Origin of the sequence: Microbacterium sp. NPDC077184, assembly GCF_040687055.1 — a bacterium.
Classification (GTDB): domain Bacteria; phylum Actinomycetota; class Actinomycetes; order Actinomycetales; family Microbacteriaceae; genus Microbacterium.
On the sequence record NZ_JBFBMM010000007.1, the window covers coordinates 55,717 to 113,208 of the forward strand.

General features: G+C 71.2%; 49 protein-coding genes and 1 pseudogene (2 of these 50 cut by a window edge). 26 read left to right on the top strand and 24 right to left on the bottom strand.

Annotated elements, in window-relative coordinates; all coding sequences use genetic code 11:
• Both AB0O93_RS12975 and AB0O93_RS12980 read left to right on the top strand, forming a co-directional pair.
• Positions 1-1,828 carry the 3' portion of a sulfatase-like hydrolase/transferase gene (locus AB0O93_RS12975; protein ID WP_363343982.1) on the top strand. It extends 50 nt beyond the left edge of the window, so 1,828 of the gene's 1,878 nt are visible here — the last part of the coding sequence; its start codon lies beyond the left edge, outside the window; it ends in the stop codon at positions 1,826-1,828.
• Between the two features lie 117 nt (positions 1,829-1,945).
• Positions 1,946-2,752 carry a siderophore-interacting protein gene (locus tag AB0O93_RS12980; protein WP_363343984.1) on the top strand — a complete coding sequence of 269 codons (807 nt, stop codon included), beginning with the start codon at positions 1,946-1,948 and terminating at the stop codon, positions 2,750-2,752.
• A gap of 44 nt (positions 2,753-2,796) precedes the next feature.
• Here the strand turns inward: AB0O93_RS12980 and AB0O93_RS12985 are convergent, their stop codons facing one another.
• The 3 genes from AB0O93_RS12985 to AB0O93_RS12995 form a co-directional block, all read right to left on the bottom strand.
• Positions 2,797-3,876 carry an NADH:flavin oxidoreductase/NADH oxidase gene (locus AB0O93_RS12985; protein ID WP_363343986.1) on the bottom strand — a complete coding sequence of 360 codons (1,080 nt, stop codon included), beginning with the start codon at positions 3,874-3,876 and terminating at the stop codon, positions 2,797-2,799.
• 65 nt (positions 3,877-3,941) lie between these two features.
• The gene (gene tatA, locus AB0O93_RS12990) at positions 3,942-4,211 is read right to left on the bottom strand and encodes a twin-arginine translocase TatA/TatE family subunit (protein ID WP_363343988.1); all 270 of its coding nucleotides are present in this window, start codon (positions 4,209-4,211) and stop codon (positions 3,942-3,944) included.
• 423 nt (positions 4,212-4,634) lie between these two features.
• Entirely contained in the window at positions 4,635-5,150 is a 516-nt protein-coding gene (locus AB0O93_RS12995) for an ACT domain-containing protein (RefSeq protein ID WP_363343990.1), read from the bottom strand.
• Positions 5,151-5,211: 61 nt separating this feature from the next.
• Between AB0O93_RS12995 and AB0O93_RS13000 the strand changes: the two genes are divergently transcribed.
• Positions 5,212-6,381: a xylanase gene (locus AB0O93_RS13000; protein WP_363343992.1), complete on the top strand. Its 1,170-nt coding sequence runs from the start codon at positions 5,212-5,214 to the stop codon at positions 6,379-6,381.
• 44 nt (positions 6,382-6,425) lie between these two features.
• Here AB0O93_RS13000 and AB0O93_RS13005 read toward each other — a convergent pair whose 3' ends face one another.
• The gene (locus AB0O93_RS13005) at positions 6,426-7,568 is read right to left on the bottom strand and encodes a glycosyltransferase family 2 protein (protein WP_363343994.1); all 1,143 of its coding nucleotides are present in this window, start codon (positions 7,566-7,568) and stop codon (positions 6,426-6,428) included.
• A 64-nt stretch (positions 7,569-7,632) separates the two neighbouring features.
• On the opposite strand from AB0O93_RS13005, the gene AB0O93_RS13010 reads away from it, so the two are divergent.
• Both AB0O93_RS13010 and kynA read left to right on the top strand, forming a co-directional pair.
• Positions 7,633-7,887: a glutaredoxin domain-containing protein gene (locus AB0O93_RS13010; protein WP_363343996.1), complete on the top strand. Its 255-nt coding sequence runs from the start codon at positions 7,633-7,635 to the stop codon at positions 7,885-7,887.
• A 50-nt stretch (positions 7,888-7,937) separates the two neighbouring features.
• Entirely contained in the window at positions 7,938-8,786 is an 849-nt protein-coding gene (gene kynA / locus AB0O93_RS13015; RefSeq protein WP_363343998.1) for a tryptophan 2,3-dioxygenase, read from the top strand.
• Between the two features lie 79 nt (positions 8,787-8,865).
• On the opposite strand, the gene AB0O93_RS13020 is transcribed toward kynA, so the two are convergent.
• Complete coding sequence (locus AB0O93_RS13020) at positions 8,866-12,009, bottom strand: S8 family serine peptidase (RefSeq protein ID WP_363344000.1); 3,144 nt, start codon at positions 12,007-12,009, stop codon at positions 8,866-8,868.
• 173 nt (positions 12,010-12,182) lie between these two features.
• Here AB0O93_RS13020 and AB0O93_RS13025 point away from each other — a divergent pair, with 173 nt between their 5' ends.
• The 6 genes and pseudogenes from AB0O93_RS13025 to AB0O93_RS13050 all read left to right on the top strand — a co-directional run bounded on the left by AB0O93_RS13025 (position 12,183) and on the right by AB0O93_RS13050 (position 17,842).
• On the top strand, positions 12,183-13,055 hold the full coding sequence (locus AB0O93_RS13025) for an amidohydrolase family protein (protein ID WP_363344002.1): 873 nt from the start codon (positions 12,183-12,185) through the stop codon (positions 13,053-13,055).
• A 7-nt stretch (positions 13,056-13,062) separates the two neighbouring features.
• A complete protein-coding gene (locus tag AB0O93_RS13030; RefSeq protein ID WP_363344004.1) occupies positions 13,063-14,328 on the top strand; it encodes an aminotransferase class V-fold PLP-dependent enzyme in 1,266 nt (421 codons plus the stop codon).
• An 80-nt stretch (positions 14,329-14,408) separates the two neighbouring features.
• Entirely contained in the window at positions 14,409-16,202 is a 1,794-nt protein-coding gene (locus tag AB0O93_RS13035; protein WP_363344006.1) for an aldehyde dehydrogenase family protein, read from the top strand.
• Positions 16,199-16,447, top strand: coding sequence for a lycopene cyclase family protein (locus AB0O93_RS13040; protein ID WP_363344008.1), 249 nt, complete (start codon positions 16,199-16,201; stop codon positions 16,445-16,447). The genes AB0O93_RS13035 and AB0O93_RS13040 overlap by 4 nt, the downstream gene beginning before the upstream one ends.
• 12 nt (positions 16,448-16,459) lie before the next feature.
• Positions 16,460-17,104, top strand: a pseudogene (locus AB0O93_RS13045) (GMC family oxidoreductase N-terminal domain-containing protein); the annotation flags it as partial.
• A gap of 168 nt (positions 17,105-17,272) precedes the next feature.
• Positions 17,273-17,842 carry a GMC oxidoreductase gene (locus tag AB0O93_RS13050; RefSeq protein ID WP_363344223.1) on the top strand — a complete coding sequence of 190 codons (570 nt, stop codon included), beginning with the start codon at positions 17,273-17,275 and terminating at the stop codon, positions 17,840-17,842.
• A gap of 83 nt (positions 17,843-17,925) precedes the next feature.
• Here the strand turns inward: AB0O93_RS13050 and AB0O93_RS13055 are convergent, their stop codons facing one another.
• From AB0O93_RS13055 to AB0O93_RS13070, 4 genes are all read right to left on the bottom strand, one after another.
• Positions 17,926-19,446, bottom strand: coding sequence for a DEAD/DEAH box helicase (locus AB0O93_RS13055; protein WP_363344010.1), 1,521 nt, complete (start codon positions 19,444-19,446; stop codon positions 17,926-17,928).
• A gap of 231 nt (positions 19,447-19,677) precedes the next feature.
• Positions 19,678-21,036, bottom strand: a complete 1,359-nt coding sequence (locus tag AB0O93_RS13060) for a glutamate decarboxylase (protein WP_363344012.1) — start codon at positions 21,034-21,036, stop codon at positions 19,678-19,680.
• Between the two features lie 62 nt (positions 21,037-21,098).
• Positions 21,099-22,091 (bottom strand): prolyl aminopeptidase, encoded by a 993-nt coding sequence (gene pip / locus AB0O93_RS13065; protein ID WP_363344014.1) that lies wholly within the window; start codon positions 22,089-22,091, stop codon positions 21,099-21,101.
• A complete protein-coding gene (locus AB0O93_RS13070; protein ID WP_363344016.1) occupies positions 22,088-22,957 on the bottom strand; it encodes a neutral zinc metallopeptidase in 870 nt (289 codons plus the stop codon). Before AB0O93_RS13070 ends, pip begins: the two co-directional genes overlap by 4 nt.
• A 74-nt stretch (positions 22,958-23,031) precedes the next feature.
• Here AB0O93_RS13070 and AB0O93_RS13075 point away from each other — a divergent pair, with 74 nt between their 5' ends.
• From AB0O93_RS13075 to AB0O93_RS13085, 3 genes are all read left to right on the top strand, one after another.
• On the top strand, positions 23,032-24,072 hold the full coding sequence (locus AB0O93_RS13075; protein WP_363344018.1) for a malate dehydrogenase: 1,041 nt from the start codon (positions 23,032-23,034) through the stop codon (positions 24,070-24,072).
• The gene (locus tag AB0O93_RS13080) at positions 24,073-25,818 is read left to right on the top strand and encodes a sodium:proton antiporter (RefSeq protein ID WP_363344020.1); all 1,746 of its coding nucleotides are present in this window, start codon (positions 24,073-24,075) and stop codon (positions 25,816-25,818) included.
• A 66-nt stretch (positions 25,819-25,884) separates the two neighbouring features.
• Positions 25,885-26,424, top strand: coding sequence for a recombinase family protein (locus tag AB0O93_RS13085; RefSeq protein WP_363344022.1), 540 nt, complete (start codon positions 25,885-25,887; stop codon positions 26,422-26,424).
• A 10-nt stretch (positions 26,425-26,434) separates the two neighbouring features.
• Here the strand turns inward: AB0O93_RS13085 and AB0O93_RS13090 are convergent, their stop codons facing one another.
• Genes AB0O93_RS13090 through AB0O93_RS13105 form a run of 4 tightly spaced genes read right to left on the bottom strand, consistent with a single transcriptional unit; the run spans position 26,435 to position 30,084 of the window.
• Complete coding sequence (locus AB0O93_RS13090) at positions 26,435-28,789, bottom strand: excinuclease ABC subunit UvrA (protein ID WP_363344024.1); 2,355 nt, start codon at positions 28,787-28,789, stop codon at positions 26,435-26,437.
• A gap of 42 nt (positions 28,790-28,831) precedes the next feature.
• Entirely contained in the window at positions 28,832-29,257 is a 426-nt protein-coding gene (locus tag AB0O93_RS13095; protein ID WP_363344026.1) for a TA system VapC family ribonuclease toxin, read from the bottom strand.
• Positions 29,254-29,481, bottom strand: a complete 228-nt coding sequence (locus AB0O93_RS13100; RefSeq protein ID WP_363344028.1) for a hypothetical protein — start codon at positions 29,479-29,481, stop codon at positions 29,254-29,256. Before AB0O93_RS13100 ends, AB0O93_RS13095 begins: the two co-directional genes overlap by 4 nt.
• A 24-nt stretch (positions 29,482-29,505) precedes the next feature.
• The gene (locus tag AB0O93_RS13105) at positions 29,506-30,084 is read right to left on the bottom strand and encodes a DNA-3-methyladenine glycosylase I (protein ID WP_363344030.1); all 579 of its coding nucleotides are present in this window, start codon (positions 30,082-30,084) and stop codon (positions 29,506-29,508) included.
• A gap of 107 nt (positions 30,085-30,191) precedes the next feature.
• Between AB0O93_RS13105 and AB0O93_RS13110 the strand changes: the two genes are divergently transcribed.
• Complete coding sequence (locus tag AB0O93_RS13110; RefSeq protein ID WP_363344032.1) at positions 30,192-30,740, top strand: type 1 glutamine amidotransferase domain-containing protein; 549 nt, start codon at positions 30,192-30,194, stop codon at positions 30,738-30,740.
• Between the two features lie 105 nt (positions 30,741-30,845).
• Here the strand turns inward: AB0O93_RS13110 and AB0O93_RS13115 are convergent, their stop codons facing one another.
• Together AB0O93_RS13115 and recQ are read right to left on the bottom strand one after the other, a co-directional pair.
• Positions 30,846-32,951: an acyl-CoA dehydrogenase gene (locus AB0O93_RS13115; RefSeq protein ID WP_363344034.1), complete on the bottom strand. Its 2,106-nt coding sequence runs from the start codon at positions 32,949-32,951 to the stop codon at positions 30,846-30,848.
• Positions 32,952-33,131: 180 nt separating this feature from the next.
• The gene (gene recQ, locus AB0O93_RS13120) at positions 33,132-35,159 is read right to left on the bottom strand and encodes a DNA helicase RecQ (protein WP_363344036.1); all 2,028 of its coding nucleotides are present in this window, start codon (positions 35,157-35,159) and stop codon (positions 33,132-33,134) included.
• 140 nt (positions 35,160-35,299) lie between these two features.
• Between recQ and AB0O93_RS13125 the strand changes: the two genes are divergently transcribed.
• Positions 35,300-35,815, top strand: coding sequence for a DUF4262 domain-containing protein (locus AB0O93_RS13125; protein ID WP_363344038.1), 516 nt, complete (start codon positions 35,300-35,302; stop codon positions 35,813-35,815).
• Between the two features lie 30 nt (positions 35,816-35,845).
• Here AB0O93_RS13125 and AB0O93_RS13130 read toward each other — a convergent pair whose 3' ends face one another.
• Positions 35,846-38,377: a DUF3516 domain-containing protein gene (locus AB0O93_RS13130; protein ID WP_363344040.1), complete on the bottom strand. Its 2,532-nt coding sequence runs from the start codon at positions 38,375-38,377 to the stop codon at positions 35,846-35,848.
• A gap of 32 nt (positions 38,378-38,409) precedes the next feature.
• On the opposite strand from AB0O93_RS13130, the gene AB0O93_RS13135 reads away from it, so the two are divergent.
• From AB0O93_RS13135 to AB0O93_RS13155, 5 genes are all read left to right on the top strand, one after another.
• Positions 38,410-38,778: a GNAT family N-acetyltransferase gene (locus AB0O93_RS13135; protein WP_363344044.1), complete on the top strand. Its 369-nt coding sequence runs from the start codon at positions 38,410-38,412 to the stop codon at positions 38,776-38,778.
• A gap of 8 nt (positions 38,779-38,786) precedes the next feature.
• Positions 38,787-39,782 carry a pirin family protein gene (locus tag AB0O93_RS13140; protein WP_363344046.1) on the top strand — a complete coding sequence of 332 codons (996 nt, stop codon included), beginning with the start codon at positions 38,787-38,789 and terminating at the stop codon, positions 39,780-39,782.
• Positions 39,783-39,857: 75 nt separating this feature from the next.
• A complete protein-coding gene (locus AB0O93_RS13145) occupies positions 39,858-40,400 on the top strand; it encodes an ECF transporter S component (RefSeq protein WP_363344048.1) in 543 nt (180 codons plus the stop codon).
• A gap of 126 nt (positions 40,401-40,526) precedes the next feature.
• Entirely contained in the window at positions 40,527-42,272 is a 1,746-nt protein-coding gene (locus tag AB0O93_RS13150) for an ABC transporter ATP-binding protein (protein ID WP_363344225.1), read from the top strand.
• 47 nt (positions 42,273-42,319) lie between these two features.
• Entirely contained in the window at positions 42,320-43,105 is a 786-nt protein-coding gene (locus tag AB0O93_RS13155) for an energy-coupling factor transporter transmembrane component T (protein ID WP_363344227.1), read from the top strand.
• Positions 43,106-43,129: 24 nt separating this feature from the next.
• On the opposite strand, the gene AB0O93_RS13160 is transcribed toward AB0O93_RS13155, so the two are convergent.
• Entirely contained in the window at positions 43,130-44,293 is a 1,164-nt protein-coding gene (locus AB0O93_RS13160) for an acyl-CoA dehydrogenase family protein (RefSeq protein ID WP_363344050.1), read from the bottom strand.
• Positions 44,294-44,386: 93 nt separating this feature from the next.
• Positions 44,387-45,397: a M15 family metallopeptidase gene (locus tag AB0O93_RS13165; RefSeq protein ID WP_363344052.1), complete on the bottom strand. Its 1,011-nt coding sequence runs from the start codon at positions 45,395-45,397 to the stop codon at positions 44,387-44,389.
• Positions 45,398-45,508: 111 nt separating this feature from the next.
• Between AB0O93_RS13165 and AB0O93_RS13170 the strand changes: the two genes are divergently transcribed.
• Positions 45,509-46,588, top strand: coding sequence for an Rv2578c family radical SAM protein (locus AB0O93_RS13170; RefSeq protein ID WP_363344054.1), 1,080 nt, complete (start codon positions 45,509-45,511; stop codon positions 46,586-46,588).
• A 1-nt stretch (position 46,589) separates the two neighbouring features.
• On the opposite strand, the gene AB0O93_RS13175 is transcribed toward AB0O93_RS13170, so the two are convergent.
• Positions 46,590-48,416, bottom strand: coding sequence for a DEAD/DEAH box helicase (locus AB0O93_RS13175; protein WP_363344056.1), 1,827 nt, complete (start codon positions 48,414-48,416; stop codon positions 46,590-46,592).
• A gap of 583 nt (positions 48,417-48,999) precedes the next feature.
• Here AB0O93_RS13175 and AB0O93_RS13180 point away from each other — a divergent pair.
• Positions 49,000-49,941 (top strand): DUF998 domain-containing protein, encoded by a 942-nt coding sequence (locus tag AB0O93_RS13180; protein WP_363344058.1) that lies wholly within the window; start codon positions 49,000-49,002, stop codon positions 49,939-49,941.
• A gap of 39 nt (positions 49,942-49,980) precedes the next feature.
• On the opposite strand, the gene AB0O93_RS13185 is transcribed toward AB0O93_RS13180, so the two are convergent.
• The 5 genes from AB0O93_RS13185 to AB0O93_RS13205 all read right to left on the bottom strand — a co-directional run bounded on the left by AB0O93_RS13185 (position 49,981) and on the right by AB0O93_RS13205 (position 55,781).
• On the bottom strand, positions 49,981-53,640 hold the full coding sequence (locus AB0O93_RS13185; RefSeq protein ID WP_363344060.1) for an efflux RND transporter permease subunit: 3,660 nt from the start codon (positions 53,638-53,640) through the stop codon (positions 49,981-49,983).
• Positions 53,641-53,702: 62 nt separating this feature from the next.
• Complete coding sequence (locus AB0O93_RS13190) at positions 53,703-54,089, bottom strand: CrcB family protein (RefSeq protein ID WP_363344062.1); 387 nt, start codon at positions 54,087-54,089, stop codon at positions 53,703-53,705.
• A complete protein-coding gene (locus tag AB0O93_RS13195; protein WP_363344064.1) occupies positions 54,086-54,508 on the bottom strand; it encodes a CrcB family protein in 423 nt (140 codons plus the stop codon). The genes AB0O93_RS13190 and AB0O93_RS13195 overlap by 4 nt, the downstream gene beginning before the upstream one ends.
• 23 nt (positions 54,509-54,531) lie before the next feature.
• Positions 54,532-55,500, bottom strand: a complete 969-nt coding sequence (locus AB0O93_RS13200; protein ID WP_363344066.1) for a DNA topoisomerase IB — start codon at positions 55,498-55,500, stop codon at positions 54,532-54,534.
• 11 nt (positions 55,501-55,511) lie between these two features.
• Complete coding sequence (locus AB0O93_RS13205; protein WP_363344068.1) at positions 55,512-55,781, bottom strand: Rho termination factor N-terminal domain-containing protein; 270 nt, start codon at positions 55,779-55,781, stop codon at positions 55,512-55,514.
• Positions 55,782-56,033: 252 nt separating this feature from the next.
• Here AB0O93_RS13205 and AB0O93_RS13210 point away from each other — a divergent pair, with 252 nt between their 5' ends.
• From AB0O93_RS13210 to AB0O93_RS13220, 3 genes are all read left to right on the top strand, one after another.
• The gene (locus tag AB0O93_RS13210; protein WP_353999073.1) at positions 56,034-56,198 is read left to right on the top strand and encodes a hypothetical protein; all 165 of its coding nucleotides are present in this window, start codon (positions 56,034-56,036) and stop codon (positions 56,196-56,198) included.
• Positions 56,199-56,364: 166 nt separating this feature from the next.
• A complete protein-coding gene (locus AB0O93_RS13215; protein ID WP_363344070.1) occupies positions 56,365-57,252 on the top strand; it encodes a DUF4097 family beta strand repeat-containing protein in 888 nt (295 codons plus the stop codon).
• Positions 57,249-57,492, top strand: the start of a protein-coding gene (locus tag AB0O93_RS13220) for a PadR family transcriptional regulator (RefSeq protein WP_363344072.1). The gene runs 365 nt beyond the window's last position; the window shows 244 of its 609 coding nt (coding positions 1-244); its start codon is at positions 57,249-57,251; its stop codon lies beyond the right edge, outside the window. Before AB0O93_RS13215 ends, AB0O93_RS13220 begins: the two co-directional genes overlap by 4 nt.

Below are 57,492 nucleotides of genomic sequence, written 5' to 3' on the forward strand. Positions count from 1 at the left end.
TCTCACGACCGCCTACGGCGACCCGCTCGCCGCGACGCCGCACCTGGATGCCCTCGCGCGCGACGGCGTGGTGTTCGAGGCGGCATCCTGCACCTCCCCGGTGTGCGCGCCGTCGCGGTTCAGCGTCATCACGGGCGTCTACCCGTGGGCGGCGGGTCCCGCGCAGAACATGGAGGCCCACGCGATCACGGCGGAGCTGCCGGCGTTCTCGCAGCTCCTGCGGGACGCGGGCTACTACTGCACGAACAACGAAAAGACCCACTACAACAGCGACATCGAGCCGGATGCCGTGTGGGATGAGTCCTCCCCTGAGGCGCACTGGCGCAACCGTCCCCCCGGGACCCCGTTCTTCGCCGCCTTCATGCCCCAGGCCACCCACGAGTCCGCGCTGTTCCATCAGCCGGTGACCGCGGTGTCACCCGCGGACGTGCGGGTACCGGCCTACCTGCCGGATGTCCCCGACGTGCGGGCGGACCTCGCCCGCTATTACACGGCTGCGGCGCAGCTCGACGCGCAGGTCGGCGTGATCCTGTCCGAGCTCGAGGAGGACGGCCTGGCGGAGGACACGATCGTCCTGTGGACGTCGGACCACGGTGGCGTCGCCGCACGCAGCAAACGCTTCTGCTACGAGGCGGGCCTGCGCATCCCCCTGGTCGCGAAGGTTCCCGAGCGATGGAGCCACCTGTCTCGCTGGGCTCCGGGAACGCACGTGGAGACCCCGGTCGGCCAGATCGATCTCACCCCGGCCGTCCTTGCGATCGCCGGCGCCGAGGTGCCCGCGCACATGCAGGGCACCGCGCTCCTCGGCGCGGACGCCCCCGAGCCTCCCGGGGTGACCTTCGGGGGTCGCGACCGGATGGACGAGCGATACGACATGATGCGCTCGGCCCGCCGCGGTCGATACCGCTACATCCGCAACTACGACCCCGACCTCCCCTGGGGTCAGCACTACTCCTTCGCGTGGCTGGCCGCGAACTGGCGGGCCTTCGAAGCCGAGCACATCGCCGGTCGGCTCGATCCCCGGCAGGAGGCGTTCTGGGGGGAGAAGCCCGCCGAGGAACTGTACGACGTCGTCGCGGACATCGACCAGGTGCGCAACCTCGCGGACGATCCCGCCCACGCCGGCGTTCTCGGCGAGCTTCGCGCACTCGTGGACGCGCACCAGCTCGACGTCGTCGACAACGGCTTCATCCCCGAGGGGGTCGACCGCGAGGGATGGAGCGCGAGCCGGCAGCCCGGAGCGTACCCGCTCGAACGGATCATGAAGCTGGCGTGGGACGGCATCCAGCGCGACCCGGCGAACCTGCCCCTCTTCGTCGCTGCGCTGGACGACGAGGACGAGATCGTGCGATTCCACGCCGCGCGCGGTCTGCGCATGCTGCGCGACGCGGCAGCCCCCGCCCTCCCCCACCTGCGGTCGGCCTACACCGACGCATCCGCCGCCGTCCGGGTCGCCGCTGCCGAAGCGGCCTCGTGCGCGGGAGCGTCGGATGCCGTATCCGTCCTCGTCGCACACCTTGATGCCGCGCAGCCGTCCTCGGTGCAGCTGCGCGCCCTCAACGCGCTGACGCTCACCGCCCCCACCGGTCAGCCCGAGGTGGCGGCGGCGGTCGCGGCGCTCCACGACGACGACGACCACTACGTGCGCGGAGCCGCGCGCTACCTCGCCCATCTCCTCGCCGGCGACTATCGACCGGACACGCCGGGGATCTTCGATCGAGCCCGGTTCCGCGCCGCGAGGGCCGCAAAGGCCCCGGGGGCCTCGGGGGCGACGGGTGCGCCGGGGGCGCCCTCACCGGGTGGACGGGAGAAGGCCGGCACCGCCTGAGTCGCTCCCGCTCCCGGCATCCGCTCCCTGACGCAGCGAACCGGTGCACCGGCGGAGACGATCCGCACGATCGGGGAGGATGGTCGAGGACACACGCCCGCACCCGGAGGAGCCCCCATGCCGACCACGCTCGTCGTCACCGCCACGTCCTGGACCACCCCCGTCGTGCGGCGCGTGCACTTCCGCTCCGACGACCTGTCGGCATTCGCGGGCAGTCGGTTCACGGACCGCTACGTCAAGCTCGTCTTCCCCCGCCCCGGCGTGGTGCTGCCCGAAGGGGTCGACGTCCGCGCCATGCGGGGCGTGGTGCCCCCGGAGGACATGCCGATCGTCCGCACCTACACGGCGCTGTCTCCGGATGCCGAGGCCGGAACGCTCGCGATCGACTTCGTCGTCCACGGCGACGAGGGCACCGCCGGGCCCTGGGCCGCGCGCGCGGAGCCCGGCGACACGCTCGTCGTGAACGGACCCGGAGGTGCGTACGCGCCCTCGCCCGAGGCGGACTGGCACCTGCTCGTCGGCGATGAATCGGCCCTGCCGGCGATCACCGCCGCGCTCGAGGCGCTTCCCGGCGATGCGGTGGCCCGCGTCATCCTCCAGCTCGAGGAGCCCGGGCACGAGCCCGAGCTGCCGCTCCCCGCCGATGCGGAGGTCGTCCACCTGTACCGGACGGCGCCCGCGACGGATGCCGATCCCCTGCTCGCCGCCGTCCAGGCGCTGCGCTGGCCGGACGGCCGCGTCCACGCGTTCGTGCACGGCGAAGCGGCGGAGGTCATGCACGGCATCCGTCCGTACCTGTATGAAGAACGCGGGCTGACCCGAGGCCAGGTCTCGATCTCGGGATACTGGCGCCGCGGGCGGACCGAGGAAGGCTTCCGCGAGTGGAAGCAGCAGCTCGCCGCCGCGGAGGCGCCGAGCGCCTGAACCCGCAACCTCCGGCGACGCCGCGCGTCAGGTGAACCCGCGCGTCAGGCGAAGCCGCGCGTCAGCTGCGGGGGCGTGGCCGAGAGATCGGCATCCAGGTCCCGCGCCGCGCGCAGGGCGAAATGCGGGTTCCGGAGCATCTCACGACCCGAGAGGACGACATCCGCCTGTCCGGTGACGAGGACCTGTTCGGCCTGCGCCGCGCTGTCGATCATCCCGACCGCGGCCGTCGGCACTCCCGTCTCCGCTCGGATGCGGGCGGCGAAGGGCACCTGATATCCGGGACCGACGGGGATGCGCGCGTCGGCGACGTTGCCGCCGCTGGAGATGTCGACGAGGTCGGCGCCGTGCGCGGCGACGAGGCGCACGGCTTCCACCGTCTCGTCGATCGTCCAGCCGCCGTCGGTCCAGTCGGTCGCCGAGAACCGGACGACGAGGATGAGGTCGTCCCCGATCGCCGCGCGGACCGCGTCGACGACCTCCAGCAGGAGGCGCACGCGATTGTCGAACGAGCCGCCGTAGGCATCGGTGCGCTGGTTCGACAGCGGCGAGAGGAACTCGTGCAGAAGGTATCCGTGCGCGGCGTGGACCTCGACGAGGTCGAACCCGGCATCCTTGGCGCGGGTGGCCGCCGCGGCGAAGTCTTCGACGACCGCACGGATGCCGCTCTCGTCCAGCGCGCGAGGTTGGGCGAGCCCGGGGAAGGCGATCGCGCTGGGGGCCACGGTCTCCCATCCGCCGTCCGCGAGGGCGACCGAGCCGCGGGTGTCGTCCCACGCCCGGTGCGTCGAGGCCTTGCGGCCCGCGTGGGCGAGCTGGACGCCGGCGGACGCGCCGCACGCGTGCAGGGCGGCGACGATGCGGGCGAAAGCGTCGCGCTGCGCGTCGTTCCACAGGCCGAGGTCCTGCGGGCTGATCCGCCCCTCGGGGCTGACGGCCGTGGCCTCGGTCAGCACCGCGCCCGCCCCGCCGTGGGCGAAGGAACCGAGGTGGACCAGGTGCCAGTCCGTCGGCATCCCGTCGCGATCCTCTGCCGAGTACTGGCACATCGGCGCGACCCACAGGCGGTTGCGGACCGTGCGGCCACGCAGCGTGAGGGGGGTGAACAGGTGACGGTTCCGCATGGCGCTCCTCCGGCGGCCCGTTCGGGGTCGGGCACCCGCTCGATCGTAATCGCCGCGGATGCCGGTCAGGCCGTCGAGGGCGGAGGTGGTGTCGAGGAGACCCGGGGCTGCGGATCGGCGGATGCGTCGGCTGCCGTCGAGGGGGCCGCCGTCGCCGCCGAGGGGGCGTCGGGTGCGGGGGTGGGCGCCGTCGCTCCGTCGCGGAGCTCGGACTTCAGGATCCGCGCGGACTGCCCGGCACTCTTCGCGAGGGCCGGGAGCTTCCCGGCACCGAACAGCAGCAGGATCACGACGAGGATGAGGACGGCGTGCCACCCGGTGAGGTTGTTCAGCATGTGTGTCTTCCCGGACTCGGGCGCGGCCCGCCCGGGCCACCGCCGGAGGTGAGACCCACCGGCATCCCGAATCGCGCACGCGCGCAGAGGAAGCGTACGCCCGCGCCGCCCCGCCGCCGCCCTCCCGCGGCTTTGCGTTTGCCGCGAACCCGCCCTCCCCGGGCCGAACTCCTCCGATCCGGGCCCGCAACGCCCGAAACCCGGGCCCGGGGCCCATCCCCGCCCGAAACGGAGGAGTTCGGTACGCGCCCCGCCGCCACCCGCCCCCGAAACCCGGCGCACCGGGCACCACACCCCGGACCGGCCCGGACCGGCCCTCCCCGGGCCGAACTCCTCCGACCCGGGCCCGCAACGCCCCGAAACCCAGCCCCCGGGCCCGTCCCCGCCCGAAACGGAGGAGTTCGGCACGCGCGCGGCGCGGGGTCAGTCCTCGAGGGCGACGTCGACCTGGAGGTCGTCGGCGAGGCGCTCGATGCGGGCGGCGACGTCGGCGACGTCGACCCCGGCCGGGACGCGCGCGACAATTGTCGCCTCGAACAGCCGCCCGCCGGCCATGGCGGCGTCGCGGGTCTCGGTCGCCATGCGCTCGATGCTGACGCCCTGCGCCCCGAGCGCGGAGGAGATCTCGTGCACGATTCCGGTGCGGTCGTTCCCCAGCACGGTGAGGGAGATCCGCCGCCCCGTCTCGTCCCGCCCCGAGGAGACGTCCCCCGCGTGCACCGCGACGGACAGCAGCCCTTCGAGCACGGACAACGCCTCGCGCAGCTCGTCCGCCCGCGTCGCGGGCACCGAGACCTCGATGATCCCGGCGAACGCCCCCGAGAGCTCGGCGAGCGCGCTGGTCTCCCAGTTGCCCCCGTGCGCACCCACGATCTCGGCGACGGTCGCCACGAGACCCGCCCGATCGTCGCCGACCACGGTGAGCACGAGGGTTGTCATACGATCAGCGTAGCCACGAGGGGGGTCCGGACACAGGCCGGCGGCAGCGGAGGGGAACCGCATGGAGAGCACCAGAACCGGAGCGCGCCGGCGCCGCGTCTCCGCCCGGGTCCGGCGCCGCCGGGCGCTGGTCGCCGCGATCGGCGCGGTCGTCCTGATCGGCGGCGTGACATGGGGCGTCATCGCCCTCACCTCCCCGCGCGCGGACGATCCGACCGTGGCCGCCGCGACCGTGGCCGCCACCTCCACCCCGGCACCGTCCCCCACCCCGACGCCGACCCCCCTCACCCCGGAGGAGGAGCTCCTCGCCACCACCGACGACCCGGCCGCCTGTGCGGTGTCGTTCGCGGGCGAGGAGATCGCGGCTGCACCGATGCTCCAGACCGCCGGCACCCTGTACGCCGCCCTCCCCATCCCCGATCGTGAGGGCTACGCGTTCGCCGGCTGGTACTCCACCGCGGAGGATGCCGCCTCCCGCGTCGTCCCCGCCCGCGTCAACGGATCCGAGCTCGTCGCGTGCGAGGACCGCCGCGTGACCCTCCACGGCGCGTGGATGACGACGGAGGAGAACGTCGCCGCGGCCACGCGCGTGCCGATCCTCATGTACCACCAGTTCACCGAGCGCCCCGAGGGCGAAGACCACTGGCTGCGCGGGAACTACGCCTACATCGGCGACTTCGACGCCCACATGAACCACATCGCCACGACCGGCTTCTACCTGCCGACGTGGGATGAGCTCTCGGCCTTCATCGACGGCCGCCTGTGGCTTCCCGAGCGGTCGGTCATCGTCACCGACGACGACGCCGACCAGACCTGGTTCGACCTGGCGGTGCCCGTCGTCGACCGCTACGGCGTCCTCGCCACATCGTTCATGGTGACCGCGTACCGGCAGGACCCCGCCCCGTCGCCGTACGTGCTCCGCCGCTCGCACACGCACGACATGCACCAGGCGGGCGACGACGGACAGGGGCGCATCGTGAACTGGGGGATCCCCGAGATCATCGCCGACATGCAGGCGTCCGCCGATGTCCTCGGCGTCAAGGAGGTCGTCGCGTACCCGTTCGGCCACTACAACGACACGGCCAAGGAGGCGCTCCGCCAGGGCGGCTGGGAGATGGCGCGCACGATCGAGCCCGGCACGGTCGGCATCGGCACCGACAAGCTCGCCCTCCCGGTGGTCCGCATCGACTACGGCATGGGGCTGGACTCGCTCGTCTCACTCATCGGCTGACCGCGCGGAACCCCCGCTGACCCCGACAACGCCCTCGAACGCGGTCAGAGCTCGCCGGGGCTCATCGCCTGCTCGTCGACCTGCTCGACGAAGCGGCGTGCACGCGAGGGCGCGGCATCCTTCCGCGGTGCGTAGACGACGAGCGAGTGGAAGACGAAGCGCACGATGAACGCGACGGCGAGGGTGATCGCGGTGGCGAGCACCGCCGAGATGTGCCAGGTCTCGACCATGAGCGCCATGATCGGGATCCGCACGAGCGCCTCGGCGTTGTTGAACCCGAAGGACTTCGCGAACCGCGACCACACACCGGATGCCGAGTGCTTCATGTCGTGGAAGACGAAGCGCTCCATCAGCAGGAAGTTGCCGATGATGGTCACCTCGGCGCCGACGACCGCGGCGATGACGTAATCGACGCCGAGCTGCGTCAGCGCCCACACGATCCCGAGATTCGCCACTGCGCCGATCCCGCCGATGACGGCGAAGAGCGACATCTTGCCGAACCGCAGCGCGGTGAGCTGCGCGAGGAAGTGCAGGCCCTGCCGGAACGACGCCTTGGACTCGCCCGCGTGTCGCCCCGCGAAGTCGAAGGGCACCTCCGCGATGCGCAGGGGCCGGCGGGCGAGGATCTCGAGGAGGATCTTGAAGCCGCGGGGCTTGAGGGTCTCGGCGTCCACCGCGCGGCGGTCGAGGATGAAGAACCCGGTCATCGGGTCGGTCACCTCGTGCAGCCGCACCGGGAACATCGCCTTGGTCACCGAGGTCGACACCTTCGACACGAGCACGCGCGTGCGGTCGGCGAGGCCCTTCGACGTGCCGCCGCCCGCGTACCGCGACGCGATCACGACGTCGACGTCGCCGGCGGCGAACCGGTCGCGCAGCTCGGGGATCTTCTCCGGCGGATGCTGCAGGTCGCCGTCGATGACGAGGCACGTGTCCCAGGTCGCGGCCGTCATCCCGGCGATGACGGCGCCGCCGAGCCCTCCGGTGGGCGCCTCGCGGTGGATCAGGCGTACCGGCAGAGCAGATGTCCGGGCGATCTCGGCGATGACGGCGGGGGTGTCGTCGGTGCTGTCGTCGACGAAGACGATCTCGGTGTCGGACGTGTCGACGACCGCCGTCACACGGCGGACGAGCTCCGCGATGTTCGGCGCCTCGTTGAACGTCGGGACGATGATCGAGAGCGGCATCGCCCCTATGTTCGCACGGCGCGAACCGCCCCCGACACCGCGCCGGTCGGGCGAGAATGGAGGGATGAGCCCGAAGACCATCACCATGTTCGGCGCGGATTGGTGCCGCGACTGCATCCGCACGAAGAAGCAGCTCGACGAGCTGGGTGTCGAGTACACCTACGTCGACCTCGTCGCCGATCCGGCATCCGCCGACGTCGCGCGCGACATCTCCGGCCGCACGAACATCCCCGTCGTGCTGTACCCGGACTCCTCGCACCACGTCGAGCCGTCGAACGCCGACGTCGAGGCCAAGCTGCGCGAGCTCTCCCTCATCTGAACGACGCCGGCTCCTGTGACGGATGCCGCGGCCGGTCGTAGTCTGGCCGGATGGGCGTCCAGGACAACACGCGGAGGATCGAGGAGACGGTCGTCACCGACTTCTCCGACCGGATGAGCTACGGCGGCTATCTCCGCCTGGAAGCCCTGCTTTCGGCGCAGGAGCCCCTCAGCGACCCGGAGCACCACGACGAGCTGCTGTTCATCATCCAGCACCAGACCACCGAGCTGTGGTTGAAGCTGGTGCTGCACGAGCTCGGCGAGGCGGCTCGCCTGCTCCGCGCCGACGACCTTCCCCCGGCGCTGAAGTGCATCGCCCGGGTGAAGCACATCCAGAAGACCCTCACCGAGCAGTGGTCGGTGCTGGCGACCCTCACCCCCGCGGAGTACGTGCAGTTCCGCGACGTGCTCGGCAACTCCAGCGGCTTCCAGTCGGCCCAGTACCGCGCGATCGAATTCACCCTCGGCAACAAGAACGCCGCGATGGTGCGGGTCTTCGACGCCGACCCCGCGGCCCGCGCGCTCGTGCAGGGTGCCCTGGAGGCTCCGAGCCTCTACGACGAGTTCCTCCGCATGCTCGCGCGCACCGGCTACGAGATTCCGGATGCCGTGCTCACGCGCGACGTGACCCGCGCGTGGACGTTCTCTAAGGAGCTCGTCCCCGTCTTCACCGCGATCTACGCCGACCCGTCGGCGCACTGGGCGGCGTACGAGACCTGCGAGGAGCTCGTGGACCTCGAGGACAACTTCCAGCTGTGGCGGTTCCGTCACCTCAAGACCGTCGAGCGCATCATCGGCTTCAAGACCGGCACCGGCGGCTCGAGCGGCGCCCCGTTCCTGCAGCGGGCATTGGAGCTCACGTTCTTCCCCGAGCTCTTCGCCGTCCGCACGTCGCTGTAGACGCGCGCCCACCCGCCGGAAACCCGGAACGGGCCGGACCTCGAGGTCCGACCCGCTCCGGGGGGGGTGTTTCCGAGCGTCAGCCGCGCACCTCCACGAGGGAGAAGTCGTCCTTCGCGGCGCTGCGGTTCAGCAGCAGCAGTCCGGTCTGGGTCGACTCCCCCGCGGCGGGGTTGGCGGTGACGTCGAGCTTCACGCGATCGCGAGGACCGACCTCGGTCGCGGTCGGGACGAGGTACTTCTCGCCTCCGACGGTGAACCGCTGTCCTTCGATGGAGTCGGTGACGGCTCCGGTGAAGTAGTTGTCGATCGCGAGCACCGTGTACGAGAACGTCTGTCCCGCCTCGAGCCCCAGCGCCGCCAGCGGCGCCGTGAGGATCTGGGTGGACGAGTCGAACCCGCCGTCGGTGTAGTAGAACGCCGACGCCGCGTTGGTCGCGAGGTCGAGCACGTAGACGACCGACTGCCCGGTGAGGCCGAACCCTCCGGCCTCGGCGTTGTAGATGACGTAGTCGTCCGTGCCGTCCTCGTCGACGTCGACGTACACGTCGAACTCGGCGGGGTAAGTCAGCACCGTCCGGCGGTCGTAGGTCGCCACGGCGAACTGGACGACGTCGTCGACGGTGCGCACTCCGGTCGCAGCGAGGTCGATCCGGGCCGCGTTGCTCCCCGGCGTGCCCGGGTCGCCCTCGGCCGGCTTCGGCTGACGCTCGCTCGTGCCGGTCAGGGCGAACAGCTCGACGCCGCCCGTGCCGACGCGCGAGTCGTTCTTGAGCGTGAGCTCCGCCTCGCCGCGCCGGTCGAGCTTGACGCTCTTGGGCGCGGTGACCTCGGCGGCCTTCCTCGGAAGCACCGTCCAGCCGACGTGCAGCTCCTCGTCGCCCGAGGTCGCGGTGATCCAGCCGTCGAACTCGGGGCCGTTGAGGGCCGAGCCGTCGCCGATCGCGCCGGCCGAGTCGAAGGGCCAGTCCTGCAGCCGCGAGCCGTCGATCGTGACGCGGACCGAGACCTTCTTGCTGTTGCCCGCCGCAACCGTGACGGTGCGGGGGCTGATCTGCAGGTCGACGGCACGGCTGGCCGCGTCGCTCTCGTCGCGGAACGCCGCTGCCATGTCGTAGCGCTTGCGCTCATCCGACGTGTTGGTCAGGGTCAGGTCGACCGTGAAGCGCTCCGACCGCGTGATCGACGGGATGCCGAGTCCGACGTTGCCGCCGGTGCCGGCCGTCGCCAGCACGCCGACCGCATCCGCCGCGGGGAGTGCGCGGACCTCGCCCGCGCCGACCCGGGAGATCGGGGTGGCGATGAAGCCGTCGGCGGTGGGTGTGCGGTTGGTGGAGTCCGCTCCGTTCAGCAGGCGCGCCTTGATCTCTGCCGGGGTGGCGTCCGGGTGCTTCTGCAGCACGAGGGCGGCGACACCCGAGACGACCGGGGCGGCTCCCGAGGTCCCGCCGAAGTTGGTCACCTCGGTGCCGGTCTGCGTCTCGGCCGACAGCCACGCGCCGGGGGCGCCGATGTCGGGCTTGGCGCGGAGGCCGGTGACGGTGAGACCGCGGCTGGAGGTTCCGACCATGGTGTTCGTCAGCGGGATCGCGGATGCCGGGTCGATCGTGATCGTGACCTCGCCGGCGCCGAGGGCGGCGACGAGGGCCTGACCGGCGGCCTGGCTGATGGTGAAGGTCGGGACGACGACCGGCTCGGCGCTGCCGAAGCTGAAGCTCGGCGGGTCGCCGGGGGCGTTGTTGAAGATGACCACGGCGACGGCTCCCGCGGCCTGGGCGAACACGGCCTTGTCGGAGACGTTGCAGACACCGCGCTGGATGAGCGCGATCGATCCCTCGGGGAAGCTCGCGAAGGCCTCGGGCGAGCAGCCGACGCCGCCCTCGTCCCCGGGTCGCGCCAGCGGCGCGGAGATGACGCCCTCCGGCACCGGCGACCAGGCCTGGTGCACGGCGTTGCTGATCGCGTCGCCGCTCGAGGGGTCGAGGACCCACTGCAGGTCATCGGGGAGCGCGGTCTGGGCGACGCTGATGACTCCGGGCGCCGACGAGGGCGAACCGACGATGAAGGGGCGGTCGGCGGAGTTGCCCGCCGACGCCACGACGACGATGCCGGCGCGGACGAGGTTGTCGGCGGCGAGGGACGAGTCGTCCTGGTCCTGCCCGTAGGAGGAGCCGAGCGAGAGGTTCACGATGTCGACGGCGTCGGAGATGTCACCGTCGCCGTTCGGGTCGAGCGACCAGTCGAGACCCTGGAGGATGGCGACGCCGTTGCAGGACGTCGACACCGCCGAGCAGACCTTGACGCCGTAGAGCTCGGCTCCGGGGGCGATGCCCTGGTGCGCGCCGTCGGCGGAGCGACCGGCGATGATGTCGGCGACGTGGGTGCCGTGTCCGCCCTCGGGGCCGCTGTCGATGGGGTTGCTGTCGGGGATCACGTCGCCGTTCGGCCACACGTCGCCGACGAAGTCGTAGCCGCCCTTGACCTTGGGGGCGTCGGGGCCGAAGAACTCCGCGCAGACGCCGGTGACATCGGCATCCGCTCCGGCGAAGCACTCCTCGACCACCTCGGGCGTGCCCGGGCCGCCGAGGTTACGGTGGGTGAAGTCGATGCCCGAGTCGAGGACCGCCACGCGCACACCCGCCCCGTCGATGCCGGCCTCGTGGAGGGGCCGCGCCTGGACGTAGTCGATGGCCTGCGAGAGGCTCCCCGACGCGGTGTCCTGCGGAAGCTCGTGCTTCTCATAGCGGTTGAGGGGGTTCACCGAGACGACGCCGTCGATCGCGGCGAGGGTCTCCAGCTGCGCGGCGTCGACCGAGACGACCACGACGTTGGCGGCGAGCTGGGTGCGCCCGATCTCGGAGGCGCCGAGGTTCGCGGCCTCGGCGAGGAAGCCGTCCTGCTGGGTGGCGACGACGTCGCGGGTCTCCTGCTGCACGGGCTCTGCCGGCACATCCCCCTCGGCGAGCGCGCCGTCGGCGACGACCTCGGCGATCGCGGGCTGATCCAGGCGGACCGTGACCTCGACCTGGCCGCTCGCGCGCTGCAGGCTGTCGGCGACGCCGCGGGGAAGCGGCGTCTCGAACGTGTCCGAGATCGATCCGTCCGGGACGGGCGCGGGCCCGCCCTCCACGGCCCACGCGGCGGGCATCGCGCCCAGGGCGAGGATCGGGACGGCGGTCGCGATGACCACCCCCGTGAAGAACCTGCGTCGTCTGTGACCCATGACACTCCTTTTTTCTGCGGAAAGCCATTTCCGCGGAAGGATTCGCCGCTTCCGTGTGCCGATCCGGCCTGATGCGTCGGCGGCGCCGCACCGGGTGGGCGCGGCGCGATAACCGTAGGCAGAGGGTCCGACAACCACAAAGGTTCCTGAGAGCTTTCTCATACACTGACGCGATGGCCCCCGCCGGCGCTCTCCTCCCGCCCTTCCTCGACCACCACGTGCACGGACACCTCGTCGACACGTCCGCTCTGGTCGCCGGCGGGATCGCGGGCTGGGTGGACCTCGGCGGCGACCCGGCGCACCTCGCCGCCGGGCGCGCGGCGATGCCCCACCCGGCCTACGCCGGCGCCTTCCTCACGGCGGTCGGCGGATATCCCACCGGGCGCGCGTGGGCACCCGGCCCGGTCGTGCGGCAGATGACGGATGCCGCGGACGCGGCCGACGCGGTCGCGGAACAGGCAGCGTCCGGCGCCTCGCTCATCAAGGTCGCCCTGAACGCCCGCGCAGGCCCGGTTCCGGACGACGAGATCCTCCGCGCCGTCGTGACCGCAGCCCGCACCGACGGGCTCCCGGTCGTCGCGCACGTGGAGGGCGAGGGGATGACGCGCCGCGCGCTCGATGCGGGCGTCGACGCCCTCGCGCACACCCCGTTCGACGATCACCTCGACGACGAGCTCCTCGCGCGCGCGGCCGCGCAGACCGTGTGGATCTCGACGCTCGCGATCCACGAGACCGGATCCCCGGCGGCGGCGACGGCGATCGCTCACCTCGCACGGTTCCATCGCGCCGGTGGCCGGGTCCTCTACGGCACCGACCTCGGCAACGGCGACCTGCCGCTCGGGGTGAACGCGACCGAGATCGAGCGCCTCCTCGGGGCCGGCATCCGCGGGGAGGCGCTCGTCCGCGCGCTCAGCGATCCGTGGCCGCTCCCCCACGCGCCCGCCGGAGTGGGTACGGTCGTTCCGGATGCCGTCACCGCCGGCATCCGCGAGACCGATGCCGCCGTCGCCGCCCGCTTCGCCCGGGCGCGCGTGGTGAGGATGTGAGGACCCCGTGACCAGGACCGCGACCCCGCCCGCGACCGCACCGGACGACCTGGACCGCCTGGCCGCGCGCCTGGACGCCGACGACCCGCTGGCGGGGTTCCGCGACCGGTTCGTCGGGAGCGAGACGTCGCTGGTGTACTTCGACGGCAACTCCCTCGGTCGCCCGACGCGCGCGACGCTCGAGCGGTGGGAGCGGTTCGGTCTCGAGGAATGGGGCGGACGCCTCATCCGCGGCTGGGACGATTCGTGGATGGAGCTGCCCTTCACGATCGGCGACGAGATCGGCCGCACCGCCATCGGCGCGGCATCCGGGCAGACGGTGATCGGCGACTCCACGACGGTGCTGCTGTACAAGCTGATCCGGGCCGCGTTCGACCACCAGCACGCGCTCGACCCGCGCCGCGTGGAGATCGTCGTCGACCGCGACAACTTCCCCACCGACCGCTACCTCGTCGAGGGGATCGCCGCCGAGCGGGGCGGACGCATCCGGTGGATCGACGTCGACACCGCCGCCGGCGTCGAGGCCGACCAGCTGCGCGCCGCGGTCGGTCCGGAGACGGCGGTCGTGGTGCTCTCGCACGTCGCCTACCGCTCCGGCCACCTCGCCGACGTCGAGACCCTCACGCGCCTGAGCCACGACGCCGGCGCGCTCGTGCTCTGGGATCTCTGCCACTCGGCGGGTTCCGTCCCGGTGGAGTGCGACGCGTGGCGGGTCGACATCGCGGTCGGCTGCACCTACAAGTACCTCAACGGCGGTCCGGGATCGCCCGCGTTCGCCTACGTCGCCCACCGGCACCAGGCGGCACTGGCGCAGCCGATCCAGGGGTGGATGGGCGCGGCCGACGTCTTCGCGATGGGCCCCCGCTACCGCCCGGCCGACGGCATGCGCCGGTTCCTGTCGGGCACCCCGCCGATCGTGGGGATGCTGGCGATGCAGGACACCCTCGCGATGATCGCCGAGGCGGGGATCGACGAGATCCGCGCGAAGTCCATCGCGCTGACGGAGTTCGCGGTCGAGGCGACCGAGGAGCTCCTCGCGCCCCTCGGCGTCGGGATCGCCTCGCCGCGCTCCTCCGCGCACCGCGGCGGCCACGTGACGCTCTCGCACCCCCGCATGCGCGAGGTCACCCGCCGCCTGTGGGAGCGCGATGTCATCCCGGACTACCGCGACCCCGGCGGACTCCGGATCGGGCTCTCGCCCCTGTCGACGAGCTTCACCGAGACCCTCGACGGCATGCGCGAGATCGCGCGGGCGGTCGGCGAGGTCGGCTGAGCGCGGCATCCGGTCCCCTCCCTCCTGAGACGACGTCTCACCGCGCGGGTACACTGACGGCACGCACGAAGGAGCGCGTCTTGCCGCAGGCCTCCCACCTCGCCGCCCCGTCCGCAACGGCTGCGGGGTCCGGACTCACCGACACCGAGCGGGCCGCCGTCGATGCCGCCCTCGACGGCCTCCGGCACGGGGCCTGCACCTGGCGTCATCTGACGCTCACCCAGCGCGCGCGGCTGTTCGACCGGCTGCACGACACGATCGCCGCGGGAGCCGAGGAGTGGGCGGATGCCGCGTCCCGGGCGAAGGGCCTGGACCCGGGGCATCCGTCCCGCGGCGAGGAGTGGCTCTCGGGTCCGTACGCCGCGCTCGTGGCGACGGCCGCGTACGCCCGGACGCTGCGGACGCTCGCCCGCGGCGCCTCCCCCCTCGACGACGTCGCGCTCACGGTCGCACCGGGCGGGCGCATCCGGGCGCATGTGTTCCCGGGCGATCTCTCGGATCGGCTCGTGCTGTCGGGGTACACCGGCGAGGTGTGGTTCACGCCGGGCACGACCGCGGCCGACGCCCGCCGGCGGGCAGGCCTCGCCCAACGCGACCCGCAGGCGCCCGGCGGCGTGGGACTCGTCCTCGGCGCGGGCAACATCACCTCGATCCCCGTGCAGGACGTCTTCACCGAGCTCCTCGCGCACAACCGCGTCGTGCTGCTGAAGCTCAATCCCCTGCAGGATGCCCTCCTCCCGATCCTCCGCCAGGTCCTCGCGCCGCTGATCGCCGGCGGGTACCTGCGGATCGTCCGCGGCGGCGGCGCGGTCGGCGCCCACCTGACCGCCCACTCCGGCATCGACCACGTGCACATCACGGGAGCGGCCGAGACCTTCGACGCGATCGTCTGGGGTCCTCCCTCGGGCGCGGCCACCCGGCGACGGCGCGAGGGGCGCCCGAAGCTGAAGGTCCCCATCTCCGCCGAGCTGGGCGGGGTCTCGCCGATCATCGTCGTCCCCGGCCAGTGGAGCGCCGCCGACCTCCGCTTCCACGCCGAGCACATCGCGACGATGCGCCTGCACAACGCCGGCCACAACTGCATCGCGGGCCAGCTGGTGATCCTCAGCGCCGACTGGCCGCAGCGGAACGCGTTCCTGACCGAACTCCGCCGTGCCCTCGCCACCGCCCCCGCGCGACCGGTCTGGTACCCGAGCGGCGCCACGAGCGTGGCCGCGGCCGCGGCATCCTTCCCGCACGCCCTCCGCGTCGGGGGCGAGCGCCTGCTCGTCGAGCTCCGGCCGGACGACGACGCGACGCCGATGGAGCAGACGGAGTACTTCGCCCCGGTCCTCGGCGTGCAGACCCTCACCGGAGACGGGCAGGAGTTCCTCGACCGCGCGGTCGCCTACGCGAACGACCGTCTCGCCGGGTCGCTCGGGGCGAACCTCCTGATCGATCCCGAGACGGAGCGGGCGCTGGGGAGCGGGTTCGAGGAGGCCGTCGCCGCGCTCCGCTACGGCGCGATCGCGATCAACACGTGGACCGGGTTCGTCTTCCTCACCCCGACGCTCACGTGGAACGCGTTCCCCGGCGGCACGCTCGCCGACATCGGCAGCGGCACCGGGGTCGTGCACAACGCCCTCCTCCTCGACGACGTCGAGCGCTCGATCGGACGGGCCCCGTTCCGGCCGTTTCCGCGGTCGCTGCCCGCCCTCCTCCCCGGCCGGGCGGGCATCTTCTCCGTCCTGCCGAAGCCGCCGTGGTTCGTCGGCGCGCGCACCGGGGCATCCGTCAGCGCCGGCTTCACCCGGTTCCGGGCGCGCGGAGGGCTCCGCTCGATCCGCGCCGTCGGCGGACTCGTGCCGACGTTCCTCCGGACGCTGCGCGCATGAGCGACACGGGCCGGGGCGACTTCGTCGCCGATGTGGTCGTCGTCGGCGCGGGCTCTGCCGGTGCGGCCCTCGCCGCGCGCCTCACCGAGGATCCGCGGCGCACGGTGCTCCTCCTCGAGGCCGGCCCCGTCGACCGGGCGCCGGAACTGCACGTGCCCGCCGCGTTCTCTCGCCTGTTCCGCGGCCCCTACGACTGGTCGTACGACACCACGCCGCAGGAGCACCTCGCCGGACGCCGCGTGTAGTGGCCGCGGGGCCGCACGCTCGGCGGCTCATCGTCGCTCAACGCGATGATGTGGGTGCGCGGGTTCGCCGCCGACTACGACGAGTGGGCGGATGCCGCGGGCCCCGCGTGGTCGTGGGAACGCCTGGCGCCCCTCTTCGGTCGCGTGGAGCGGACCGACGATCCGGCGGACCCGACGCAGGGCGCCGAGGGACCGCAGCACATCGAGCACCAGCGCGACCCCCGACCGCAGACGGCGGCGTTCCTCGCCGCCGCGGTCGAAGCGGGGCATCCGGTGACGCCGGCGAACCTCCCCGCAGGCCAAGGGTTCAGCCGGACGATGGTCACCCAGCACCGCGGCGCCCGGGCCTCGACCGCCGACACGTACCTCCGCCCCGCGCGCGGCCGTCCGAACCTCCGCATCGTGACCGACGCGCTCGTGACGCGCGTGCTGTTCGACGACGGCGACACCGGCGGCGGTCCCCGCGCGACGGGCGTGTACGTCCGGATCGACGGCGTCACCCGTCACGTGACCGCACGCGACGAGGTCGTGCTCGCCGGCGGCGCGATCAACACGCCGCAGTTGCTGCTCCTGAGCGGCATCGGTCCCGCCGACGCGCTCGCCGGGCTCGGCATCCGTTCCGTGGTGGACGCCCCGGAGGTCGGACGCAACCTCCAGGACCACCTCGTCGCGGGGCTCGCGCCGGCCGCGCACGGCGGGACGCTGCACACCGCCACCCGCGCACGGCACCTCGCGCCGTACCTCGCGCGGCGGAGCGGGATGCTGACCTCGAACGTCGCCGAGGCGTACGGGTTCGTCCGGACCCCCGTCGCCGACGACGCCGGGATGGCCGCGGACCTGCCCGACATCGAGATCATCTTCGCGCCCGTCCCCTACGTCGGCGAGGGGCTCGTGCCGACACCCGGGGAGGGGCTGACGGTCGGAGCGATCCTGCTGCGCCCGCGGAGTCGCGGAGAGATCCGACTCGCCTCGACCGACCCGACCGCGGCGCCGGTCATCGACCCGCGGTATCTCAGCGATCCCGACGGCGTCGACGAGCGCACGATGCTCGCGGGTCTCGCCGAGTGCGAGCGCCTGCTGCGGATGCCGTCCCTCCGCGCCGTCACGACCGGCGGATGGATCCAGCCCGACGGCGGCGAGGCGATGACCGCGGCTGAGCGCGCCGAAGCGTCGCTCCGCCACCATTCGCACACGCTCTACCACCCGGTGGGCACGGCGCGGATGGGGACGGATGCGGCATCCGTCGTGGATCCCGAGCTCCGGGTGCGCGGCGTGCAGGGGCTGCGCGTCGCCGACGCCTCGGTGATGCCCGTCGTCATCCGCGGCCACACCCACGCTCCGAGCATCGTCATCGGCGAGCGCGCCGCGGACCTCCTCGCGTCGACCACCCGCTGAACGCGGACTGCGCCGGGAGGCACCGCCGAAACGGTGTCTCCCGGCGCAGGATGCGTGGGTCGGGGAAAGCGCGGGTGCCCGGCTCAGCGCCCGGTGCGACGGCCCCGGCCGTTGTCGCGGACGACGGAGCCGACCATGAGCTTCCCGCCCTGCGCGCCGCCACCGGAGGCCCGGCGTCCGGTCGAGCGGGGGTTGCCGGCGGGCGCCGCGGACCGCTCGGCGGGAGCGTGCGCGGTGCGCGTGGCCCCCGAGGTCTGCGCGCGGTCAGGGCCGCCGGCGCCCTGGGGGCGACGGCGACCGCGGGAAGCCCCACCGGATGCCGCACCGGCACCGGACTCCCCGCGCGCCGCGCGCTTGCGCTGCGCGTTCGCGCCCTGGCTGCGCCCGCCACCCTGGGGGGCGGCGACGACCGGCTCGGGCTTGACGTACGCGGCGACCTCGCCGACGAGCTCGGCGACGACGGCATCCGTCGCGGTGACCTGCACCGGGGCGACGCTGATCTCGGCCTTGCGCAGGAGCTGGGTGACGTCGCGACGCTGCTCGGGCAGGACGACGGTCACGACCGCGCCCTCGGCGCCGGCGCGGGCGGTGCGGCCCGAACGGTGCAGGTACGCCTTGTGCTCGGTGGGCGGGTCGACGTGGACGACGAGTTCGACGTCATCGACGTGCACGCCGCGGGCGGCGACGTCGGTGGCCACGAGCACGCGGGCGGCACCCGACGAGAACGCGGCGAGGTTGCGGTCGCGCGCCGGCTGCGACAGGTTTCCGTGCAGGTCGACCGCCGGGATGCCCTGCGAGGTGAGCTGCTTCGCGAGCTTCTTCGCGTGGTGCTTCGTGCGGGAAAAGAGGATGCGGCGACCCGTGCCGGAGGCGAGGGTCTTCACGAGGTCCTTCTTCGCGTCGGCGTCGGCGACGGTGAAGACGTGGTGCGTCATCGCCGCGACCGGGGAGTGCGCCTCGTCGACCGAGTGCAGCACCTGGTTGCGGAGGAACCGCGCGACGAGCTTGTCGACGCCGTTGTCCAGCGTCGCGCTGAACAGCAGGCGCTGTCCCTGCGCGGGGGTGGCGGCGAGGATGCGGGTGACGACCGGCAGGAAGCCGAGGTCGGCCATGTGGTCGGCCTCGTCGATGACGGTGATCTCCACGGCGTCCAGGTGCGCGTAGCCCTGGCGCATGAGGTCCTCGAGGCGACCGGGGCAGGCGACGACGATGTCGACGCCGGCGGCGAGGGCCTGCACCTGACGGTTCTGGTTCACACCGCCGAAGATCGTCGTGGTCACCAGGCCCGTGGCCGCGGCGAGCGGGGCCAGGACGGCGTCGATCTGGGTGGCGAGCTCGCGCGTGGGGGCGAGGACGAGGCCCAGGGGGCGGCGTCCGCGACGCGCGGGGCCGGTGCGGCGCTCGGCGATGCGGGCGACGAGGGGCAGCGAGAAGGCGAGGGTCTTGCCCGAGCCCGTCTTGCCGCGGCCGAGGACGTCGCGGCCGGCGAGGGTGTCGGGAAGGGTGTCGGCCTGGATCGGGAAGGCCGTGCTCTTGCCGTCCGCCGCGAGGGCGTCGACGAGGGGCTGGGGCACGCCGAGCGCGCCGAAAGTCATTTCGGTCATGGGGGATGTCTCCGGCGCGCACAGGCGCCTGGGGTCGGTGGCCGGGATCGGATTTCGATTCCGGGTCGCCGCGTGAATGTCATCGGCCGACGGCATCCGTTACGGGAGAGCGGATGCGGGCGAGAGAAGCGTTCTAACGACGCAAGAAGCGCGAGAAACGCGCTGCAAGGTCTCCGACACTACCAGCACACGGCTGAACGTCGGCGGCGAGCGCCTCCGGGAGGGCGCCGATCAGTGGTGGAAGACCTCGGTGTGCAGCGACGGCATGGGGGCCTGGAGGGCGTCGAGGTAGGCGACCTCGGTGCGGATGTCGGCGAGGAGCTTGTCGGCCATGTCGTGGCTGAGATCGCGGCGGACCACGATCCGCTGGACGATGATGTGCTCGAGGTTCGCGGGCAGCGGGTAGGCCGGGACCTGCCACCCGCGCATGCGGAGGCGGTCGCTGAGGTCGTACAGCGTCCAGTTGTCGGTGTAGTCCGCCTTCATCGTCCACGCGAACACGGGGATATCGGTGCCGCGGCTGATCAGCTCGAACGGCGCCATCGCGCCGATGCCGTCCGACAGGTGCACCGCGACATCCTGGGATCCCTGCTGGATCTCGGTGTAACCGGCGTAGCCGAGCCGCAGGAACATGTAGTACTGCAGGAGGACCTGCGCGCCGGGGCGCGAGAAGTTGAGGGCGAAGGTGGGCATGTCGCCGCCGAGGTACGACACCCGCAGGACGAGATCCTCGGGGAGCCACTGCGCCTCACGCCACACCACCCAGCCGACGCCCGGGTAGACGCCGCCGTACTTGTGGCCCGAGGTGGAGATCGAGTGCACGCGCTCGAGGCGGAAGTCCCACTCGAGGTCGGGCTGGAGGAACGGCGCGACCATCGCACCGGAGGCCCCGTCGACGTGGAGCGGGATGTCGAGCCCGGTGTCGCGCTGTATCTGATCGAGCACCGCGGCGATCTGCTTCACCGGCTCGTACGCCCCGGTGTAGGTGACCCCGAGGATTGCGACGACGCCGATGGTGTTCTCGTCGACGTAATCCGCGAGTCCGGTCCCATCGAAGACCGGGTGCTCCTCGCTGATCGGGACGAGGCGCATCTCGACGTCCCAGTAGTTGCAGAACTTCTCCCACACCACCTGCACCGCGCTCGACATGACGAGGTTCGGCTTCTCGGTGGACTTCCCCGCCGCGCGCCGGGCGTGCTGCCACCGACGCTTGAAGGCGAGGCCGCCGAGCATGCACGCCTCGCTCGAGCCGATCGTGGAGGTGCCGATCGCGTCGTCGGCGGACGGGGCGTTCCACAGGTCCGCGAGGATCCGCCAGCACTTGTCCTCGACCGCCGCGGTCGAGGGGTACTCGTCCTTGTCGATCATGTTCTTGTCGTACGACTCGGCGTAGAGCTTGTTGGCGTAGTCGTCCATCCACGTGCCGACGAAGGTCGCCAGGTTCAGCCGCGCGTTGCCGTCGAGGAGGGCCTCGTCGTGCACGAGCTGGTAGGCCGTCTGCGGCAGCAGGGGCTCCGCGCCGAGCCGATTGTGGCCGATGGCACTGGACCCGGTCTGCCGGTCGAAAAGGGGCGTGAGTTCGCTGTCCATGGGTGACCTCCGAGGCCCACTCTGGCGTGCCGGGCCGCGAAAGACCAACCCAGCGCCCGACCTCACCCCTCCGAGGTGACCGCTTCCTGCGCGAACCGGTCGGTCGCGGCCCGCAGTGCCGCGGCGATGCCGGGTTCGGATGCCGCGTGCCCGGCATCCGGAACCACGACGAAGTCGGCCTCGGGCCACGCCCGGTGCAGGTCCCACGCGGTCATCATCGGGGTGCAGACGTCGTAGCGTCCCTGCACGATGACGGCCGGGATATCACGGAGGGCCCGGGCGTTCTCGATGAGCTGTCCCTCCCGGAACCAGCCCTCGTGCACGAAGTAATGATTCTCGATCCGCGCGAAGGCGACCGCGGCGTCCGGGTCCGTCATCGCCGCGACCAGTTCCGGGTCGGGCCGCAGGGTCAGGGTCGACGCCTCCCACCGGGTCCAGGCGAGGCCTGCGGGGCGGTGGACCGCGGGGTCGGGGTCGAACAGCCGCCGGTGGTACGCCTCGATCATGCGCGAGCGCTCCAGCACCGGGATCGGCGCGATGAAGTCCGCCCAGAGGTCGGGGAAGACCGCCCCGGCGCCGCCCTCGTAGAACCATTCGAGCTCGTGGCGGCGGAGCGTGAAGATCCCGCGGAGCACGATCTCGGTGACGGCCTCGGGATGCGTCTGCGCGTAGGCGAGCGCGAGGGCGCTGCCCCACGATCCGCCGAAGACCTGCCACCGGTCGATGCCGAGGTTCCGGCGCAGCAGGTCGATGTCGGCCACGAGGTGCCACGTGGTGTTGTGGCGGAGGTCGGCATCCGGCGCGCTCGCGTGCGGCGTCGACCGCCCGCAGCCGCGCTGGTCGAGGAGGATGATGCGATACCGCTCGGGGTCGAAGAAGCGGCGGTGCCAGGGCGAAGTCCCCCCGCCGGGGCCGCCGTGGAGGAACACCACGGGCTTGCCGTCGGGGTTCCCGCTCTGCTCGTAGAAGACGCGGTTGCCGTCGCCGACAAGCAGCTCTCCGGTGTCGTACGGCTCGATCGGCGGATACAGGATGCCGTCGAGATGGGCCGTCACAGCTGACTCCCGTCCACCGCGAAGGTGTCGCACGCCGCGGGGCCCTCGCGGTAGCCGGTCTGGAACCAGCCCTGCCGCTGTTCGCTGGAGCCGTGGGTCCAGGTCTCCGGGGAGACGCGTCCGGTCGAGACCTCCTGGATGTGGTCGTCGCCGACGGTCGCCGCGGCGTTCAGGGCGTCTTGGATCTGCGCCTCGGTCGGCGCCTGGAGGAACGGCGTGCCGTTCTCGTCGACCTGCTCGCTCATCGCACCGACCCACGCACCGGCGAGGCAGTCGGCCTGGAGTTCGAGACGGACGCCGTTGCTGTCCGGACCGCTGTCGCCGGGCGGGTATTGCTCGAAGACACCGGTGATGTACTGCACGTGGTGGGCGTACTCGTGCGCGAGGACGTAGAGCTGCGCGAGAGGGCCGCCGGTGGCGTCGAAGCGTTCGCGCAGGAGCGAGAAGAACGTCGGGTCGATGTAGACGGTCTCGTCCGCGGGACAGTAGAAGGGGCCGGTCTGGTTCGACGCGGTGCCGCACGGCGTCGACGTCGACCCGTCGACGATGATCGGGGTCGGCGGGCGGTAGCCGCGGAGCTCGCCCTCCCAGTACTGATCGACGGCGAGGGTCGCCGCGGCGAGCCGGCAGTCGTCGCGGGCATTGGCGTCGGCGCCCGTGTCGCACTCGGCGATCTCGCTCTCGCCGGCCGAGCTCTGTCCCGTGTCGGTGGGGAGGAATCCGGAGAAGTCGCCGCCGGTGAAGAGGTTGAGCAGGAGCACGGCGATCACTCCGAGACCGGCCACGCCGCCGCCCGCGATCGCGACGCCCCGTCCCCGCCGTTTGGCGGAATGACCGCCCACGCGGGCGTTGTCGTTGAACGTCATGGGTTGACGGTACAGCCCCCCGGGTCCGCGCACGCGGACCCACCCGTGCGCACCCGGGTGAGTAGGCTCGCACCATGGTGCGCGATGCGACGACGATCACCCTCACCGGCGCCGGAGGGCAGATCGGCTACGCCCTGCTGTTCCGCATCGCCGCGGGTGAGATGCTCGGCACCGACCGCCGGGTGCGTCTGCGCCTGCTCGAGATCCCTCAGGGCCTCCGCGCGGCCGAGGGTGCGGCGCTCGAGTTGCAGGACGGCGCCTTCCCGCTCCTTCAGGACGTCGAGGTCACCGACGACGCGCGGGTCGGTTTCGACGGCGCCGACATCGCCCTCCTCGTCGGTGCCCGCCCCCGCGGACCGGGCATGGAGCGCGCCGACCTCCTCGCTGCGAACGCCGGCATCTTCGGGCCGCAGGGTCGAGCGATCGCCGAGGCCGCCGCCCCCGGCATCCGTGCGGTGGTGGTCGGGAACCCCGCCAACACCAACGCCCTCCTCGCCGCCGCGGCGGCCTCGCCGGATATCCCGGCCGAGCGCTTCTCCGCGCTCACGCGACTCGACCACAACCGCGCGGTGGCGCAGATCGCCGCCGTCCTCGAGGTCTCCCCCGCCGCGGTCGACGGACTGGTCGTCTGGGGGAATCACTCCGCGACCCAGTTCCCGGACGTCGCCCACGCGCGCGTGCGGATGCCGGACGGCGAGCGCCCGGTCCTCGACGCCCTCGCCGAGCGATTCGGCGGCGGGGACGCGGCGCAGACGTGGCTGGATGAGACCTTCCTCCCGCGCGTCGCCCGCCGGGGCGCGGAGATCATCGAGGTCCGCGGCTCGTCGTCCGTGGCCTCCGCGGCGCACGCCGTGATCCAGCACGTCCGCGATGAGCAGCTCGGCACCGACGGCCGCCGGACCTCGGCGGCGATCGTCTCGCGCGGCGAGTACGGCATCCCGGAAGGCCTGGTCTGCTCGATGCCGGTCGCGTCTCCCGGTGTATCCGGGTCGGACGGCGGCTATCGCGCGGTGGAGGGTCTCGCCCTCGACGACCGCGGACGATCACTGCTGCAGACCTCTGTCGACGAGCTGGCCGCCGAGCGCGCCGCGGTCCGCGACCTCGGGGGGCGGTAGATGGGGCCCACCGAGATCGTCCTGGCGGCGATCCTCGGCGTCCTCGTCATCACCCTCGCCACGGCCCTCGCGCCCCGGCTCGGCATCGCGGGCCCCCTTGCGCTCGTGATCATCGGGATCGGAGTGAGCCTCCTCCCGTTCGTCCCGCCGATCGAGGTCGACCCGGAGCTGATCCTCGTCGGCGTCCTCCCACCCCTGCTCTATTCGGCGGCGGTGTCGATGCCCGCGATCGAGTTCCGTCGGGATTTCCGGCCCATCGCCGGCCTCTCGGTCCTGCTCGTGGTCGTCAGCGCCGTGGTCCTCGCCCTGTTCTTCCAGGCCGTGATCCCGAGTCTGGACTTCTTCCTGGCCCTCGCCCTCGGGGCGATCCTCAGCCCCACGGATGCCGTGGCGACCTCGATCGTGAAGCGCCTGGGCATCTCGCGCCGCGTCGTGACGCTCCTCGAGGGCGAGAGTCTCCTCAACGACGCGACGTCCCTCGTGCTCCTGCGCACGGCGGTGGCGGCCGCGGCTATCGGGGCGAGCGCCACGGCGACGACGGAGGCTCCGGACTTCGTCGGATCCTTCCTGTGGGGCGTCCTCGTCGCCCTCGTCGTCGGGGCGATCATCGGATGGCTGAATCTGCGGCTGCGGGGAGCCGTGTCGCACTCGGCCGCGGGCACGGCCATCGGGTTCGTCGTCCCGTTCGCCGCCTACCTCCCGACGGAGGAGCTGGGGGGTTCGGGTCTCGTCGCCGCGGTCGTCGCCGGCATCGTCACCGGGCAGGGATCGGCACGATGGTTCACCCCGGAGCAGCGCCTGTCGAACGAGCTGAACTGGCGGACGATCGAGCTCGTGCTCGAGGGCGCGGTGTTCCTCCTCATGGGGCTGGAGCTGAAGGAGATCCTGCTCGACCTCCGCGAGTCGCCGCAGGGCATCGGCCAGGGGGTCGGCCTCGCCGCGGTCGCGCTCGTGATCATCCTCGCCGTCCGGAGCGTCTACGTCGCGTTCCTCCTCTGGCTCCAGGGCCGGCGCGCGCGTCGCCGCGGTCGACGCCGCGAACGCCTCGACGATGCCCAGCAGCGCCTGGACGCCGCCGCCGAGCGACCACCACGGCTCAGCCGCACCAACCCCGAGGTCCGGCAGTCCCGGATCGCGGCGGCCCGCGCGCGCGTGTCGCGCATGATGGCGGACCTGGACTACTACCAGGCGACGCCCCTCGGCTGGAAGCACGGCACGGTCATCGTGTGGGCGGGGATGCGCGGCGTCGTCACGCTCGCCGCCGCCCAGACCCTTCCCCGCGATAGCCCCGACCGCGCGCTGCTCGTCTTCGTCGCCTTCGCCGTGGCGGTCGGAAGCCTCATGCTGCAGGGCTTCACCCTCCGGGCGCTGGTGCGGATGCTGCGGCTGGATGATTCCGCCCAGGATGCGATCACACGCGAGGAGCAGACCCGGATCGACGACGCGCTGCGTCGGGCCGCCGCATCCGCTCTCGAGGAGCCGGGACTGCGCCGCCGCGACGGTTCTCCGTTCCCGGAGCACCTCGTCGAACGCGTCGGTCGCCGCCTCACCGAACCGCCGGACGACGACACCACCACCCTCGCCCGCGATCTGCTCGAGCTTCGGATGGCGCTGATCGACGCGATGCGCGCGCGACTGGAGGAGCTGTCGCACGGCGGCGAGTACAGCACCGCCGCGCTCCGCCACGCCCTCGCAGAACTCGACGCCGACGAGCTCAGCCTGCAGCTGCGGCTCGACGGCGAATGAGACCCGCGCCGAGGTGCGATCTGCGCGAATCCGGGAGAGAATGGGCGTTCACGTGAAAGGGCTCCCATGAGTGAGATCGGTGAGGCTCCGTCGACGGAGACGGATGCCGCGGTGGACGTCGCCGTGGATGCCTCCGTGGATGTCTCGGTGCACCGGCAGCGCGCGGCGGACGACGCCGTGACCTCGGACACGAGTCCGCTGCACCTCCCGCACCCCGCGGCCGAGTGCCCGAAGTGCTTCACCGAGCTGCAGAAGGATCGTCACTGGTGGCGCGCACGCCCGGCGGGTTCGCGCCTCGTCGGACTCGTCATCTCGCGCGACGACATGCCCTCGGTGGTCGCCCAGCGCGATGCGCTGACACGGTTCGGCGTCCCGATCGAGGGGTTCCGGCATCCGTCACCGGAGATCCTGGAGAGCTGGGAGGAGCGTCTCGTGCGCCTGTTCGGCACGCTGCAGCGCGGTGACGTGCTGGTCGTGGCGAACGTGCACGCCCTCGGCCGCGACATCGACGAAGAGACCCGGACCGTCGCCGAGCTCCACCGGCGGGGGGTCGTGGTCAAGGTCCTCGAGCCCGGCGGCCGGCACCTCTACGACACCGGGCGCTGACCGGCCTCCCTCACGCGCCGACGTACGCGGCGAGGTGCTCGCCCGTGAGGGTCGAGCGCGCCGCGACGAGGTCGGCGGGGGCCCCCTCGAACACGATGCGACCACCGTCGTGGCCGGCACCCGGGCCGAGATCGATGATCCAGTCGGCGTGCACCATCACCGCCTGGTGGTGCTCGATGACGACGACGCTGTTGCCGTCGTCGACGAGGCGGTCGAGCAGCCCCAGCATCGCCTCGACGTCGGCGAGGTGGAGGCCCGTGGTCGGTTCGTCGAGGACGTAGACGACGCCCTTCTTCGCCATCGAGATCGCCAGCTTCAGGCGCTGCCGCTCGCCGCCCGAGAGCGTCGTCAACGCCTGGCCGAGCGTGATGTACCCGAGTCCGACGTCGATCATGCGGGCGAGGGTGGTGTGGACCGTCCCCGTGGGGAAGAAGTCCGCGGCCTCGGTCGCCGACATCGCCAGCACCTCGGCGATGTCCTTCCCGTTGAGCCGATATGCCAGGACGGTGTCGCTGAACCCGCTGCCGTCGCAGACCTCGCAGAGGGTCTCCACGGTCTGGGTGAAGCCGAGGGTGGTGATGATCACGCCGAGGCCGCGGCACGCGATGCACGCCCCCTCCGAATTGGCGCTGAAGAGCCCGGGCTTGACGCCGTTCGCCTTGGCGAAGGCGGAGCGCACGGCGTCCATGAGCCCGGTGTACGTCGCGGGGCTGGAGCGCCGGTTGCCCTTGATCGGGGCCTGGTCGACGACGACCACCCCATCGCGGTCGGGCAGGCTGCCGTGGATGAGCGAGGACTTCCCCGACCCCGCGACCCCGGTGACGACGGTGAGGATGCCGAGGGGCACGTCGACGTCGACGCCCCGCAGGTTGTGCCGCGTCGCCCCCCGGATCTCTATCGCGCCGGAGGGCGTTCGGACGGTGTCCTTCACCCGGGCACGGTCGTCGAGATGGCGCCCGGTGACCGTCCCCGAGGCGCGGAGCCCGGCCACATCGCCGACGTACTGGATCTCGCCGCCCGCGCGCCCGGCGCCCGGGCCCAGGTCGACGATGTGGTCGGCGATCTCGATGACCTCGGGCTTGTGCTCGACGACCAGCACCGTGTTGCCCTTGTCACGCAGCTGCTCCAGGAGACGATTCATGCGGGCGATGTCGTGCGGGTGCAGGCCCGCGGTGGGCTCGTCGAAGACGTAGGTGACGTCGGTGAGGGCCGACCCCAGGTGCCGGATCATCTTGGTCCGCTGGGACTCGCCGCCCGACAGCGTCCCCGCCGAGCGGTCGAGGGAGAGGTAGCCGAGACCGATGTCGATGAACGACGCGATGGTGCGCCGGAGGGTCGCCAGGAGCGGGGCCACGGCGGGGTCGTCGATCGTGTCGAGCCACGCCGCGAGGTCGGTGATCTGCAGGGCGGCGGCATCGGCGATGCTGACGCCACCGATCTTCGAGGAGCGCGCGCCGTCGTTGAGGCGGGTGCCGCCGCAGTCGGGGCACGGCTGGAACTTCACGGCGCGGTCGACGAACGCGCGGATGTGCGGCTGCAGCGCCTCGCGGTCCTTCTGCAGCATGCTCTTGGTGATCTTCGGGACGATGCCCTCGTAGGTCATCGACATGTTCTGCACCTTGACCTTCACCGGCTCCTTGTAGAAGAAGTCGTGGTGCTCGGTCTCGGTGAAGTCCTTCACGGGCTTGTGGGGATCGATGAAGCCGGACTCGGTGAAGATGCGCACGAGCCAGCCGTCGACGCTGTAGCCGGGGATTGTGATCGCACCGTCGGCGAGCGACTTGTCGCGGTCGACCAGCTCGTCGAGGTCGATGTCGCTGACCTCGCCGAGGCCTTCGCAGCGCGGGCACATCCCGCCGGTGATCTCGAACGACCGGCGTTCCTTGACGGTCGTCCCGCCCTTCTCGCGCGTCATCGCGCCGGCGCCGGAGACCGAGGGGATGTTGAACGAGAAGGCCTGGGGCGATCCGACGTGCGGCTGCCCGAGGCGGCTGAACAGCATGCGGAGCATCGCGTGGGCATCGGTCGCGGTGCCCACGGTCGATCGGGCGTTCGCTCCCATGCGCTCCTGGTCGACGATGATCGCGGGGCTGACGTTCTCGAGACCGTCGACCTCGGGCCTGTTCAGCTGCGCCATGAACTGCTGGACGAAGGTGGGGTAGGTCTCGTTGATGAGGCGCTGGGACTCGCTCGCGATGGTGCCGAAGACGAGCGAGGACTTCCCCGAGCCGCTGACTCCGGTGAACACCGTCAGGCGGCGTTTGGGGATCTCGACGTCGACGTTCTTCAGGTTGTTCTCTCGCGCCCCGATGACGCGGATCACATCGTGCGCGTCGGCGATGTGCGGCCCGGTGTCGTCACTCATCGTGCGTCCCTCCGTCGATCGTCGACCGGCCGGCCGCGGCGCCTAGGGGATGGCGAAGACGACCTCCGCGCCCGAGGGTACCGCCGCGGTGACGATCCGGGTATCGAAGGTCGCGAGCCGCGCCTCGTGCGAGGCAGCCAGGTGCAGCAGGTACGTGTCGGTGACCTGCGAGCTCGCCAGGAGACGCTCGGTGTACACCGACGCGTCGAGCAGACTCACCGAGTCGGGGAGGAACTCGTGATCCGGCTGCGCGGCGAGGCTCGCGAGGCTCGCGATGACCGTCGGTGCGGGCTGGGTGTTCGGATACTTCGGGTGACTGACGACGCGGACCACGCCGTTCTGCACCGTCGGGCTCGTGCACCAGGGCGCGTCTCGCGTCGCGAACCAGGCGTGCGCGCGCTCGTGGTGGACGTGCAGGGGATCGATCAGGGCGATGACGACGTTCACGTCGAGGAGATGGCGTGTCACGCGAGGTCGTCCCGCAGGGCGTTGACGTCATCGAGGTCGGCACTCGCGGACCCCGCCTGGGTGGGCAAGAGGACCACGCCGTTCCTCGTCCCGAATCGGCGTCGCTCGGTGAGGGTCGCGCGGGCAAGCTGCGAGATGGCCTCACCCAGGGTGATGCCGCGGACATCGGCGAACTGTTTGGCGGCGGCGAGGACGTCGTCGTCGATCGTGAGGGTCGTACGCATGCATCAAGCATCAGGCATCACGCATCAGTCGTCAACGGCTCGCCAGCACGCGGCGACGTGGTCGTCGACCATGCCCGCCGACTGCATGAGGGCGTACATGGTCGTGGGGCCCACGAAGCGGAAGCCGCGTCTGCGAAGGGCCTTGCTCATCGCCTCGGACTCCGCCGTCACCGCCGGCACGTCCGCCAGGGTCGCCGGGCGCGCTCCGGATGCCGGGGCGAACGACCATAGCAGGGCCTCGAACTCCCCCCGTTCCATCTGCGCGACCAGGCCCGCGTTGGAGATCGTGGCGAGGATCTTCGCGCGGTTGCGGACGATGCCGGCATCCGTCATCAGGCGCTCGACGTCCGCCTCGTCGAACGCCGCGACGACCTCGGGTTCGAATCCGGCGAACACCTCGCGGAACCGTGGACGCTTGCGGAGGATCGTGATCCAGGACAGGCCCGCCTGGAACCCCTCGAGGCTCACCTTCTCGAACAGCGCGCGGTCACCGCGGAGCTCATGCCCCCACTCCTCATCGTGATACCGCGCGTACTCGGCATCCGCGCCCACCCACGCACACCGGCTGCGTCCGTCGTCGCCGACCACGACATCCCCGATCATCGCGCCAGCATAGGAGCAGCCGCCGACACGCGCACGCGGATGATGCCACGTCGCGGGGCGGTGTCAACCCCGCGCGCGCCGGCACCCACCCTGCCTACCGTGAGGGCATGACAGATCTCAGCGGAAAGCGCGTCGCCTTCCTCGCGACGGACGGATTCGAAGACAGCGAGCTCACCTCCCCCTGGGAGGCGGTCACGGCCGCCGGGGCCACCGCGGTCATGGTCGCCCCCGCCGCCGGCTCCATCACCGGCAAGAACGGCCACTCCCAGAGCGTCGACCTCGTGTCGTCGGATGCGGATGCCGCCGATTTCGACGCCCTCGTCCTTCCCGGCGGCGTCGTCAACGCCGACGATCTGCGGATGGACCCGGCATCCGTCGCGTTCTCCCGCGCATTCTTCGCCCAGCACAAGCCCGTGGGCGCCATCTGCCACGCGGCGTGGACGCTCATCGAGGCCGAGGTGGTCTCGGGCCGCACACTCACGAGCTTCGCGAGCCTCAAGACCGATCTGCGCAACGCCGGGGCGACCTGGGTCGACGAGGAGGTCGTCGTCGACGCCGGGTTCGTCACCAGCCGCACGCCGGATGACCTCCCCGCCTTCAACGCGAAGGTGATCGAGGAGATCGCGGAGGGCGCCCACGCCGAGCAGACCGCCTGACGCGTCACTTCCTCTCACCGGAACAGGAGATCCGGCGAGTTCAGGTTCGATTCCCTGGAATCGTCCTGTTCTCGCCGGATCTCCTGTTTTCCGTCTGGGTGCGACCTACTTCTTCTGCAGCGCCTTCTCGGACGTGGGCGCGTCGCCCGCGGCCTTCAACCGTGCGTAGTGCTCGCGCGCCTCATCCTGGCGCTCCTGCTCGGCGCCCGACGCGATGGGTGCGCGGACGTGCTCCGGCGCGAGGCCGTAGGCGTCGACGAGATCCTGCGCGTGCGGACGGAGTCGGGTGCACAGACGACCGATGTAGCGCGAGACGGATGCCGCGCGCTGGGCTGAGAGGCGCCCGTTGATGAGGTACCACGCGAGGTGCTTCTCGATGAGGTGGAGTCCGAACAGGTCGCGCAGCCAGGTGAGCACCTGACGGGTCCCCTCGTCCTGGATCGCCTTCACCCCGTCGGAGAACGCCTCCCACTGGAGCAGCTCGCCGTGCGCGCGGGCCGCCTCGATGAGTTCGGCCTGGTGCTGGTTGAACAGGTCGGCCGCCTCGGACGGCGCCAGCTTGGATGCGGGGCGGAGCGCCGTGGCGAGGTCGGCGACCATCTGCTCGACGCGGCCGGCGAGCAGCTCGTGCTGCTGCTCGGCGCGGAGACCGAGCTCGACCGAGCGAGCGGTGGATCCGAAGTCGGCGACGGACTGTCCGAGCTGGCGGAGGCCCGCGCCGTGGAACACCTTCCCGGCGGTCTGGCCGACAGCGAACTTCGCCAGCGCAGCGGCATCCGCTCCCTTGAACTGGCGGGCGTAGTCGGCGAGCAGGCGCTTGCCCACGAGCTGCAGCAGCACGTTGTTGTCGCCCTCGAAGGTGACGTAGACGTCGAGGTCGTGGTGCAGGCCCACGAGGCGGTTCTCGGCGAGGAAGCCCTGGCCGCCGCACGCCTCCCGCGCTTCCTGGATCGTGTTCAAGGCGTTCCACGTGGACAGCGGCTTCAGCGCGGCGGCGAGCGTCTCGAGGTTCTCCCGCTCGTCGGGGGTGTCGTTGCGGCCCGAGAAGACACCGTCGAACGTCGTCAGCAACTCGTCGTGCGCGAAGAACTGAGCGTAGTTCTGCGCGATGAGCGGGAGAAGACGGCGCTGGTGCTTGCCGTAGTCGAGCAGGGTGACCTCGTCGGTGCCGCTGCCCGAATCGAACTGACGACGCTCGTTGCCGTACGTCACGGCGATCTTCAGCGCGAGGGCGGATGCCGTCGTCGCGGCGCCGTCGAGCGAGACGCGGCCCTGCACCAGCGCGCCGAGCATCGTGAAGAAGCGGCGACCGGGGCTGGCGATGTCGGAGGAGTAGCTGCCGTCCGCGGCGACGTCACCGTAGCGGTTGAGGAGGTTCTCGCGCGGAATCCGGACATGGTCGAAGTGAAGACGCCCGTTGTCGATGCCGTTCAGACCACCCTTGACGCCGTCGTCCTCACCGCCGATGCCGGGGAGGAAGGCGCCCTCGTCATCGCGCAGGGGCACGAAGAAGCAGTGCACGCCGTAGTTGACGCCGCCCGTGATCAGCTGGGCGAAGACGGTGGCCGCCTTGCCATGGAGGGCGGCGTTGCCGAGGTAGTCCTTCCACGCCCCGCGGAACGGGGTGTTGATGACGAACTCTTCGGTGTCGGGGTCGTAGGTGGCGGTGGTGCCGATGGCGGCGACGTCCGATCCGTGGCCGGTCTCGGTCATCGCGAAGGCGCCCGGGAGTTCGAGCGAGATGACCGCGGGGAGCCAGCGGTCCCAGTGGGTCTTCGTGCCGAGCTGGTAGATCGCCGAGCCGAAGAGACCCCACTGCACGCCGGATTTGATCTGCAGGCTCGGGTCGGCGAGGACCAGCTCTTCGAATCCGGCGATGTTGGCGCCGTTGTTGTCGTGTCCGCCGTACTCGGCCGGGAACGCGCGACGCGATCCGTCGATGTCGACGAGCATGTGCAGCTGGGTGAGGACCCGCTCGCGGTGCTCCTCCTTCGTCTGGCCGGTGACCTGCCAGAAGGCGGAGTCCTTGATCGCCTCGCGCGTCTCGCGGCGGGTGTCGGCCCACGTGCCGAGGAGCATGTTCTCCACGGCGGCGATGTCGATGCGGGCCTCGGCGGCCTCGGCGGCGGAATGAGGTGCCCGGGGAGCGCCGCCGGCGGGAGTGCGGCGGTTGGTGGCGGGCCTGGATGTGCGGACGGCGGCGTCAGCCATGTGCATCACCTTTCAAGGGATGGACAGAAGCAAGGTTGGCTCAACGGTAGGTCTCCCACAAGGGTGGGCAAACTCCGTTGGACCTAACCGACAAGGATGCCGGGGCTTCGCGCCGGGAGCGGTTGTGTCTGATCAACAGGCGGTCTCCGCGGCGGGCGGGCGACCTGCTCCGTCCGTCGCCTACGCGGCCTGTTCGGCCACGACCTCCAGGACCGCGTCGCCGTACGCCTCGCGCTTCTTCGCGCCGATGCCGGGAACCCCGTCGAGATCGGCGAGCGAGGACGGCCGCCGCTGCGCGAGCGCGCGGAGGGTGGCGTCGCCGAACACGATGTACGCGGGAACCCCGAGCTCGCGCGCGACCCCCGCCCGCCAAGCCCGGAGCGCCTCGAAGAGCGGCACGTCGCCCGCCGCCACCCCGTCGGGCGCTGCGGCGCGGCGCACGCGCGGCGCCGACGTGCGACCGATGGTGTCGCGACGGAGGGGCACGGGAGTCTCACCGCGGAGCACACCGGCGGCGCTCTCACCCAAGGCGAGAGTGCCGTACTCGCCGCGGGCGACCAGGATCCCGCGGGCGAGGAGCTGACGGATGACGCTCCGCCAATCCTGGTCCGACAGGTCGGCACCGAGCCCATAGGTGGACAGGGCATCGTGCCCCTGCTGACGGATGCGGTCGGTCGAGGCACCGCGGAGGATGTCGATCAGGTGGCCCGCGCCGAACGCCTGGTTGCGCTCGCGCTGAAGGCGCACGATGGTCGACAGCAGCTTCTGCGCGGGGACGAGTCCGTCCCACGTGTCGGGGGCCTCGATGCACGTGTCGCAGTTGCCGCACGGGGTGGAGGCTTCTCCGAAGTAGCCGAGGAGGTTCTGGCGGCGGCATCCGACCGTCTCGCAGAGGGCCAGCATGGCGTCCAGGTGCTGGCCGAGTCGCAGCTTGTACGTGCGGTCGCCGGGCGACTGGTCGATCATGCGCCGCTGCTGCACGACGTCGCCGAGACCGTAGGCCATCCACGCGACGGCGGGCTGGCCGTCGCGACCGGCGCGACCGGTCTCCTGGTAGTAGCCCTCCACGGACTTCGGCAGGTCGATGTGGGCGACGAAGCGGACGTCGGGCTTGTCGATGCCCATCCCGAACGCGATGGTGGCGACCATTACAACGCCGTCCTCGCGGAGGAAGCGGGACTGGTTGGCCGCACGCGTCTCCGCGGGAAGGCCTGCGTGGTACGGCAGGGCGTCGATGCCCTGAGCGCTGAGGTACTCGGCGGTCTGCTCGACCGACTTCCGGCTCAGCGCGTAGACGATGCCTGCGGCCCCCTCGGGCTGCGAACGGATGAACGCGGTCAGCTGACGCCGCGGGTCGGACTTCGCCTCGATGCGGTACTGGATGTTGGGGCGGTCGAAGCTCGAGACGAAGTGGCGGGCGCCCGGGAGCTGGAGCCGCTCGGAGATCTCGCGATGGGTCGCCGGCGTCGCGGTGGCCGTCAGCGCGATCCGCGGGACGTCCGGGAAGCGCTCGGCGAGATCGCCGAGGCCGAGGTAGTCGGGGCGGAAATCGTGCCCCCACTGCGAGACGCAGTGGGCCTCGTCGATGGCGATCACGCTGAGCCGGCCCTGCCCGAGGAGGCGGCGGGCGGAGTCGGTGTTCAGCCGCTCGGGGGCGACGTAGAGGAGGTCGAGCCCGCCGCTCACATACGCCTGTTCGACGCGACGCCGCTCGGCGGCATCCTGCGTGGAGTTGAGGTACGCCGCCCGCACACCGTTGGCCACGAGCGCGTCGACCTGATCGTGCATGAGGGCGATGAGGGGGCTGACCACGAGGCCGGTGCCGGGCCGGACGAGGGCGGGCACCTGGTAGCAGACGCTCTTGCCGCCGCCGGTCGGCATGAGGACGACCGCGTCACCGCCACCGGTCACCTGGTCGATGATCGCGGCCTGATCGCCGCGGAACGCGTCGTACCCGTAGACCTCGCGGAGGACGTCGGCGGGCGCGGTGCCGGTGAAGTCGCGGACCGGGGGCGCGCCAGGACCGGGCGGCGCGGCTGCGGGCGGGGCACCCGACCCTCCGTACGGCTCGGGCGGCGGCATCCAGCCGTCGTCCTCGGGCGGCGCCCACGCGTCCGGCGGGATGTCGTCGAACGGCGGGGCGTCGTCGAACGGCGGGGCGTCGTCGAACGGCAGTCCCGAGTCGGCGGGTTCGACAGGACGCGGCATTCCTCCAGCGTAACCGCCGGCCCCGACACGACGCGGGGTGCAGGATCGATCCTGTGGAGAACGGATGTTCGATGTGGATGTCGGAGGCGTGTGCAATCTTCGAACATTGCGACAGAGAGCGCGGGACGAAGGGAAGACCGATGTTCGACATCACCGACGCAGAACTCGCCTGGCTCGACCAGGAAGACGCGCACGTCGCCGACATGATCCGGCAGTACGGCGTGTACATCACCTATGTGGGAGGGGCGTGCTCCATGCCGGGGTGCGCGTGCGCCGAAGCCGGCGAGGGCCCCGCGTTCGGATACACCGCCGGCTTGTTCGGCATCGGACACCCCGAACTCGCGATCACGGGGGTGTCCATGAACGCGGCCGGTCAGGTGCTCAACGAGGTGGCGGCGGCCGTGCTCGACGGCGCGCACCTCCTGCCGGGGACGACGCTGGATGTGGCGGCGATGCCCAGACGGATCTCGGTGCAACGGGTTCCCAACCCCGCCGAGATCGCGTTCACCGCCAACCGGCACTACCATCGCCCGGATCACGCCTCCGTGCCGCTGCTGCAGCTCGTCTACGCCGACGAGAAGGGCCGGTTCCCGTGGGACGACGGGTACTCCCTCACGCCCGACGCTCAGCCTCTCCCGGGGCAGTGGCGCGCGTGACGACCTTCGGAGGCGTCGGCGCCGCGACGCTCAGAGGCGGACGACCTCGTTCACGCGGAGCACGGCGGTGCCCTCCTCGACGGATGCCGCGAGGTCCACCTCGCCGCGGATACGCCAGTCGTGGTCGCCCGCGGGATCGTCGAGGGTCTGCTCGACGATCCATCGGCCGGCGGCGGCATCCGTCTCGTCGATGCGGACGAGCGACGGCGAGCGCGCGGGGCCCCCGGTGAGGATCTCTTCGTGCTCGTCGAAGTAGGCGTCGAGCGCGGCGGGCCAGTCGACGTCGGGATCGAGCGCGACGAGCGCATCGTCGTCCTGCAGCGCCGCCAGCTGCACGCGGCGGAAGAGCTCGTTGCGGACGAGGACCGTGAACGCGCGACGGTTGGTGAGCACCGACGGGGGTGCGGGCGGGACCACGGGCGCGTCGTCGCCCCCAGCGGTCGGGTGGGTCAGCGACTCCCACTCGTCGACGAGGCTCGAATCGACCTGACGGACGAGCTCTCCGAGCCACTCGATGACGTCCATGAGGTCGTCGGTGCGGGCCTCGGCGGGGACCGTCTGTCGGATCGCGCGATAGGCGTCCGACAGGTACCGGAGGACCAGACCTTCGCTGCGACCGAGTTGGTAGAAGGCGACGAACTCTCCGAACGACATCGCCCGCTCGAACATGTCACGCACCACCGACTTGGGCGACAGCTCGAAGTCGCGGACCCACGGCTGGCTCGACGCGAAGACCTCGAACGACTGCGCGAGCAGGTCGGCGAGCGGCTTCGGGTAGGTGACCTCCTCGAGGAGCGCCATGCGCTCGTCGTACTCGATGCCGTCGCGCTTCATCGCCGCGACCGCTTCCCCGCGCGCGCGGTACTCCTGCTGCGACAGGATCGCCCGCGGGTCGTCGAGCGTCGCCTCGATGACGCTGACGACGTCGAGGGCGTAGTGGCCTGAGCCCGTACCGTCCTCCTGCGGTGCTCCGCTGTCGCGATCGAGCAGGTCGATCGCCGCGAGCGCGAACGGTGACAGCGGCTGGTTGAGCGCGAAGTTCGGCTGGAGGTCGACCGTAAGGCGCACCACGGGCTCGGGGCCCGTGCGGTCGACCTCGACGATGCCGGCCGCGCGGAGCGTCCGGAAGATCGCGAGGGCCCGCCGGGCGAGCTCGTACCGGCGCGCGAGGGGTTCGTGGTTGTCGAACACGAGCGCGCGCACGTTGCCGAAGACGTCCCCGCCACGACCGATGACATTGATGAGCATCGCGGCGGTCATCTGCATGTGCGGCGTCAGCGGCTCGGGCGTGGCCGCGACCAGGCGCTCGAACGACCCCAGCCCCCAGTTCACGACCCCCGTCGGCGCCTTCTTGCGGACGATCTTCTTCCGCTTCGCGGCGTCGTCGCCGGCCTTCCGGAGCGCGGCCTCGTTCTCGATCTCCCACTCCGGCGCCATCACGATGACGTTTCCGTAGGGGTCGTACCCGGCGCGGCCCGCACGGCCGGCGACCTGATGGAACTCGCGCGCCGACAGCTGCCGCATCCGCGTGCCGTCGTACTTCGACAGCGCGGTGATGACGACCGTGCGGATGGGGACGTTGATCCCCACCCCGAGGGTGTCGGTGCCGCAGATGACCCGGAGGAGTCCGCGCTGCGCGAGCGTCTCGACGAGGCGTCGGTACCGCGGGAGCATGCCCGCGTGATGGATGCCGATTCCCGCGCGGACCAGGCGCGACAGTGTCTTGCCGAACGCGGTGGTGAAGCGGAATCCGCCGATCGCCTCCGCGATGGCGTCACGCTGCTCGCGCGTGGCGACCTTCGCCGACGACAGGGCCTGCGCGCGCTCGACCGCCTGCGCCTGGGAGAAGTGGACGATGTACACCGGCGTCTCGCTCTGATCCATCAGGCGCTGGACGACCTCGTGGACCGGCATCCGCTCGTAGTCGTGATGCAGCGGCACCGGGCGCTCGACGCCGGTGACCTCGGCGACCGGGCGTCCGATGCGCTCCCGCAGATCATCCGCGATGGCGGTGACGTCGCCGAGCGTCGCCGACATCAGGAGGAACTGCGTGCCGGTGAGGGTCAGCAGCGGCACCTGCCACGCCCACCCGCGCTCGGGATCGCCGTAGTAGTGGAACTCGTCCATGACGACCTGGTCGATCGCGGCATCCGTCCCCTGTCGGAGGGCGAGGTTCGCGAGGATCTCGGCCGTGCAGCAGACGATCGCCGCGTCGGGGTTCACGGAGGAATCCCCCGTGACCATGCCGACCTTGTCGGCGCCGAAGATCTCCACGAGCGCGAAGAACTTCTCGCTCACGAGGGCCTTGATCGGCGCCGTGTAGTAGGTGCGGCCCCCGCGGGCGAGCGAGGCCGCGTGGGCGGCGACGGCGACGAGCGACTTGCCGGTGCCGGTCGGGGTCGACAGGATCACGTGGGCGCCCGAGACCAGCTCGATGACGGCCTCGTCCTGCGCGGGGTAGAGGGTGAAGCCCCGGTCGGTGGCCCATTCGACGAAGACGTCGTACACGGCGTCCGGATCGCCGGCGGCCGACGCGAGGGTCTCGGTCAGGGTCGCGGGCATTCCCCCACTCTGCCAGTCGCTGGCGGAATCGGATGCTGCGCGCCTACGTTGAGGAGCACGACGAGAGGACCACCGTGACCGACAACGACAACACGACCGTCACCCGCAACGACGAGGCCGGGCGCTACGAGATCCACGTCGGCGGCGAGCTCGCCGGCTTCAGCGAGTTCAGCACCGATCCGAAGGGCCGCCTCCGCTTCACCCACACCCAGACCGACCCCGCCTTCCGCGGGCAGGGGCTCGGCGGCACCCTCGTCGCCGGGGCGATGGCCGATGTCGCGCGCAGCGGCGAAACGGTCCGGCCGTACTGCCCGTTCGTCGCGAAGTACCTGAGCGAGAACGACGTCGACGGGCTCACGGTGGACTGGCCGACGCCCCGCCCCGCCGCGTCCGAGGGCTGAGGCACGCGATGACCCGGCTCGACACCGACGATGCCGTCGCGACGGAGACCGCCTCGGAGTGCGACGGCCCGAGAGCCCTACTGCTCGAAGCCCGCGAGGTGCCCCTCGGCGGCGTGCGGGCGATGTCGGTCCGCCGCGCGCTGCCGCAGCGCGATCTGCCGCTCGTCGGGGCCTGGTGCTTCCTCGATCGGTTCGGGCCGCAGGTCACGCGGATGCGCGTCGAACCGCACCCGCATATCGGGCTGCAGACGGTGACCTGGCCGTTCGTCGGCGACGTCCGTCATCGCGACTCGGTGGGCAGCGACGTGCTCGTGCGACGCGGAGCGCTCAACCTCATGACGAGCGGCGCCGGCATCACGCACTCGGAGTACTCCCTCGGCGAGGAGGCCACGCCGCTGGACGCCCTGCAGCTGTGGGTCGCGCTCCCGGAATCGCGCCGTCACGGCGCTCCTGCGTTCGAGCAGCACAGCGACCTTCCCGAGCTGGCTCTGGAGGCGGCGGCGGGCGAGCCGGGCGCGGCGACCGTCGTCCTCGGTACCCTCGGCGGCGTCTCCTCCCCCGCCACGACCTACACCCCGATCGTCGGCGCCGAGATCGCCGTGCCGCCCGCATCGCGCGTCCGCGTCCCCCTCGATCCCGCGTGGGAGCACGCGCTGATGGGTGTCGAAGGGGATCTGCGGGTCGCGACGCACGTCGAGGGCGCCGACGACCCGGTCGACCTGGATGGCGAGCATCTCCTGTATCTCGGACTCACCCGCGATCACATCGAGATCGAGAGCACCGATGGAGCACGGGTGTTCCTCCTCGGCGGTGAGCCGTTCGAGGACGACATCGTCATGTGGTGGAACTTCGTCGGCCGCAGCCACGATGAGATCGTCGCGGCGCGCGAGGCGTGGGAGGCCGGCGCCGACCGGTTCGGCGCGGTCGTCGACCACGGCGACGAACGCATCCCCGCCCCGCCCATGCCGGCGGTCCGCCTCACGCGCCGCAAGCGCCGCGTCTGACCCCGGCCGCGGCGCCGAGTTTCTCCCGGCCGCCCGCGATCCGCGCCCTCGTCCACCGGCGATACGCTGAGGGACGTGGCCCGAACCTCCGTCCTCTCCACGCGCGTGCTGCTCACGAGCGCCGCGATCGGCGTGGCGACAGGCCTCCTCGGCGGCATCGCCGGATGGGTGACCCCGGTGGTGCTCCTGGCCGTGCCGATCCTGTACGGCATCGTGCTCGGCTCCCACGTGCTGCCGGGCATCATCGCGCAGGAGGTCATCCGACTCCCGTGGGTGGCGCTCCTCTCGCACGTCTTCGCCGCGCTCGTCGCGAGCGCGATGGCGCCGCAATGGGCGCTGCGCTTCATCGGCACCGCGCTGCTGTTCGGAGGGATCCAGGAGCTCGTGGCCGCCCTCACCCGCTACCGGGTGTGGGATGCGTGGCGGTTCTTCATCTCGGCGATCATCATCGGCATCCTCGTCGCCGTCGTCGTCGCCTTCGCCGCCGACCTCGCGTCGCTCCCGACCTGGGCACAGGTGATCTACCTCGTCGTCTCGGTGCTCGGCCCCGTCGCCTGGACCGCGCTCGGCCTCGGCATCGGCGTCGCGCTCCGCCGCGCCGGCGTCGCCCGCCGCTGACCCGGAGCAACACAGGCCCGCCGCGATAGGTTAGGTGAGACTCACCTACCGAGGCCCGCCGTGACTGCACACCCTCTTCCCGCGCCCGGTTCCGGCTCATCTCCCGGGCCCGGTCCGTTTGCGCGCCTGCGCGACGTCGCGATCACGCACGAGGGCGAGGATGCCGCGACGCCGGCCCGGGTGTCGTTCGACGTCGCGCCCGGCGAGGTGGTGCTCGTCCTCGGGCCCAGCGGGTCGGGGAAATCGACCCTCGCGCTCGCCTTCAACGGCCTCATCCCGCACGCCGTTCCGGCGACCCTCGACGGATCCGTCGTCATCGCGGGCCTCGACACCGCCGCCAGCTCCGTGGCGCGCCTCTCCCGTCACGTCGGGATGGTGTTCCAGGATCCCGACGCGCAGCTGGTGACGGGCACGCTCCTCGACGAGGTCGCGTTCGGGCCGGAGAATCTGCGCCTGCCGGTCGGCGACGTCCTCGCTCGCTCAGAGGCGTCCCTGCGACGCGTCGGCCTCTGGGAGCGGCGCTCCGAGAACCCCGACCGCCTGTCCGGCGGCGGGCGCCAGCGTCTCGCCATCGCGTGCGCCCTCGCCATGGGGTCGCGGCTGATGGTGCTCGACGAACCGACGGCGAACCTCGACCCGCGCGGCATCGACGAGGTCTACGAGGCGCTGGCCGAGGTCGCGGGCGATCCCGAACGGGCGATCGTGCTCATCGAGCACAACCTCGACGCCGCGGTCGCCCTCGTCACCCGCGTCGTGGTGCTCGGGGCCGACGGCGTCGTGCTCGTCGACGGGCCGACCGACGCGGTCCTCCGCGGCGATGCCGAGCGTCTGGCCGCGCTGGGCGTCTGGCTCCCGACGTCGACGCTCGCCGCGCTGCGGCTGCGGGGCGCGGGCTACGCGTTCGACCCCCTGCCGCTCACCCCGGATGAGCTCCGCGCCGCCCTCGAGGCGCAGCCGGCGCCGGATGCCGCGCCCGCCGTCGTCGTCGATTCCTCGGCGCCCGCCCCCTCACCCGCGGCCGTCGGCGCGGCCATCGAGGCACGCGACCTGACGCTCCGACGGGGGAAGACACCGGTCCTCCACGACGTGACCGTCGACATCCCCCGCGGCGCGTTCGTCGCCGTCGTCGGCGCCAACGGAGCCGGCAAGACCACGCTGGTCCAGGCGATGGCGGGAGTCCTCACGTCACCGAAGGGAACCGTGCGCGTGGGCGGCGACGACATCGCCCGGCTCGACGAGCGGACGCGCGCCGAACGTGTCGGCTTCGTCTTCCAGAATCCCGAGCACCAGTTCATCACCGCATCCGTCTTCGAAGAGATCGCGCACGGTCTGCGCCGCACCGCCGTCTCGGAGGACGAGGTGCGGGAACGCGCGATGGCGCTTCTCGAGCGCTTCGGCCTCGCCGAACGCGCGCACGTCCATCCGTTCCTGCTCTCGGGCGGACAGAAGCGGCGCCTGTCCGTCGGCACCGCGCTCGTCGCGGGCGCGGGGGTCCTGGCGCTGGATGAGCCGACCTTCGGTCAGGACCGCGCGCGCGCCGAGGAGCTCCTGTCTCTCCTCCGCGACCTGCACGACGACGGCACGACCGTCATCGTCGTCACGCACGACATGCAGCTCGTCGCCGACCACGCCGAGCGCGTCGTGGTCATGGCGGACGGCCGGATCCTCGCGGACGCCCCGACGGCGGAGGTGTTCGCCGACCAAGACCTCATCGACCAGGCGGGACTGCGCATGCCGCCGCTCGCGCGCGCACTGCACGGGGTGGCGGGGCACCCGCACCTGGCGTCGGCGACCCGCGTCTCCGACCTCCCCGGCACCCCGCTCGGCGCCCGCGCCGGCGTCCGATTCCGCACGGACGGGATCCCGTCGTGAGCTTCCCCGCCACCGCCCCCACCGCGGTCGTCGATCCGTATCGCGAGATCACGGATGCCGCACCCTGGCGGTTCCTGTACCGGCTGAACCCGCTCGCGAAAGTCGCCGCGGTCCTTCCCGCGATCGTCCTGCTGGTGTTCGTCCGCGACCTGCGGACGCCGCTCGTCTTCCTCGCCCTCGGGTACCTCGTCCTCCTCGTCGGGGTCCGGATGTCGGTGCGCCTCGCGCTCATCCTCGGGCTCGCCGTACCGGCGGTGGCGCTGGCGATCGGCCTGGGCTTCTCGCTGTGGACGGATGCAGCCCTGGTCGACGACACCGCGCCGGTCCTGCAGATCGGGGCATGGACCCTCTACGCGGGAGCGCTGGAGATCGGCTTCGCGACGGGGCTGAGACTGGCGGCGATCCTGGCCCTGTCGCTCATCCCGGGCCTGTCGACGACCGGGCCGGATCTCGTGCGGGCGAGCATCCAGCAGCTGCGGGTTCCGTATCGGATCGGGTACACGGCATTGGCCGCGTTCCGGTTCGTCCCCCGCTTCGGGCACGAGCTCGAGGTCATCCGCCAAGCCCACCGGGTTCGCGGCGCGAACCGCGGGCGCGGACCGATCGCCGCCGTCCGCCGCTGGACGAGCTACGTCGTCCCGCTCCTCGCCGGGGCGATCCGGCACGCCGAGCGGGTCGCTCTGGCGATGGATGCCCGCGCCTTCGGCGCCTACGCGGGCCGCACGGAACGACACCTGGTGCCGTTTCGTGCGCGCGATGTCGTCTTCGCGATCCTCTTCTGGGCGGCATCCGCCGCGGTGTTCACCACGACCTTCCCGTGGGCCATCGCCTGACGCGGAGCCCGCCGAACGGATCGCTCAGCGCTTGCCGGCGAGCTGACGCCCGACGATCTCGCGCATGATCTCGTTCGTGCCGCCGTAGATGCGGTGGACGCGGGCGTCGAGGAAGGCCCGCGCGATCGGGTACTCCATGATGTAGCCGTAACCGCCGTGGAGCTGAACGCACGCGTCGAGCACATCCCACTCGCGCTCGGTCGTCCAGAACTTGACCTTCGCCGCTTCCTCGGCCGAGAGCTTGCCGTCGCGATACGCCAGGAGCGCGCGGTCGATGTACGCCCACAGCGCGTCGACGGTAGTGGCGATGTCGGCGAGGGCGAAGCGGGAGTTCTGGAAGTCGATGATGCGCTGGCCGAACGCCTCGCGCTCTTTCGTGTAGGTCAGCGTCCAATCGAGCCCCGCCTGCGCGGCGGCCGCGGCGGCGACACCGATCGAGAGGCGCTCCAGCGGCAGGTTCATCATGAGCTGCACGAACCCCTGACCCTCGCGCCCGCCGATGAGGTTCGCGTCGGGAACGAAGACGTCACTGAAGCTGAGCTCGGCGGTGTCGTGCCCCTGGAAGCCCATCTTGTGGAGCTTCTTGCCGTGGTCGAAGCCCTCCGACGCGGTCTCGATGACGAAGAGGCTGAATGCGTCGGGGCGGTCGCCCTCGCCGGTCTTGACGAAGGTGACGACGATGTCGGCGGTGGCGCCCGAGGAGATGAAGGTCTTCGCGCCGTTGACGATGTAGCCGCCGTCGACCTTCTTCGCGGTCGTCTTGATGCCGCGCAGGTCACTGCCGGCGCCCGGCTCGGTCATCGCGAGCGCGCCGATGATCTCGCCCGTCGCCATGCGCGGAAGCCAGGTCTGCTTCTGCTCGTCGGTGCCCATATGCACGAGGTACGGAACGGCGAGGTCGTCCTGGATGCCGAAAGCCCCCGCGAGGCTTCCCGCACCCGCGGCGATGATCTCCTCGTTCACGACCGCACGGAAGCGGTAATCCTGCAGCATGCCCGCGCCACCGAACTCCTCGGGGACCGAAAGCCCGATGAGACCGGACTCGCCCGCCGCGCGCATCGTGGCGCGATCGACCTCACCGTCGGCATCCCACCGGGCGATGTCGGCGAGCGTGACGTAGCGCTTGACGAACTCCTTCACGACGTCGCGGAACGCCTCGTGATCCTCGTCGTAGATGTCGCGCTCCATGGCGTGGTCCTCTCGTCCTCGAGCAAACGGATGCCGTGAAATCGCATCCCGGATGCCAGGGTACTCAGTTCCACCGACATCCGTGACCGCGAATCAGCCGATGTAGTCCGGAGCGGGCTGCAGACCGAAGAACTCCTCCAGTGATTCCCACCCGGCCTCGTGATACTCCTGAGCGAGGGACGGACCGACGTAGCGCAGGTGCCAGGCCTCGGGAACATAGCCCGTCACGTCCGTCATCCCCTCGCCGTAGCGGACAATCCAGCCGTATCGCCAGGCGTTGTCATGCACCCAACGCCCCTGAGAGCTGCCGGCGAGGTCGTCGAGCGTGCCGCAGCCACCGTCGCACGGTACGACGTCGGCGGCGAAGCCGGACTGGTGCTCGCTGAATCCCGCACGGGCGCTCACCAGATCGGCACCCTCCACCCCGCGGCCGGCGACGTGGCTGCGGTAGGTGTCGGCCTGCGTCTCGAACGAGCGGAAACCGCTTGCGAGGGCGATCTCGCCCACCCCGGCGTCACGCGCGTCGGCGGCCATGGTCGCCAGCGCCGCCGCTGACTTCTCGTGCAGCGCACCGCCGCTGAGCGAACGCACCCCGTCGGGCATCGCGAGGGCCGTCGGCCGGAACGACATCGGCGCGTAGGGGCGGACCTTGTTCACGACCATCCATGTGCGTGCCGGATCGTCGAGGCTCACGCACGGCGCCCGGTCCTCCGTCACCGCAACGCGGAACGGCTCGGCGCCGCCGAACGCGGCGATGACCGCCTCGTCCTCTCCGGCATTCAGCGCAGAGACGACCTCAGGCAGGGCGCACGGATCCACCGCGGCAGCGAGCGCCGTCTGCTCGGGAACGGGCAACGCCGCGATCGGCCCGGCGAACGCGGGCACCTCCACCGCCGAGAGCGCGGCGGATTCCGCGCCCTCCGCCGCCGCGCCGTCCGGCGTCGCCGGAGCCGGAGCCGTCAGGCTGGTCAGCGTCGCCGACGCCCCCATGAGGAGGGCCGCGACCGCCAGCACGGCCGCGCCCACGCCGATCCGCGCACCGCGCGGCGCACCTGCGTGACGCGCGGCGGGTTCGGGGGATCCGGCCTGGAGCACGTCGGCCATTGTGCCCTGCCCACGGGGTCTCGCACGACCCGGGACCCGATCTCATCGCCACCGTTCTAATACGGATCACACCCCCTTGACTTAACATCGAACTTTTGTTCCCCTGAGACTATGCGATGGCAGGGACAGCGATTGGGCGAGACGGATGCCGGGGCCCTCCCCGGCATGGAGCATCTGGGCGGGTTCGTGCAAACCGTCACGACACCCGAGTTCAACGGCGTGGTCTTCCACGAGGTTCTCGCCAAGAGCGCCCTGAACCACGTGCCGACGGCATCCGGGGTCCCGTTCGATTGGACCGTCAACCCGTATCGCGGGTGCAGCCACGCGTGCACCTACTGCTTCGCGCGGGGCACGCACGAGTACCTGGAGCTTGATGCCGGCCACGACTTCGACAGTCAGATCATCGTGAAGGTCAACGTCGCCGACGTTCTGCGGCGCGAGCTCGCGCGCCCGACGTGGCTGCACGATCCGGTGATGCTCGGGACGAACACGGATCCCTACCAGCGGGCGGAGGGACGGTACCGCCTGATGCCGGGGATCGTCTCCGCCCTGACCGACGCGGGCACGCCCTTCTCGATCCTGACGAAGGGGACGCTGCTCCGCCGCGATCTCCCGCTCCTCGTCGATGCCGCACGCGAGGTCCCCGTGACCATCGCCCTGTCGATCGCCGTCTTCGACGACGCCCTGCAACGGGCGATCGAACCCGGGACGCCGTCCACCGCCGCGCGGCTCGACACGGTGCGCGCGGCCGCCGAGGCAGGCTTCCGGGTGACGGTCTTCCTGATGCCGATCCTGCCGCACCTGACCGACTCGGTCCCGGCGCTCGACGACGCGCTCCGCCGCATCGCCGACGCCGGCGCCACACGGGTGGTCTTCGGCGCCCTGCACCTTCGTCCGGGCGCGAAGGAGTGGTTCCTACGGTGGCTCGAGCGCGAGCATCCCGAGCTGGTGTCGTCGTACCGCGGTCTTTACCCGGGCGCGGCGGCGTACGCATCCAAGGCGTATCGCACCTGGCTCGCCAAACGAGTTCGACCGCTCTTACGCCGACATGGCCTCGGCGGGCAGGCGGAGGACGACAGCCCTCGCGGCGAAGGGATGCCGGGGCTCGCGCAACGGCGGTCGACCGCCGCGACGGTGGTCACCACCGCGCGGGGCCGCGCCGCGGCATCCGCCCCGGCCATGCTCTTCTGACTCAGGCGTCGACGTTCGATGCCTGACGGCCGGAGAGCTCCTCCAGCAGATCGTCACCCGGGCGCGCGTCCTCGAACGGCGCCTCGATCTCAGCACGGTCCAGGAGTTCACTCATGCGACGACGGCGCTGACGGGTGATCAGCGTCACGACCGTACCTGCGCGACCGGCACGTCCGGTGCGGCCCGACCGGTGGAGGTAGGTCTTGTACTCGTCCGGCGCGTCGGCCTGCACGACGAGATCGATGTCGTCGACGTGGATGCCGCGGGCGGCGACGTCCGTGGCGACGAGCACCTGGACACGGCCGGAGGTCAAGCGCTCGAGGTTCCGGGTGCGCTTGGCCTGGTTCAGATCACCGTGCAGCGCGAGGGCGCGGATCCCGGCATCGTCGAACTGCTCGGCGAGCGTCTCGGCGTAGGCGCGGGTCCGGGCGAAGACGAGCGTCTTGCCCTCCCGCTCGACCAGGGACGCGAGGATGTCGGCCTTGTCGCGGTGGTCGATCACGAGGACGCGGTGGTCGATCGTTCCGGAATCCTGGTCTTCACCGGCGACCTCGTAGACGGCGGGCTCCACGAGGAACTCATCGACCAGCGCGGCGACCTCGCGGTCGAGCGTGGCGGAGAACAGCAGCTTCTGCGAGCCGTCGGCCGTGTGGCGAAGGATGCGCTGGACAGGCTCGAGGAATCCGAGCTCGCACATGTGGTCGGCCTCGTCCAGGACCGCGATCTCGATGTCGGACAGGTCGAGCTTGCCCTGCTCGACGAGGTCCTCGATGCGGCCGGGGGTGCCGATGATGATGTCGACACCCTTCTTCAGCGCGCCGACCTGACGCCCCTGGGGCACGCCGCCGTAGATCTGCGTGGTGAAGAGGCCGACACTGCGCGCGATGGGCTGGATCGTACGGTCGATCTGCAGCGCCAGCTCACGGGTCGGCGCGAGGATCAGGGCACGCGGGTTGCGGCCGAACGCCCGACGCTTGCCGGCCTGCGAACGGAGGATGCTCTCGACGAGCGGCGCCCCGAACGCGATGGTCTTTCCGGAGCCGGTGCGACCGCGGGCGAGCACATCGGTGCCGGCGAGGATCGGCCCGATCGTGGCGGCCTGGATCGGAAAGGGCGACGCCGCGCCGAGGTCCGCGAGAACCCGCACGATGTTGTCGCCGAGACCGAGGTCGGAGAAGGTCGCCCCCTCGACGACGGTGGCCTGGACGGCCTGCGCCTGGAGGCGATCGTGGACGACGTCGACGCGGTCGTCCTGAGCGCGCGTGCGCACCGGGCGGGTCGACTGGTCGCGTCGAGGACGGTCCTTGTCGAACGAACGACGCGGACGATCGTTGTCGAAGGAACGACGCGGACGGTCACTGTCGAACGAACGACGCGGGCGATCGCCCTCGAACGACTTCCGAGGACGGTCGTCATCGAACGAGCGACGCGGACGGTCATCACGCGTCGACGGGCGTGCGTCGCCGAAAGTGCGGCGGTCGTCGCGCGGCACCCGGTCCATCCGGTCCGTGCGGCTACGCTCGGGGCGAGCTTCGGCCGGACGGCGTCCGGCGCGATCCGCGCTCTCATGCGTGCGGATGCGGCGCGCTTCGTCGCGGCCGACCTTCTCCTGCCCGCTCCACCGACGCTTGGGGGCGGCGTCCTCGGTCTCGGGGCGGTATCCGCGGTGTCCGGGGCTGCGGCTGCCGGCGGGAGCGCCGGAACGGCCGGGAGCGGAAGACTCGCTGCGGCGCTTGCGATCCTGGTAGGACCCCTGCGAACGCTCGCCGTAGCGGGGCTCGAAGTTCTTGGCGGGGCGGCCGCCGGCGGGCTTCTTGTTCTTGGGCATGGGTGTTCCTTCGGTTCTCGCACGAGAACAGCGCCGCACCCGACGACATCTCCGTCGGACCGCGGTCAAACCCGGGCGCTCGTGGGCCGGGGGCCATTCATGTGATGGTTCATGCGCGTCGATCGACGCTCACCATCGGCCCCAGGGACTCACAGAACTCGGAGCGCGAAGCGCGCTTGTCCAGAGCCGACCGGTCGAGCGTAGTCCACGCGCCTGAGAGGCCCATCCACGGACCGGACACGTCGACGGAGGCGAAGATTCTCGCAGCTCGCAACCTCGATGACACATACGCGCGCCAGAATGAACCCATGCCCGCGGACGCACGCACTCGTAGCGCTCACGGCGGTGCGCCGTCAAGACGGCGACGCACCATTTGGGAGAATGCCTCAGCGGCGCGGTACTCTATACCACTTGAAGAGTGCCGTATGACGGAGGCGAGCTGGGTTGCCTCCGGAATCGCGCTTTGCGGGCGTGCCGATAGGGGGACGCGGCACTCCTCGAGTCCCCCGACCGTTGACGCACGGTGAGCAAAGTGAACACGACCCGAACCGAAGTCCCGCCCGCGACACACCTTCCTGCGAGTGTGCCCGCGCGCGCCCGCCGTCGACCCATCGCGTCCTCGGCACCCGCCACCACCAGCGTCCCCGTCGCCCCGATCAACCTGTCGCAGCGCATCTCCACGCTCGCCATCGCCGTCCTCGTCGCCGGTGTCGCGCTGGCGATCCTCACGACGCGCGACCACCTGTGGTGGCACCTGCACTTCTCCCAGCTCGGCACCTTCGGCGACTTCTCCAGCTACTCGTTCAACGGGGCGGTCATCATCGCCGGAGCCCTCTTGGTGCTCTACGCGGTCTTCCTCGCCGCCGACCTCTCCCACGTCATGACCATCCGCGCATCCCGCGGTCTTCGCTGGGCGATCGCGTCGGCAGGGCTCCACATGACCGTCGTCGGCCTCATCCCGATCCCCGTCAGTATGGACATGCACGACCGCGCCGCCGCCGGCCTCGCGCTGTCGTTCCTCGCGATGTTCGCGTTCGCGCTCGGCCTTCGGAAGGTGAGCCTCCGGTTCCGCCTCGGAACCGCGATCGGCGTGCTGATCATCGCGACGGGAATGGTCCTGCTGATCCTTCAGATCATCACCCTCGCCGCGTACGAGGCGATGGCCTTCGGCATCGTCGGCGTGTGGCTCCCGGCGTTGAACCGCGTCGTCCGCGGATGGACGCCCCACGCGAGCGCGAGCACGGTCCCCCACGCAACGCCGCGTGCCGTCCCGACGGACGCGTCCGACGAACCGTCACGACCGGTACGTCACCGCCCGGTCCGGCACCGCGTGCGTCGCCAGCCGAGCCGCGCGTACGCGATGAGCACGCCCCGCAGGATCGCCGCCACCCGGTCGACCCGCCCTCCGATTCATGTCCGCGCAAACACGAGCGGAGCGCCTCGGCGCACCCGCGCTCGGGCGGCGGGAATGACGACCGCCGGCCGCGAACACAGCCACAGACCCACGGCGTCGCGCCGGATCTGACGCGACGCCCCCGCGGTCTCGCCGCGACGCTCCGGCCGGTCAGTCCTGCCGCTGCCCGTCCGGGTTCTCGTCCGACTCCGGGCTTTCATCCGACTCCGGGTTCTCGTCCGACTCCGGGTTCTCGTCCGACTCCCCGCGCTCGTCGGCAACGGACTCCGGACCTTCCGGGCTTTCCGGGGTGTACGCACCTCCGGTGAGCGCATCCTCGGCAGCGGCATCCGCAGCACCCGCCGGGGGCTCGGCATCCATCACCGACGTCTCGAGATCAGGCGACTCCTCGATCACCGGGTCGACCGCCGCGACCGCCGACAGCGAGCCAGGGCCCTCGTCGACCGGGGACTCGAGCGCTCCACCGCTTTCGGCATCCTCGGCAGCGGCCTCGGCGGCTCCCGCCGGGGGCTCGGCATCCGTGGACGGCACCTCGACATCCGGCGCTTCCTCGATGACCGGAACGGCGACGGTGGCCAGCGCCGTCGCGGTACCCGCCACCACCGGGACACCCGCGGTGTCGGCGACCCCGCGCTCGCGCGCGCGCAGCTCGCGGCGACTCATCGGGGCGACCGGTGCCTCGCTCGCATCCGCGGCGTCACTTCCGGCGTCCGTGGAGGAATCCGCACCGCCCGCGCGCCGCGCCAGGCGACGCTCCTTGGCGCCCTCGACGAGGTTGTAGAGCGCCGGCAGCACGAGAAGCGTCAGCAGCGTGGAGGAGATGAGACCACCGATCACGACGATCGCGAGCGGCTGCGAGATGAATCCGCCGCTGCCGGTGATCCCGAGACCGAGCGGGGTCAGGGCGAGGATCGTCGCGAGCGCGGTCATGAGGATCGGGCGGAGTCGACGCACCGCACCGGCGACCGTCGCCTCGTACGCCGACAGCCCCTTCTCCCGGTACTGGTTCACGAGGTCGATGAGGACGATCGCGTTCGTCACCACGATGCCGATGAGCATCAGGACACCGATGAGCGACGCGACGCCGAGCGGGATGCCGGTGATGACCTGCAGGATGATCGCGCCGGTCGCCGCGAACGGCACCGAGATCAGCAGCAGGAGCGGCTGGCGGAGCGACTTGAACGTCGCGACCATGACCACGTAGACGATGAGGATCGCCGCGAGGAGCGCGAGGCCGAGCTGCGCGAACGCGTCGTTCTGGTCGGACACCACGCCCCCGAGCGTCGCGTCCGCCGCCGCCGGCAGGTCGGCGCCCTCAAGAGCCTCGGTCACCGACTGCGTCGCCTGGGCGAGGTTGTCGGTCGCCGGAGTCACCGTCACGGTCGAGGTGCGGACGCCGCTCTCGGTGGTGATGGAGGTCGGCCCCTGGCTCTCCTCCACCGTCGCGACGTCGGACAGCGGAAGCGGTCCCTGCGCGGTGAAGACCTCGAGGTCGCGGAGCTCCTCGATCGTCGTGGGCGGGTCGACGACCGCGAGGTAGACCGTGAGCCCGGTGTCGTCGACCTCGACGCTGCCGATGTTCTGCGGCTGCATCGTGTTGGAGACCAGAGCGCCGACGGCCACTTCGGAGAGTCCGAGCTCGGCGGCGCGATCCCGATCGACGGCGACCGAGATGAACGGAAGGGATGCCGAGAGGTTGCTCGTGACCTGGCTGACGTCGTCGAGCCCGTCCAGGCTCGCGACGACGGCGTCGGTCGCCTCCTGCAGGGTGGTCGCGTCGGGAGCGGTGACGTCGATCTCGATATCGGTCGAGCCGAACCCGCCGTTGCCGCCCGCGATCGTCACGTCGCCGACGTCGTCGAGCCCGTCGATCGCGCGCTGGACCTCCTCACGAAGCGCCACCTGGTCGACGCCCGTCTCGGTGGTGATCGAGTAGGTGATGCCGCTGCCGCCCCCGGTGAAGGCGTCGCGCAGTGCGTTGCCGCTGGAGCCGATGGACACCTGCACGGTCTCGATGCCGTCGATGCCGACGATGGCCGCCTCGACGGGCTCGGCCGCCGCCGCCTCGGCCTCCAGGCTCGGGGCCTCGCCGATGGACTGGGTCATGGTGAACGTGTTCTGCCCGGAGTCTCCGAGGAAGTTGGTCTTCATCAGCGGCGCGAGGGCGACCGTGCCGGCCAGCACCAGGATCGCGATGCCGAGGGTGGCGAACGAGTGCCGGAGCGTCCAGCGCAGGACCGGGGCGTACCCCTTCTGCAGACGATCCATCGGCGCCGCGGGGTTCTCGGGGTCGATCTCGCGACCCTGCGCGTCGAGGAGCGGCTTCCCTGGCTTCAGGAACCAGTACGCCAGCACCGGCACGATGGTGAGCGCCACGACGAGGGAGGCCAGCAGCGCGAGCGTCGCCGTCAGGGCGAACGGCCGGAAGAGCTCGCCCGTGACGTCGCCGACGAAGGCGATGGGGAGGAACACCGCCACCGTGGTGATCGTCGACGACGTGATCGCCGAGGCGACCTCGCGCACCGCGCGGATGATGCTCGGGAGCTTCGGGGCGTTGCCGACGTAGTGGCGACGGATGTTCTCGATGACCACGATCGAGTCGTCCACGACGCGACCGATCGAGATCGTGATCGCGCCCAGGGTGAGGATGTTCAGCGAGTACCCGAACGCCTGCAGGCCGATGAAGGTCACGAGGAGGCTCGTGGGGATCGAGATGGCCGTCACCAGGGTCGCGCGCACCGACAGCAGGAAGACGAGGATCACCAGGACGGCGAAGAGCAGACCGAATCCTCCCTCGACCGCGAGGGTCTCGATCGACTTCTCGATGTACGGCGCCTGGTCGAAGATGACGGAGAGCTCCACGCCCGACAGCTGATCCTCGAGCCCGGGGAGCGCCGCGACGACGGCCTGCGACACCTCGACGGTGTTCGCGGCGGGAAGCTTGGTGATGGCGATGGTCAGCGCCGGGTCGCCGTTCACGCGCGAGATGGTGGTGACCGGGTCCCGCTCCTGCACGACGTCGGCGACGTCGGCGATCGTCTGCGGTCCGGCGGCGAACTGCGCCTCGTCGCCCGGCACCAGCGGGAGCTCCGCGACCTCGTCAACGGAGGTGATCTTCGATCCGGTCTGCACCGTCAGGGTCTGGGAGTCCTCGGTGATCTCACCGCCGGGGAAGAGCACGCCGTTTTGCTCGAGAGCATCAGTGATGGCCTGCTGCGTGAAGCCGGCGGCGGCGAGGGCCTCGGCATCCGGCGTGATCGTGATGCGCTGGCCGACACCGCCCACGACCTCGGCGCCGTTGACGCCGTCGATGTCCTCGAGCTCGGGGATGACCGTCGAATCGAGGGTGGACTGGATGGTCTCCTCGTCGTCGTAGCCGGTGACGGCGAGCTGGATGACGGGGAAGTCGTCGATGCTCGCGGAGATGACGTTCGGTTCGACGCCGTCCGGCAGCCCGCCCGGGATGCGGTTGATCGCCTGGGTGATCTTCTGCTCGGCCGTGCCGAGATCGGTGCCGTAGGTGAACGACGCCTGGACGATCGAGGCGTTGGTCGTGCTCGTCGCCGTCGTGGACTCGAGGCCCGGGACCGCCTGGATCGCCGATTCGATCGGCGTCGAGACGTCGTTGCTCACGACCTCGGGCGAGGCGCCCGGGTAGGTCGACACGACGATGAGGGCGGGGAATTCGATCGAGGGGATGAGCTCCTGCTTGAGGGAGTTCAGCGCGATGCCACCGAAGATGGCGACGACGATCGTGACCAGGGCGATGAGCGCCCGGTTCTTCAGGCTGAGGACGGCGAGGTTCGACACGGGAGCCTTCGGGTGCGTGTGCGGGTGGTGCAGGGCATTCGATACGCGGGTGTATCGAGGGTTCAGTATCCCACGGCGATTCCGGCCCCGAGGGCGATTCCGCCCAGGGCGAGCGCGACCGAGAGCACCAGCGTTCCGAGCAGGTTCCCCGCGGCGACGGCGAACTCCCGGCGCTCGGCCGCGAGTACCGACTCGACCGCCACCGTGCTGAAGGTCGTGTAGCCGCCGAGGAGGCCGACGCCGAGCACGAGGAGAAGATCGGAGGGCACGATCGCAGCGCCGAGGCCCGTGAGGAGCCCCAGGAGGAACGACCCCGTCGCGTTGACGACGAGGATCCCGACGGGGAACACCGTGCGCGTGCGCGCCGTGATCAGCCGGTCGAGGACGTAGCGTGCGCCCGCGCCGAGTCCTCCCGCGAGGGCGGCGAGGAGGATGAGCCCTGCGTTCACCGCGCATCCTCCGGATCCTCGAGCTCGCCCGGCACGTCGGCGACGCGACGCCCGATGACGAGGCCGACGAACGCGGCGAGGACTCCCCCGAGGACGGATGCCGCCACCAGCGACGCCGCGAGCCCGAAAACCGCGGGCTCCGCGCCGACGAAGCCGGCGGAGGCGACGGCGAACGCGCTGTAGGTGGTGAACCCGCCCATCACGCCGGTGCCGAGGAACGCGCGGGCCCGGGGATGCCGGTCGTCGAGCCAGCCCACGACGATGCCGAGGAGGAGGGACCCGGCGATGTTGATCGCAAGAGTCGCCCAGGGCAGGCCGCGCGCATCGACCGGCAGGAGGAGCATCTCGCGTGCCAGCACGCCGACCGCGCCGCCCGCGACGACGAGGCCGAGGGTGCGCACGCTGACGACGGAGCTCACGCGCCCACGTTATCCGCGAGCGGTCATCGACCCGGACGTAGCAGAGCGCGGATCGCCGACTCCGGCGACACCGAGAGGTCGAGGAGGTGCCCGTCCTTGTACCGCGACCACACCCGCGGGTCGATGTAGGAGCTCCGCGCGACCGCGGGCGTGTTCCCGAGGGCGGTCGCGGTCGCCTTCACCGCGAGCACCTCGGCACGCTTGCGCTCGCGGGCGGTGGAGACCTCGCCGATCCGCGCGAGCGCGTCGGCCGCGAGGATCGTGCCGCGGAGAGTCCGGAAGTCCTTCGCCGTGAACGATCCGCCGGTGAGGGTCCGTACGTAGGCGTTCACCTCGGTCGGCGTCACCGGCACCCGCCGCCGCCCGCGCTCCCACGCGAGCAGTCGGGATGACGGGCGACCCGCCGCCATCAGCGCCACGGCGAGCGCGAGGTCGGGGTCGTCGATCTCGATATTCTGGCGCTGGCCGCTCTTGCCGGGGAAGCGCAGCGCGACGAGTGTCGCCTCGACCGCGGCATCCCGCCGCAGCAGCGTCGTGAGCCCGCGACTCCCGTGCTTGGTGAAGTAGCGCGTCGACCCGATGCGGATCGCCCCCTGATCGAGAAGGCGGAAGGATGCCGCGAGCACGCGCTCGCGGTCGAGCGCCTCGCGACGGAGCGACGCGGTGACCCGCGCCCGCGCCCGTGGCAGCGCCTCGGCGAGTGCGAGCGCGCGCGCGTACTTGCCTCTGTCGCGGCCGCTGCTCCAGTCCGGGTGGTAGATGTACTGACGCCGCCCGGCGTCGTCGGTGCCGACGACCTGGATGTGCCCCCGCGCCTCGCAGCAGATCCAGACGTCCTGCCAGGCAGGCGGGATCACCAGCGTCTGGATCCGCGCGCGGTCTTGCGCGGGAACGGCCTTTCCTGTGACATCGACGAACCGGAACCCCTCACCGGCCTTCCGTCGGCTGTACCCGGGATCGTCGAACGGACGCACCCGGACGAGCTTCGGCATCCGCGCGCCGCTCAGTGGTCGCGGAGCATGTCGACGAGCTCCGCCTTCTTCTTGTCGGAGTAGCCCGTGAGGCCGAGCTCCTTCGCGCGGGCGCGGAGGTCCTTCACCGTCCAGTCCTCGTACGAGCCGGAGGCGCCACCCCGCTCGCCGACGGTGTCGCGCCCGTCGCGGGCGGCGGCGTTCGAGATGCGGGCGGCCTTCTCCTTCGAGGCACCGTCCTTACGGAGCTCTTCGTAGAGCTCCGGGTCCTTCAGACTGTTCGATCCGCGGTTCTTCGGCATCTGTCCGCTCCTTTCCAGAACAGATCGGGGTCTCGTGATGATCCACACCGTAAGTCGGCTCGTGCGCATGGGCAGGGCCTTGACAAGGGCGCCCGTTCGAGGTGAGCCCGCGAATTATGACTCGATATCACCGGGCTGGATCCGCCGTCAAGCCCCTCCCGGCGCACTCACGGCGATGCCAGAGTCTTCTCAGTGCCCACGAGGCACGCCGGTACGCATCCCGCGTGCCTCCGCCGGAGAAGGAGAACTTCCATGAACCTCGCACTCATCGTCATCATCGTGGTCGCGATCGTCCTTGCCATCGTCGGCGGGCTGAACAGCGCCCTCCAGTGGCTGCTGTGGGTCGCCCTCATCGTGGGCATCATCGCGCTGATCGTCTTCCTGTTCCGAGTCATCCGCGGCGGAGCCCGCACCTGACCTCGGTCTCGAAACCGACGAAGGCCGTCCCCCTCGGGGGGCGGCCTTCGTCGTCGGTGCCAGCGAGTCTTGACCGACGCGATATATCGTGTTTTACTCCTCACACGCGATATATCGCGAAAGACGCCGCTCCGATCGGACCGCGGCTCGAGACATGGGAGAGAACATGACCCTGGAGAAGTGGCTCATCCACCCGGGCGAGACGCGCGTGATCGACATCGACGATGTGCGCACCCTCAAAGTCGGCCTCGTCGGCGGCCAGATCGACGTGATCGGACACGACGAGCCCGGCGTCCGCATCGAGGTGCACAACGTCACCGTCAAGGACCTGCGCATCGAAGCGACCGGCGACGCCGTCGAGATCGACCACCCGCAGCTGCGCTGGGACAACTTCCTCGAGGTGTTCCGCAACTTCGGCGCCGGTGGACCGAAGGCCGAGATCAGCGTCGCCGTTCCCCGATCGATCGCCCTCACCCTCGGTGTGGTCTCCGCCAGCGCCCTCGTCGCCGGCCTCCGGGAGGACGCACGTCTGAACACCGTGTCCGGCGACATCATCGTCGACGGGCTCACGGGCGATCTCTCCGTCAACGCGGTCTCCGGTGACGTGCAGGTGCGCGAGCTGGTCGGCGCCCTCACCGCCAACAGCGTCTCGGGCGACGTCGCGGCCACGGGCATCCTGCGCTCCGCCACGATCGACACCGTATCGGGCGCCATGCTCGTCGACACGAGCGGGCCCGTGCAGCGCGTCAGCCTCAACACCGTCAGCGGCGAGTCGACCGTCCGCATGGACGAGGGGTACCCCGCCAACTACGTGGCGCGCAGCGTCAGCGGACGCGTGCAGATCGACGGCATCGTCCACTCCGGTCAGGGTTCGCTTCCGACCACGAGCTACGCGGGATCCGTGGGTGAGCTCAGCGGCTCGTTCGCCGACGTGCGGGCGAACTCCGTCGCGGGCGCGATCACCGTTCTGCGGCGTCCCCCCGTGACGGATCCCGTCGCGCACGACATGCCGCAGGACGTCGACGGCGGAGCCGATGACGGAGGCCGGTCGTGAGCCCCGTGTTCTCGCACGGCGACCTGCGGCTCTACCTCCTGAACCTCCTCGACGAGGGCCCGCGGCACGGGTACGACATCATGCAGGCCCTGGCCGATCGCACCGGCGGCACATACACCCCGAGCGCGGGGACGATCTATCCGCGCCTGGCGAAGCTCGAGGAGGAGGGCCTGGTGACCAAGAGCGTCGACGGCCGCAAGACCGTCTACGCGATCACGGATGCCGGCCGCGCGGAGGTCG

Coding starts and splice junctions, on each gene's coding strand:
- AB0O93_RS12980 (WP_363343984.1), top strand. CDS start 1,946: ATGCCGACCACGCTCGTCGTCACCGCCACGTCCTGGACCACCCCCGTC.
- AB0O93_RS12985 (WP_363343986.1), bottom strand. CDS start 3,876: ATGCGGAACCGTCACCTGTTCACCCCCCTCACGCTGCGTGGCCGCACG.
- tatA (WP_363343988.1), bottom strand. CDS start 4,211: ATGCTGAACAACCTCACCGGGTGGCACGCCGTCCTCATCCTCGTCGTG.
- AB0O93_RS12995 (WP_363343990.1), bottom strand. CDS start 5,150: ATGACAACCCTCGTGCTCACCGTGGTCGGCGACGATCGGGCGGGTCTC.
- AB0O93_RS13000 (WP_363343992.1), top strand. CDS start 5,212: ATGGAGAGCACCAGAACCGGAGCGCGCCGGCGCCGCGTCTCCGCCCGG.
- AB0O93_RS13005 (WP_363343994.1), bottom strand. CDS start 7,568: ATGCCGCTCTCGATCATCGTCCCGACGTTCAACGAGGCGCCGAACATC.
- AB0O93_RS13010 (WP_363343996.1), top strand. CDS start 7,633: ATGAGCCCGAAGACCATCACCATGTTCGGCGCGGATTGGTGCCGCGAC.
- kynA (WP_363343998.1), top strand. CDS start 7,938: ATGGGCGTCCAGGACAACACGCGGAGGATCGAGGAGACGGTCGTCACC.
- AB0O93_RS13020 (WP_363344000.1), bottom strand. CDS start 12,009: ATGGGTCACAGACGACGCAGGTTCTTCACGGGGGTGGTCATCGCGACC.
- AB0O93_RS13025 (WP_363344002.1), top strand. CDS start 12,183: ATGGCCCCCGCCGGCGCTCTCCTCCCGCCCTTCCTCGACCACCACGTG.
- AB0O93_RS13040 (WP_363344008.1), top strand. CDS start 16,199: ATGAGCGACACGGGCCGGGGCGACTTCGTCGCCGATGTGGTCGTCGTC.
- AB0O93_RS13050 (WP_363344223.1), top strand. CDS start 17,273: ATGGCCGCGGACCTGCCCGACATCGAGATCATCTTCGCGCCCGTCCCC.
- AB0O93_RS13055 (WP_363344010.1), bottom strand. CDS start 19,446: ATGACCGAAATGACTTTCGGCGCGCTCGGCGTGCCCCAGCCCCTCGTC.
- AB0O93_RS13060 (WP_363344012.1), bottom strand. CDS start 21,036: ATGGACAGCGAACTCACGCCCCTTTTCGACCGGCAGACCGGGTCCAGT.
- AB0O93_RS13070 (WP_363344016.1), bottom strand. CDS start 22,957: ATGACGTTCAACGACAACGCCCGCGTGGGCGGTCATTCCGCCAAACGG.
- AB0O93_RS13075 (WP_363344018.1), top strand. CDS start 23,032: ATGGTGCGCGATGCGACGACGATCACCCTCACCGGCGCCGGAGGGCAG.
- AB0O93_RS13080 (WP_363344020.1), top strand. CDS start 24,073: ATGGGGCCCACCGAGATCGTCCTGGCGGCGATCCTCGGCGTCCTCGTC.
- AB0O93_RS13085 (WP_363344022.1), top strand. CDS start 25,885: ATGAGTGAGATCGGTGAGGCTCCGTCGACGGAGACGGATGCCGCGGTG.
- AB0O93_RS13090 (WP_363344024.1), bottom strand. CDS start 28,789: ATGAGTGACGACACCGGGCCGCACATCGCCGACGCGCACGATGTGATC.
- AB0O93_RS13100 (WP_363344028.1), bottom strand. CDS start 29,481: ATGCGTACGACCCTCACGATCGACGACGACGTCCTCGCCGCCGCCAAA.
- AB0O93_RS13105 (WP_363344030.1), bottom strand. CDS start 30,084: ATGATCGGGGATGTCGTGGTCGGCGACGACGGACGCAGCCGGTGTGCG.
- AB0O93_RS13110 (WP_363344032.1), top strand. CDS start 30,192: ATGACAGATCTCAGCGGAAAGCGCGTCGCCTTCCTCGCGACGGACGGA.
- AB0O93_RS13115 (WP_363344034.1), bottom strand. CDS start 32,951: ATGGCTGACGCCGCCGTCCGCACATCCAGGCCCGCCACCAACCGCCGC.
- recQ (WP_363344036.1), bottom strand. CDS start 35,159: ATGCCGCGTCCTGTCGAACCCGCCGACTCGGGACTGCCGTTCGACGAC.
- AB0O93_RS13125 (WP_363344038.1), top strand. CDS start 35,300: ATGTTCGACATCACCGACGCAGAACTCGCCTGGCTCGACCAGGAAGAC.
- AB0O93_RS13130 (WP_363344040.1), bottom strand. CDS start 38,377: ATGCCCGCGACCCTGACCGAGACCCTCGCGTCGGCCGCCGGCGATCCG.
- AB0O93_RS13135 (WP_363344044.1), top strand. CDS start 38,410: ATGCTGCGCGCCTACGTTGAGGAGCACGACGAGAGGACCACCGTGACC.
- AB0O93_RS13140 (WP_363344046.1), top strand. CDS start 38,787: ATGACCCGGCTCGACACCGACGATGCCGTCGCGACGGAGACCGCCTCG.
- AB0O93_RS13160 (WP_363344050.1), bottom strand. CDS start 44,293: ATGGAGCGCGACATCTACGACGAGGATCACGAGGCGTTCCGCGACGTC.
- AB0O93_RS13165 (WP_363344052.1), bottom strand. CDS start 45,397: ATGGCCGACGTGCTCCAGGCCGGATCCCCCGAACCCGCCGCGCGTCAC.
- AB0O93_RS13170 (WP_363344054.1), top strand. CDS start 45,509: ATGCGATGGCAGGGACAGCGATTGGGCGAGACGGATGCCGGGGCCCTC.
- AB0O93_RS13175 (WP_363344056.1), bottom strand. CDS start 48,416: ATGCCCAAGAACAAGAAGCCCGCCGGCGGCCGCCCCGCCAAGAACTTC.
- AB0O93_RS13200 (WP_363344066.1), bottom strand. CDS start 55,500: ATGCCGAAGCTCGTCCGGGTGCGTCCGTTCGACGATCCCGGGTACAGC.
- AB0O93_RS13205 (WP_363344068.1), bottom strand. CDS start 55,781: ATGCCGAAGAACCGCGGATCGAACAGTCTGAAGGACCCGGAGCTCTAC.
- AB0O93_RS13210 (WP_353999073.1), top strand. CDS start 56,034: ATGAACCTCGCACTCATCGTCATCATCGTGGTCGCGATCGTCCTTGCC.
- AB0O93_RS13215 (WP_363344070.1), top strand. CDS start 56,365: ATGACCCTGGAGAAGTGGCTCATCCACCCGGGCGAGACGCGCGTGATC.